This is a genomic window from Leptolyngbya sp. AN10 (assembly GCF_050565645.1).
In the GTDB taxonomy this organism is placed as follows: domain Bacteria; phylum Cyanobacteriota; class Cyanobacteriia; order Leptolyngbyales; family Leptolyngbyaceae; genus Leptolyngbya.
The window spans coordinates 1-53,041 of sequence record NZ_JBNXVP010000045.1; the positions used below are offsets into that span (position 1 = coordinate 1).

Consider the following 53,041-nt stretch of genomic DNA (forward strand, 5'->3'; position numbering starts at 1 on the left):
CGAGCACCAGTTTGGCTTTGAATTGGGGGGTGTATTTTTTCGCTGAATTTGACATGCACTTGATCCTACTCCTATTTGGACTCGTTGTCGCTCTCGGAGTGGTCTAATTTTTAGGGGGCATTTCAATGGCTGTCGCTGTCGCTGTCTCTGTCGCGATGGCTGTCGCTGTCTCTGGCGCTGTCTCTGTCGCTGTTGCTGGCGCTGTTGCTGTCGCTGGCGCTTTCGCTGTCTCTACCGCTTTCGCTGTCGCTTTCGCTGTCTCTGTCGCATCGGGCTTGTTAAGTCTCTACATCGCGTGGCGAGTTTCTAAGAATGATGAAAAATTTGAATTAGCTCGTAGCTTTGGCGTAGCGTTTTCATCGCTGGGTGGAACACGCTTCTACAACGCCAATTTAACAAGTGCAAACTTTACAAAGGCAACGCTCAAAAGCACCAACTTCCGAAGAGCAACTCTCACCCATGTTTGCTGGGAAGAAGCCAAGAAATTAGACCGTGCTAGAGTCGGCGACTCGATTTTGCAACATTCAAACGTTCGCGAACTCTTGACAACGCGGAATGGATACAAAAAGTCATTCATTGCAGCCAATTTAGAAGGAGCAAACCTTCAGGGTATTAATCTCGAATCTGCAAATCTCACCCGTATCAATCTCAGCAAAGCACTTTTGCAGGGTGCAAATCTCAAAAAGGCAAATCTTCGCGAATCTCTAGCCCTTGGTGCAGATTTCACAGGCGCTTATCTGACAGGAGCTTGTCTCGAAGCCTGGAATGTTGACCACACCACCACGCTCGATCGAGTCGATTGCCAATACATCTTTCTCCTCGAACACCCTAATTCGATCGGCAGTCGAGAACGCCGCCCTCACAATCCCGATACCGTCTTCGACCCTGGAGATTTCGAGAAACTCTACAAAAAAATTCTCAACACCGTCCAGATTCTCATGCGAAACGGCATCAACCGCGAAGCCTTCGCCGCCGCCTTTCAACAACTCATGCAGGAAAACCCCGGTATCACTCTCGATTCCATTCAAGGCATTGAGAAAAAAGGCAACGATGTCCTACTCACGCTTGAAGTCCCCGAAAACACAGACAAAGCCCAAGTTGCTAAAACATTCGAGTTAACGTATGACGATCGCATTCAACAACTCGAAGCCGAAAACAAACAGTATCTCTTAGACTTCAAAACAATGGCAATGGCGATCGCCAAAAATCCAGCCCAAATTACCAACATTCTCACGACAGGAAATCCAGCCATGAACGACAACAGCATCAACATCAGCAATGTCACAGGTTCAACGATCAACTTAGGCGAAATCAGCGGCAGCGTTTCAAATGTGGTGAATCAGCTTTCCAGCACTCCTGAGCAGCAAGAACTAAAAGCACACTTAATCGAACTGCAAGCCGCGATCGAAACCGAACCCGTTCTTTCCCTAGAAGACAAAGCCGATGCCCTCGAAGAAGTCAAAACTCTAGCCGAAGCCGCCCAAGATCCAGCTAAACAAGGACTCGGCAGAAAAGCCATCAAACTTCTCAAAGGCACTGCCGCCTCACTTCCCGCAGCCGCTACATTCGCTGAAGCCTGTAGCAAACTCTTGCCGCTGATTGCCAAAGCGATCGGGCTACCTGTGCCCTAAAGTGCGATCGCTAATCTTGCAAAATCGGATCACCTTGAGGCGGATGCCATCCTCCACGTATCCACAAACGACGAGCGGCAATAATTGAGCCTTCATCATGCTCATCATCGTTCATATCAAGCCGCTTACAAGTCGCTCTTCCAATTGCTGTAAGTCCCACGACTTTCAAACCATCCTTAGACCAAGAGAAATGCTCAGCCCATGAGTGCGCTCTAGGATTAAACAAACGCACAACACGCTTCGTCTGTGGATCAATGGCAGTTGTAAAATTGTAGCGGCGCATATTACAGCGGTGGCACGCCAAAATTAAATTATCAACATCATCAGAGCCTTCTAGAGATTTAGGTTGAGCGTGATCAAGTGTAAATCGGGTTGTACTTCCTTCTTCAGAAGAATGACAGTACTCGCACAAATAACTTGCTCGCTGCCGGATAAGCTTACGAGTTGAGGCACTAATGGTCATGAATCTGCGATCGTGCGAGCATTGAGTAAGGTAAAAATTCGATCGAGTTCTGCAAGCCCTCTTAACTCCGCGAGTTGCTCACCTGTAAGCTGTTCTTGCTTATATAAATCAATGAGTTCTTCAAAACGCTCCTGTAGTTCTGCTGTAAACTTAAACAGCTTCAAACCTCTTACAGTTTCTACAGTAATGCCTGTTTCCACCCATGAAGATGGCTGCACCATTAACTCTGTGACCATTGTTGACTATCAATAACACTTTGACCTGATCGTAATCGATTCCTACGATTACCGTTACAGAAGAAGCCAGATTCTAACAGGTTCCTCACAGAATCGGAGCAAACAATCGTGCAATTCTCGCAATCAATCGAAACCATAACGGACGTTTGCGATAGTCCCCAGGTTCAACAAATTTACAGAGTTCTAAATCGTCTCGCAGCATTGTTTCAACCGATTGCACAAAAAGTCGATCGAGCACAAACACCATCACTTCAAAGTTGAGCAAGAACGATCGATTATCGAAATTTACCGTTCCAACTCCAGCGATCGCATCATCAATCAAAATCACTTTCTGGTGCATAAATCCAGGTTGATATCGATAAATTTTCACACCAGCGGTTTGCATCTCGTTGTAATACGAAAACGCGCAAAAGTAGACCATGAAATGATCGGGACGATTCGGAAGCAGAATTCGCACATCAACACCGCGAATCGCCGCTAGTTTTAGAGCAGTCGCGATCGAATCATCGGGCACAAAATACGGGCTGGCAATCCACAGCCTTTGTTTTGCCTGATTGATCGCATCGACAAAAAACAAAGTACAAGCTGGAACATGATCAGCAGGACCCGTCGGAAACACTAACGCCGTTTGATTAAATTCTGGTTTCGGAGCAATGTTCCAATTGACTTCAGGAAGATGCCGAGTTGCCCAGAACCAATCGCCTAAAAAGCTCCCTTGCAAGCATTTCACAGCCGTTCCTTGGACTCTCAGATGTGTATCGCGCCAAGGACTGAGCGGCGGTTTATAACCAAGATATTCGTCACCGATATTAAATCCACCGACAAAGCCGATCGCACCATCCACAATCAAAATTTTGCGGTGATTGCGAAAGTTAATTTGCCAGCGATTTCCCCGTCCTTTCGTGCTTTTGAAAGCTCTCACTTTCACACCTGCTTGACGCAGCGATCGACGATACGATCGTTCAAGTCCTCGTGTCCCAATCCCGTCATAAAGCAAGTAAACTCGAACGCCTTGATTTGCTTTCTGAACTAACGCTTTACAGAATTCATATCCAGTTTCGTCGTCTTCCAAAATATAAGTTTGCAGCAAAATGTAATCGGTTGCCGATTGAATTGCCGATAGCATTGCTTTAAACGTTGCCTTTCCATCAATCAGCAATTCACAATAATTGCCCGTAGTAAATGGAATTGTCGTTAACGAATCTGCTAACTGTTGTAGTGAAGCGAATTCTTTTGGCAAATCCGTTTTGTACTCTAAAGCTTCTTGATAAACCTGTTGAGCCAGCGTGTTATGTTCCACATAAGCGGCATGGAGCGCTTCTGCATATCCGTAAAATCGATTCCGTCCCAAAACCCAATACATCGGAATCGCCAACCACGGGAAAGTCAGGAGCGAAATGCTCCAAGCCACCGCCCCACGAGACGATCGTACTGTCATCACGGCATGAGCCGCATTAATCACGCCTAAGATATGAACAACAACTGCGACAATGCTAAAGATACGAACGGAACCACCGACGCTCAACATAGCTTTGCTCAAACGTGGAACTCAACCAGCATCGGTTTATGATCAGAGGATTGAATGTGATCGAGAACACGCGCTTGAAGATAATTCTGCCGCAAACCCCGATAGAAAATATGATCGAGCGGTGGAGACAACAAAAATCGCTTGATATTTTGAGCATCCATTTCGGGAAACTCTGCTCTTGATAAACCGAGCCTGCGCGTCATCTTATCAAGCATCTGCCACCTCGATCGATTCCACGTATTGAAATCTCCCGAAAAAATGATCGCTCCAGTGTGTTGTGCGATCGCGCTTTCCAATTCCCGCAGTTGCGCTTTGAATTTCTCTAAATCAACGAAATTAATTAAATGCGAATTAATCGTCAACAGTGTTCCCTGTGCAAATGGATGCTCTGTGACTAAAGAGACTTTCGGCGTATTCGAGACAGGCTCAAAATGTTCAGTGACTAAAGCTCTGTGGTTTACAGAAGTCGATCGAGATGCCGTTAAGACACCTGCATAGATGTTGTGATACTGATCGATAAAGTTAGGTGCAAAACTCCAGCTTAATTCTGCCAACTTGAAATTCTTAGTACGAGCACACAGGCTAAATTCCTGAAGAAAGATCAAATCTGGACAATAGCGATCGACAATCCAATCGAAATCCATCTGCCAAGTGCGATCGTCATTATTCTTAGCGATATTCCAATTTAGCACCCGAACTGCTTTCTCATTCAATGGCGCAGTTTCAGCATGGTGGTGATGAAGAACGGTTTCATCGGTGCGGACAAATCGATAAGGCGGCAGCAAATTTCTTAGAGAAAGATTTCCCGCGAAGCCTGTTTCCAACTTGGTCATGTTTGATCCCAGATGCAACCGTTTGCAAACCTATCTTAAGTTGTTTTACGAAGATTGGATTATTCGACAGCATAATCTGGATTGAAATGACGTAGATGTTTCGGGATGAATCCTAAAACAACGTTCGCTCGCTCAACTCCTTCCGCAACCAATTCATCACCGATTTCAATATCCGTTTGATTCTGTTGAATCCACACTTTCCCTTCAATGAGGTCGAGGTGCAGAATCGGTAGAAAAATCCGTTTCCGGTTTTGCCAGCCAACTTCGAGCAGTTGATAGCGATCGTGTTGCAAATCGAACACTGGAACCATTTGAAGATCCGGACTCAAAGCTTGTAAGTGGGAAGACAAAACCTTAAGAATTGCATTGCGATACGCCGCAACCTTCTCCTCGTGGTTCGGGATGGCTATAGAAGTTAAATCTGGGGATCGGGATTCCATTGCACAATCTCCTCAGTGATTGAATCAATGATAAGTAAATTAACTTGATAACGACGAATACTGGACTGAAAAAACTCCTCTGTGAGTTCTTGATCGTAGATTTCTGCTGGAACTGCGAGATAAGGAAGATGAGAAAGTTGATTATGTTCTAGCACGAGGCAGTAATTGAGATACTGTCCAAGTGCGCCGTGCCATGCGTATACGATGCTTGGCACAACGAAGCTTTTAACTTCTACTGCAATCTGAATTCTGCCTTTTTCTGCAAAAAGAATCTTCTCTGCGGCTAGATCAATTTTTACGTCTTTGCTGCCAAATTTAAGTGGTAGCGGTTTTGGTTGGCTCCATCCGTCTCGAACCAAGGCAGTGACAACAGAAGATTGAAACCGATCGATCGCACTCATTCAATTTCTCCGCCCGCTGATTCCTCTTCTAATTTCAGTCGGATCGTGTGAGAGAAATTCTCGCCCCTGGGATCGCCAAAGTAAAACTCGATCGAGTTATTCGACAAGCGTTCCAACGACTTCAACATAGATCGAAGATTTGGAGTACTCGCACCCGTATCTTCGTAAAGCTTGTCAGACAAAGAATTCACTCGCTTCCAAGTTGTGTAGAGTTTCGCGATCGCGTGTTCCAGTTGAGCCGCTTGATTTACCAATTCCGCCGCAGAATTGAGACACCCTAATCGCATCGCTTCATCAAGTGCAGTCTCAATGTTGACCGATTCATCATTCAAAGCTTGCACTTGAGGAGCCGCTTCAAGATAACGAGATAGCGATCGTGCTTCTCCAGTGGCTTGCTTTAAAGTGTCAAGATCTGGATGTTCTGCGATCGCTTGTCGAATCGAAGCTTGATGGAACTCTGGTAATTTCTCTAAATGCTTTACTAACGGCGCAACATAGCGAGTTGGAATCGTTTGATCGACCACTTTTTCGCGAATTTCTTCCGGTAGCAAATCAGAACTCATCGCAGTCCAATCGTCTGACAATTGCTGAACTTCTCGACGAGTAATGCGATCGCCTCTTTTTGCTGCATCCCCAACAAGCTGTTGCACTTCCGGTTCACACTGTGCTGTTTCGACAAAGGCTTGCTTGCTAAAGCGATTTACATCTTCAGGCTCAATGTGTCCACCTGCCAGTAAGGTATCCGCGCTGTTTGCCAATTCGATTAATTTGTAAGCCTGTGTTTTGCTGATTTCCCGATCGCGCAACCAATTCAAAAATCCGGTTCCGTTCTGGCTCTTCTCGCGCTCTCGGACGGCTCTGAGAATCCGCCCCCGCCAAATATCGGTCTGTAAATCGAAGCGATCGCACACTTGCCAAGCTTGTTCGATTTGTTGCTGAAAGGCAAGCTCCTCAATTCGATCGTCATTCGGATCAGGCAGATCAAACTTAAACTCAGACGGCTCTAGGGCTTCGAGGGTGAGGGTTTTCGTGCGTGCCATTGGGGACAAGAAAAAACAGCCGCATCATTATTGCATCTTTGTTGCCTGATGCTGCGATCGCATTCCAAATCGCCTAAGATCAAGATTCGATCTGGGTATAAGAACAGTGGAATTAGTTGTCATCGGTGGCGGAGCAGCAGGATTTTTTGGGGCGATTTGTGCGGCGAAATCGGGGGTCGATGTGACGTTGCTCGAAGCAGGTCAGCAATGTTTATCGAAAGTTCTAATTTCGGGTGGGGGTCGCTGTAATGTGACTCATGCGTGTTTTGAGCCGTCTTTGCTCGTTCAGAATTATCCCAGAGGCGGAAAAGCGTTAAGAGGGGCATTCTCGCAGTTTCAGGCGAAACACACGATCGAATGGTTTACCGATCGCAATGTCAAACTAAAAACCGAAGCGGATGGACGGATTTTTCCGATTACTGATGATTCGAGGACGATCGCAGATTGTTTATTCAATCAAGCCGCAGATTTGGGCGTGAAAATCTACACGCAAGCTCCAGTGAAATCGGTGTCTAAGTTGGGTGAAAAATTCTCGATCGAGCTTCGTTCCGGTCGCGTTCTCACTGCTGATCGCGTTCTCATTGCAACCGGAAGCAATCCAAACGGCTATCAGTTCGCGAAATCATTGGGGCATTCGATCATTGATCCGGTTCCATCGCTGTTTACTTTCAATGTGAAAGACGATCGCTTATCTGATCTCGCGGGTGTTTCCGTTGATCCGGTTCGTCTGAAATTACAAGTCGGTGATTCAAAATTCGAGCAAACTGGAGCACTGTTAATCACACACTGGGGATTGAGTGCGCCTGCGGTTCTAAAGCTCTCCGCATGGGCAGCAAGAGAACTGCATGATCACAAATATCAAGCCCAACTCACAATCAATTGGTTGCCGAAACAGAATCCAGAACAATTGCGACAAGAACTCATGGCAGTGAGAAACCAGATTCCACAGAAGTCGATCGCTGCAAATTGTCCAGTCATGTTACCGCGCCGATTGTGGGAGAGATTCGTTGAAATTGTGGGAATCGATCGCGATCGCAGATGGGCAGAACTTTCAAACAAAACATTGAATCAATTGATTCAAGAACTCACTCAAGGAAGCTATCAAATTTCAGGTAAAGGCGCATTCAAAGAAGAATTTGTCACTTGTGGTGGAGTAAACCTTAAAGAGATCAACTTTAAAACAATGGAAAGCCGAAGCTGTCCGGGTCTTTATTTCGCGGGTGAAATATTAGATATTGATGGTATTACAGGCGGATTCAACTTTCAGAGTGCTTGGACGACAGGTTGGATTGCTGGAAATGCAATTGCAAACTTGTCGAAGTTAAGTGTCTAGACGGTGCATCGACTCAAGGCAACTTCTCGCTTCATCTTTGGGGATGTCATGTTTAAACTAATTTCTGCTGTGGTTGCAGGCGCGATTGTGCTTGCACCTTTGTTGCCCGCTCATGCGGATAGCTATCGAGTTCGATCGACTAGATTTGGGGTCACAGTTGGAACACCTGGGTTTGGAATCTCGATCGGAAATCGCGCTAGATATCGCCCGTTCCGCAATGAGGTGATTCTGCGTCGAAGCTTCTACAATCCCTACAAACCCATCTATCCCAACACCTATAATCCGGGTCGCGTCTATTCTCCTGGCTTTGGCTCTCCGGTCATTGTTGCACCGAGAGCAAGAACCGTGATTATCAATCGAGGAAATGACAACTACTACAGAAGCTCTTACTGTGGCAGTGTGATTTACGGTAGTCCGATCGCGTCTCCGATTCCGGTTGATCCGTTTACTGGATTAGCTTGTCGTTAATTTCCTGTTGTAGACGCGATCGCAATTCTTCGGCACGATCGTAGAACTGCGATCGCGTGAATTCCTCGTTGGGCGGCAGTTGCAAGGGTTGAAAGTAATACTTCAATCGTGTTCTCACTGCCCAAACTCCTAACGATGGAAACAATACGAACAGCAACAGCAACGGTGATACAGGCAACAATGGCATTCTTAACACTCGTGCCAGTCGTTTCGAGTTCACTGTCCAAGGATGCAAAAACTCACTACCGATACAAATTGTGGGCGAAACTGGAACCTGATATCTCGCACTCAATCGCATAAAACTCGGATCAAACCGCTCCAACTGATAGCGATGTCGCCAACCTTTTGCCAGTCCTCTCCAACTTTCGGGCGCATAGAGCAACACAGTTTTTTGTGCGATCGCTTCCTCAAAACTATCTTTCTCTGCACGAACTCCCCCCAGCACCCGCGCCCATCCCCGTGGCAACCACCACACGAGCCACGGATGATCAAAGAAAATCGGATGCGCCACAGGTTGCACAAACCATCCGGTTTTCTCACCCAGCAACACCCCTAAGCAAACGAAATCCCAAGGAAAGCACATTCCCGCGTGATTCAAAGTCACGATCGCGGGAGGATTTTCGGCTAAATGTTCGATTTGATGTAACTCTGCTCGAAAATAGCGAGTGACGATCGGGAATAAAATCTCTTCTCGAAACGCTTTTTGATAAGCCGGATCGGGTTCAGTCGATTCGGATTTGGGCGATCGGAATCCCAAGCGCACCCACCGAATCAACAATGCTAGATAAAATCCTGCGGGAATTAGAAATAGTAAATATTCCAGCCAATTCCAGCCGTCTGGATCGTCATGATAGTGCTGCCAGTGACGATTGAATAAAATCAACCATCCAGGCGGATACCAAAAGCAAAACCAGTCAAACCAGGAAAACTGGAAAGTCATAGGCGCAACATCAATCAGGTTATTCATTTGAAATACCGCAGATCGGGTTCAAAACAGATCTGCCTTAGTGCATCTCTTTCATCAGTTTTAGAAGTCGCGTGATTCTAGCATGAAAAATTTTGATCGATTGTTCAGACCAGAATTGGTATCTATATACTAAAGAAGTGAATTACCGCGATCGCAATGTCTAACTGCTCCCTAATTAAACAGAATGGAACTGTCTTTCTCTATGAGAATCTATTTGATCAAGCGGAAGCCGATCAACTCTATTCTGAGCTATTAACAGACATTGACTGGCAGCAAGATCACCTCAAGATTTATGGTAAAAATGTGCCGCTTCCTCGTCTCACGGCTTGGTATGGAGAAAAGCAGTACAGCTATTCTGGAATCGAAATGCAACCCCGATCGTGGACAGAATCTTTATTAGTCATTAAGTCCCGTATTGAACCGTTATCAAATATTCGCTTCAATAGTGTTTTACTCAATCTATACCGCGATGGAAATGATAGTGTTTCGTGGCACAGCGATGATGAACCTGAACTTGGCAAAAACCCGATCATTGGTTCTGTCAGTTTCGGAGCAACGCGCCGATTTTCATTTAAACATCGGTATGACAGAAATTTGAAAAAAATTGATGTTGAATTAACTCACGGTAGTTTTTTATTGATGGCTGAAGAAACGCAACATTATTGGCTTCATCAAATTCCAAAAACAAAGAAATTAACGATGCCAAGAATTAATTTGACGTTTAGAATGATTCGTTGACGAGCGCCTGTCTCCAAAAATGAATGATTTATACGAATACATTTTAGAAAGTCTTCGCAAGCTCAGCAAAACGCAGAATAACGAAACTCAGTTTAATCAATTCCTCAGATCATTAAAGCCGAGTGTTCGATCGCTGCGAAAAGCTTATGCAGATCATCAAATTATCGTTGATTATTCAACTCTAGATATTCAAGCAGCTTACCTAATTGCGTATTACCCCCAATATGCAGAAATGACCTTTAGAGCATTAGAAAACTTTGGATTTGCTCAAGAGATTCGCGATCAAGGTCAGCTTACAGTTTGTTTATTCGGTTCAGGTCCTTCCCCAGAAATTATCGGACTACTCAGCTACCTCAATCAAACGCAGATTCAATCAGTTACGATCGAGACTTTTGATATTGCATCAGATACTTGGAAATTAAGCCGCAATATCACGATTGAAGAAATCCGACCTCAAATTTGGAAAAAAGACTTTTCAATTCATAGTCATACCCTTGATTTTTGCAAAGAACATTCATTTCATTCAATCCAACCAATTATTGCTAAAAGCCAGTTATTCATCTTTCAAAACTGTTTGAATGAGCTTTTTAATGCCAAGGAAGTTGTAAAGCAGAATATTGAATTTCTTCTAGAGTCAATGCCCGACTCTAGTATGTTGATCATTGCAGATCAGGGGGAATATCAAGAAGTTGTCCGAGCAATGAACGGCATAGAAAACTTAATCTCTATGCTCAATCTAAGACATGAATATGAGTCTTTCTCGATAGAGCGCCTAGAAGGAGAAACCGCGCATTTTTCAACTCAATTAAAGCTCCCGCAAACAATAAAAACGCATTTATTAACCGGATCTGATGGATTAATTCCTAGAAAGAAAGTGAGAGCGAGTTATTGCAAAGTTCTGAGATTAGTGACTGAGGCTCGTGCAATGTTTGTCGATCGACAACTCATTGCTCAACTCGAAGCAGAACTGCAACAGCTAAAACAAGTCGAGCAAGATCATGCAACGGCTACATTGCTTCTAATTCAGCAGGTCGAAAATCAAATGAATCAAGTCTTAGATTCAGTCGAAACGCTCACTAATTTTGCTGAGAATTACCGCGAACAGTACTCGAAGCTCTCTAACCAATTCACGCAGCTTGAACGATCGACGCAAGAAGCTACCACTCCGATCGTCCAACTTCAAGAAGAACTACAACAACTCAAAGCTAACTTGAACGATACAGCTTCATCTGAACAAGTCAGCCAATTAGAATCTGCTCTTCAAACAATCGAACAACGACTCAATCAAATCGAAACTGAGCGAAATTCAATCCTGCTTAAAGACCAATTCGATCAGTGGAATCTCTCCATACAGCGTCAAGCTGAAATCGATCGAGACACACTGATCAAACGCTTAAAGCAAAATCGCCAAATCACGATCGCGCTCACCTGCATCAGTGTTGTAAGCTTCTTGATTGCTTCGATCGCACTATTCCGCTAACCCACTTCGACCGTTCCCGGTTCTGGAACTCCTAACACCCGATGATAGAGACGATCGTATTCCACTGCCGATTTCTTCCAGCTAAAATTCTGCTGCATTCCCCGCTGTTGAAGTTCTTTCCACAATCCCTTAAATCGATACGCTTCATTCGCCCGCACCATCGACGTAAATAGATCTAACGGCTCATAGCGATCGAAACAATATCCCGTCCCTGCCTGATTCTCTGGATCGTTGTGTGAAACAGTATCGACTAATCCACCTGTCCGCCGCACGATCGGCACACAACCATACCGCATCGATAGCATTTGACTAATGCCACAAGGCTCAAATCGAGACGGCATCAGAAACGCATCCGATCCCGCATAGATTCGACGTGCCAAAGCATCGTTGTAGAGCAAATAGACCGACATTCGCCCGCCATAGCGCGAAGAGAGTTGCCACATCTGAGTTTCGTAATACCGATCGCCTGTTCCCAACAAAATAAACTGAGAATCGGTATAGGCAAGATAGCGATCGAGAATCTGAATCACCAAATCCAATCCTTTCTGCTCCACTAATCGCGTCACCATTCCGACCAAGAACGCTTTGGAATTAACTTCTAATCCGACTTCTTCTTGGAGTGCGATTTTGTTAGCAATGCGATCGTCGAGCGTGTCGATCGAAAATGGTTTCGCGATCGCTTTATCGACTTCTGGATCATAAGAATCCGTATCGATTCCATTCACAATCCCAGAAACTTTGCCGCTGATAAACGATAGCAATCCTTCCAGCGATTCCCCATACGTTGGTGTTTTGATTTGGTCTGCATACGTGGGCGAAACGGTTGTCACCCAATCCGCAAACTGTACTGCCGCCGCCATCGTGTTATGTCCCTGCATATACCAAGGACACCAAGTCATCTTCTCCAACTTCCAGCGCCAAGGACCTTGATACGCCAAATTATGAATCGTAAAAATCGTAGAAATATCCGGGTCTTGGTGCATCCACACCGGAATCATTCCCGTATGCCAATCATGACAGTGAATAAGATTCGGCTTCCAATAGTTCCAAGCAAACTCCGCCGCTCCATTGGCAAAGAACGTAAACCGCCAATCTTCATCCTCTCCACCATAAATCCGACGCGGATCAAACGCAGGATGTCCAAATAGATACAGCGGCACATCCGTTCCCGGCAACACCGTTTCATACACCGCAAAGGCATTAAACATTGCAGACCCTTGCCAAATCGGTTCTGCCGGAATCTTGATCTTGTCATTCAGAAAGCCATAGTACGGCAGGAAAACCCGGACATCATGCCCCATCGCTCTGAGCACTGCGGGTAACGCCCCGACCACATCGCCCAATCCACCCACTTTCGCGATCGGGGCTGCTTCCGTTGCCACAAACAAAATCCGCATCTGGCTTTCCTCTCTGGTTTCGCACTGTCATCATACGACGAGCGCGATCGTCATTTCCGTATATGCCAAAATCAAAGAAACGCTGAGGTTTGCACTATGGTCAGCCAAGTTTCGACTCCTCCTTTGGAAAGCGGCGATCGTCTCTCCCGCACTGAGTTCGAGCGTCGTTATGCTTTATTTCCCAATCTCAGAGCCGAATTAATTGAAGGAGTCGTATACGTGGCATCCCCCGTCCGAGCAAAACAACACGGTAGACCTCATGCTTATGTGATTGGCTGGCTAACCGCCTATGTTGCCGCAACTCCAGGAGTTGATATTGAAGATAATGCTACCGTTCGGCTTGATCTTGATAACGAGCCTCAGCCTGATGCGTTATTACGAATTGAACCGGAAGCTGGGGGAAATTCTCGAATTACCGAAGACGATTATATTGAAGGTGCGCCAGAACTAATCGTTGAAATTGCCGCCAGTAGTGCATCTGTTGATATGAATGCCAAACTGAACGCTTATCGTCGTAATGGTGTGAAAGAATACTTGGTTTGGCAAATTTACGAGAATCAGATTCGCTGGTTTCAGCTACAAGGTAGCGAATACGTAGTGTTAGAACCTGAAAATGATGTGATCAAAAGTCGAGTGTTTCCGGGATTATGGTTAGCGATCGCGTCACTTCAGCAAGGCGATATCGCGACTGTTTTAGCGACGCTCCAAACTGGGTTAAGCAGTTCAGAGCATCAAGAATTTGTCGCTGCTTTGTACCGCGTTTAGCGATCGACTACGCTGATTTGGTCGGATTCATTGCGTGTAGACCACATTCTTTCTTCGTAGCATCTTCCCACCACCAACGACCTTCGCGCTCGTGCTGACCGGGTAGAACTGCTTTCGTGCAAGGCTCGCATCCGATACTGACAAAGCCTTTTTCGTGTAGCGGATTATACGGCACTTCAAACCCACGAATATACAGCCACACATCCGCAGAAGACCAGTTTGCCAAGGGATTGAACTTGATCAACTGTCGATCGTCTGACGAGAAAGCAGTATCAACTTGCACAGCCGGAACCGTTGCACGAGTCGAAGGATTCTGATCCTTACGCTGTCCCGTAATCCAAGCATCTAAGGTTCCAAGCTTGCGACGAAGCGGTTCAACCTTGCGAATTCCACAGCATTCGTTGTGTCCGTCTTCGTAAAAGCTGAAGAGTCCCTTTTCACTGACAAGTTTTTGAACTTTCTCGGTGTTGGGGAAAAGAATGTCGATCGTGCAGCCGTAATGCTTTCTGACTTGCTCAATAAATTGGTAAGTCTCGGCATGAAGTCTGCCCGTATCAAGGCTAAACACCTGAACTTTCTTGCCCAAGCGGTGTGCCATATCGATCAGCACGACATCTTCTGCACCGCTAAACGAAATCGCAATGTTGTCAAATTGATCGAGTGCCCGCGCCAGAATCTTCTGTGGGCTTTGCGTTGAGAGTTCCGCGTCTAGACTTGCGATGTCTAGAGCGGATTGCGCGATCGTCTGCGCCATGATTGTGTTCTCCGGCGTTCCCTAGTAATGCGTTTTCTATTATCGATCTTTATGCGCTCGATCGTTTAACCGCGATTAATGGTGGCGAAAATCTCGTTGAGAATTTCCTGTGCTCCTTGTTCTTTCGCTCGATGCGCTAGTTCGGTTCCAAGCTTCTCTGCGTCAGTTGCAAGTCCCGAAACACTATCTTTCACGAGCTTCTGACCGTCTAAGCTTGCGACAATTCCAGTCAGCGTCAAAGTGTCACCTTCGATCGTGGTGTTAACCCCGATCGGCACTTGGCAACCGCCTTCTAATTCTCGCAAAAATGCCCGTTCTGCATAACAGCGATAAGCAGTCGGCTGATGTTCCAGAACTTTCAAGATTTCGAGAATTTCGGTATCTCCTTCGCGGCATTCGATTCCGAGTGCGCCTTGACCCACTGCATGAAGGGAAATGTCCGAGGAGATGAGTTGATGAATACGATCGCTTAATTCCAATCGGTTCAATCCAGCCGCCGCCAGAATCAACGCATCATAGTCGCCCGAATCCAATTTTGCCAATCGCGTAATCACATTTCCGCGCACATCTTTGAAGCTTAAATGTGGATAGTGATGCCGCAATTGAGCTAACCGCCGCAGCGAAGAAGTTCCAATGATCGATCCTTCTGGCAACGAAGCGAGGTCTTTATCTTTATGCTTCTCATGCACGACCAAGGCATCTGCGGGATCTTCGCGCTCCGTGACACATCCGAGCATCAAACCATCCGGAAGCCGAGTCGGTAAATCCTTCAAAGAATGCACCGCGAAATCGGTTGTGCCATTGAGCATTCCATCTTCAAGCTCTTTGGTAAATAAACCTTTGTCGCCAATTTTTGCCAATGCGACATTGAGGACTTTATCGCCTTGAGTTTCCATCGTGTGGACTTCAAAAGTGCGATCGGGAAATGCTTTTTGTAACTGCTCCTGCACCCAATAAGTTTGCACTAATGCGAGTTGGCTTTTGCGGGAAGCAATCTTGATGGTACGGGTTGGGCTAGAAACAGTGCTGGACATAATTAACGGGAAGTTAAAACGTGCTTTTCAAGTGACTATCCTTCACCTTACCGTAGTGTGATGCCCGATTTGAGTGTTTATCTGGCTGAATTCGTTACAGATGATTAAGCAGCCGATTTCAATTGAGCATTGAGAAATCTGTCTAATTTTTCCTGATGGGCTGCATAAATTTTCCACACAGTACTATCGATCAATTCAAATACAAATACGCAAGAATGAGGGTCGTTTATCTTAAAGTTAACTGCCGGAAGCTTAGAACTTAGACAGGCGACAAGGGTGAGGTTAATAACGTCCTCGAATGAGTTTGCAAGTTTTACTAAATCCTGCCAATTAAGGATCATCGGAGACTGTTGAATTTGGCTTTCTAAATCTAAAATTCCTGCTTGCCAAACTTCACTAATATCGCCGATCGCTTCTAAATCAAGAATCGCCCAAACGAGCTTCTGATCTTCTTCTGGAATCAGGCGTAATAGATCGATTAGCTGAATTGATAAAGCTCCGGAGTCATTCTTTTGCGACAGTTCAATCAGGGCTGACATAAAGACCTCTATAGTGATATTGGTTCAGCACTCATCCGTTTTCCCGTATTTGCATCATATCGATGTTGGTGTGGATTTGTATGATCAGCGCGATCGTGATTGGTGAAATCGATGTCTCGAATTAACTTTCCGTTTTCTCCAAACTCGCGAACTCGAGTGTAGGTTTCATTTCTTCTTCGACTGGTTCTTTGTCCTAGTTGTGTATGTGGAAAAGAAGAATCAGGTAATGCGCGTCCAGTTTTTGGATCTCTCGGTAAAGGTTGATTGAATGTATAAATTTGGGTCATTGAAATCTGATCAGTCCAGGCGCTGCTGAAATTATGCAGACGAATCAATTTCTAAAATTCTTGCTTTCACTTGTTCTGCGGTCGCGGGCGCTAACAGAACCCCGTTTCGGTAATGTCCTGTTGCAAGTAGAATATTTGGCTCCAATTCTTCGATCACTGGCGCAGGACGACCTTGAGGACGCGGACGCAATCCAAACCACGATCGAACAATTTCCGCCTCTTTCAACTCAGGACAAAACTCGATCGCTCTCTGCACCACTTGATCCAACATCGATCGATCGGGTGGCAATACTTCCCCCGCTTCATTCGGAAACTCAACTGTTGCACCAATCCAATACTCAGAATTTCCAAGCGAAACAATATGCACATCATCGCCTGTGATCACGGGCAAAAGTTTATCGCTCAAAGCCTTCGGTAATCGAACATGAATCGCTTGACCCAGAACGGGGCGAATATCGACTTTCTCAATTTCGCTCGTTCCTACTCCAGCCGAAATCACGACATAATCCGATTCAATGAAACCTTGCGAAGTTTGAATTTGCTGATTTTTTCTGCCAATCACTTTAGTTCCAAATTGAAAATCTACACCTTGGAGCTTTGCGCCTTCGATTAGGGCTTGAGTGAGTGAAACCGGATTAATTTGTCGATCGCTGGGTGAATAAATCGCAGCAATGGCTCGATCGAGAAACGGAAACTCTAATTTCAATCGTTCCTGATCCCAAATTTCTAGCAGCAAATCCTGTTTTCGTCGCACTTCAACTAAGCGATTCCAGACCTCTAGATCATCAGAAAATTGCAGCATCAAAATGCCTTGACGATTGAAAGGAATCGATCGACCCGTCAACGCCTCTAACTCCGGAACAGTTTCGTTGTAATACTGAATTCCTGCCAGTCGCATCCGCAGATTACGACCCTTTTCTTTTTTGCTAATTGCGCCCATTAATACGCCGAGTGCCGCCCCTGTAGCGCTTGGGTACTCGGTCAAATCGGGTTGAACCGGAGTCAATTGAGCATCGACAACCGTAATTTCTAAATCTGGAATTTTGCTGAGTTCGTAAGCGATCGTTGCTCCGACCACTCCGCAACCGACGATCGTAATTCTCATAAGCAGGGCGAAGAATCAATCAGTGTCAAATTCATTCCTCGCCCTCCCGGTGCTAACCTTGCGGAATCAACTTCGTGAAAGCGTCCAAATCTTTCACCGTTTCACCATAGTAGCGAACTGCATCCTTATAGTTATTCGCGGCTGAAGCTTGATCGATTTCGACCAGATCATTCGCGATCTGTTTTGCCAAATCACGTGCAGGCTTTTGCTCATTTGGTAACAAGCTTCCGGCAACACGGCTCATGATGACGCGAATTTCACCCAACGGACCATGAATGAAATTGCGAGCAAAAATAAAGTCTTCTTTCTGAATTAAGTCTTGCAGTTCCGGTAAGCGATCGCTTAACGCCGTCAAATCCTGAGCATAACCTTGAATTTCCGCAATCTTTTCCGGAGTGTAAGTCGGTTTCACAGCTTGAGGACTACTACATCCGACCATGACGATCGCGATTAGAGTACAACAGACAAGCGCCAAAATAGAACGTAACTTTGCCATAACCTTATCTTCTAAATCACTGGTTCACCGCGCCTTCAAACCCTTGAAAATAGCGCAGTCTGTGTAAAGAAGTGTATCCCAAAACGTGCCCCTTCTGGTCTTGCTACGAGAAATACCGACCAGATTGGAGCAGCAAAGATAAACTGAATACTACCGCTGTTTTTTCTGCGCTTAGGTTTATGGTTCTCTCCTTCAGACAAGTCGCGATCGGAGCTTCACTCTTAGCTGTTGGTGGTGGGGCTGGCTTAGTGGCAAATCACTATCTAACCCAGCAAGGTGGACGACCGTTTCAGGTGCAACAAGCTCCCCCAAGTACGATTTCGGTGTCTCCCGATGCCAGCAAAAACGAGAATTTTATTTCTTCGGCAGTCGATCGAGCAGGTCCGGCAGTCGTCCGAATTAATGCGACTCGTCGCGTATCGAGCAACGTTCCAGAAGCGTTTCGGAATCCAGTGTTTAAAAGATTCTTTGGGGATCAGGTTCCGGCTCCCGAAGATCGAGTTGAACGTGGAACAGGATCGGGCTTTTTGCTCAGTTCGGATGGTCGTTTGTTAACGAATGCTCACGTGGTTGAGGGAACTGATACGGTTGAAGTGACGCTAAAGGATGGGCGCACACTTGAAGGGCGCGTCGTGGGGACTGATCCCGTCACGGATGTGGCAGCGGTAAAAATTGACGCGAATCAGCTACCGACGGTGACTTTAGGAAAATCGACCAGTTTAGTACCGGGACAATGGGCGATCGCCATTGGCAACCCGCTCGGACTCGATAACACGGTGACAGCGGGAATTATCAGCGCCACGGGTCGATCGAGCAGTCAGGTGGGCGTTTCGGATAAGCGAGTTAGCTTTATTCAAACCGATGCAGCGATTAATCCAGGAAATTCGGGCGGACCTTTATTAAACGATCGGGGTGAAGTGATCGGCATTAATACTGCGATTCGGGCGGATGCTCAGGGGTTGGGATTTGCGATCCCGATCGAAACGGCTCAACGAGTGGCAGAACAGCTTTTCACCAAAGGCAGCGTTGATCATCCGTATCTGGGAATTCAGATGATTGACTTAACGGCGGCGATTCGAGATGAATTGAACAAAGAATCGGGCGGTCAAGCGCAAATCACCGACGATCAAGGAGTCTTCATCGCACGAATCGCAGACAATTCTCCCGCAGCCCAAGGAGGCTTACGCCCCGGTGACATTATTAGAAAGATCAATGGCACAGAGGTAAAAACCTCTTCCGATGTGCAATCGCAGGTCGAAGCGAGCCAAATCGGTGCGCCGCTTCAGATTGAAGTGAAACGAGGAAATAGTACCCAGACGGTGCAGGTTCGTCCAGGTGCATTTCCAAAACAAAGATAGAGACGAGGCGCATCTGTAGCGGGTGCGCTCAAAGTTCGTCAATATTGTTTTCGAGTTCCATCCGCTGTTCCATTTGGCGGAGGAAGTAGCCTGTCAACATGGCTGAAGCGAGAAGACCTGCGAGATTTTCGCGATCGGTGGTGATTTTGACGTTGAAGCCCTCTCCCGGTAGCACTCCCACTAACCCTTGAACGTTGTGGGAAACGATTTGCTTGACTTGGGGACTGACCGATCGAGCCACCCGCTCTAAAACTTCGGGGGGTTGGTGCTGAAGGTAACGCAACAAAGCATTTGCGTCGTTGGCTTCTGCATCGGTATGAAGAAAGTTCGCGCTGTCAGGATTAAATGCCATTGGGTTCCACAAAAACCTATCCAATCATTTTGGCATTTCTTTACAAATTCGCCCACTTTGAAGATGGGGAAATTAAATTCTTTAAATTTGTGGGGAGTGGAGAGTGGGGAGACGAATTTTGTATGATTTTGATTATTCCTTCGCCCTAATTCTTATGACTTCTACGTTGTTTGATTCTCTCGCTGTTTTACAACAGGCTGCATTGGCATTTGAAGGTTCTGAGGTGAGCCGACCGGATGCGAATGAAGTTGTGGAGGCACTGTTGCAGGCGGAAAAAGAAGCGAAGCAAAGTGCGATCGGTTACTCATTCTCACAACTGGAAGGAGATTGGCGGCTCTGCTTTGCCACTGGAACTCGCAAGATTCGACAGGGCGGAATGGTAGTGCCCTGAAGGAAATGATGAGAACTAAAATAGAAAGCGTTGCTCAAGTTCGTCTTAAATCATGCAAGAAATCTATCCTTGCCCAAGCTGTGGGTCTGAAGATGTGAGTCGAAATGGTCATACTCGACATGGCAAGCAAAACTACAAATGGCGAGATTGTGGACGACAGTTCGTGCTTGATCCGCAATGGCAAATGTTAAGCGAGGAGCAGAAAGGATTGATTGAGCGATTGTTGCTCGAACGGATCTCCTTGGCGGGGATTGCACGAGTGCTGCAATTATCCGAAGACACGGTTCAACGCTATGTCAATCGCAAATCTCAGCAAGTGGAGCGTCAAGTGGAGGTGAGCGAGAAGCCAAAAAAGCGCCTGAGTGTACAGATGGATGAACTTTGGTCGTTCGTCAATGACAAAGGACAGGAGCAATGGGTCTGGTTAGCCATTGATGCGGCAACACGAGAAATTGTGGAACTGCATATTGGTGATCGCAGTGGCACATCAGCGACGGCGCTTTGGCAGTCATTACCGCCGATTTATCGTCAGTGCACGGTGATCTACACTGACCGATGGAGTGCTTATCCGGGTGCTTTACCCAGTAAACGTCATCGCCCCGTCGATAAAGACAGCGGTTTTACAAGCTACATTGAGCAATTCAACTGCACGTTGAGACAACGAGTGTCGCGATTAGTGAGAAAAAGCTTGTCTTTTTCCAAGAAGCTCGACAACTACATTGCAGCCATCTGGAACTTTGTGCATGACTATAATGCAACGTTGAGACGAAAGATAGCGAAGGCTAGCTGTACTATTTCCTCCAGCCTTTCCTAAATAGCACTACCATCTCTTTGACCCCACCTTAGAATCCTCTATGTATAGTTCCAGGATTTTCCTGTTTCTTTGCACTGTTGTAAAAGTGTAGATTCGTCCGCGCTACACTTCATCATTTTAGCAACCGTCCTGCTCAAACAGAACATTGTTAGAGATGAACGCATGGCGATCGGTGCGCTGCTCTTCTGATAGCTAGAAACATCCTTCAGGGAAATTCTACTGCTACTGAATTGCGCTCTAATTTTAGGAACCAATTCTCAATTGCTTGATCAGGCAAGATGTTACCACAGGGAACCTCGAAAAATTCGATTAAGCCGAATGAGTTGGCGCTGAATTTGAGGCGAAAACTCAGCGAATTGGGGATGCTCCCAAACAAAATTAACAGCTTGATGCGGAACGGCTTGGCTCACCAGAAACGCTAGTAAACTATCAGGATGACGCAGCGAAATGCGATCGCGCTGAGGGATTTCCTTGGTCGGATTTGCTTCAGCCTTGTTTCAGTCCCGTTGCCGGGATTTGTGTGTTTGATCGTAAAAGTATAAGCGTTTACTCTTACAGAAAATAGATGTTTCAGTCCCGTTGCCGGGATTTGTGTGTTTGATCGTCCACGCTCCAGAACCTTTACTGAACAAAGGTTCTACGATCGCTTTTGGCAAAGGTCATCTGAAACTATGATCCCAGCATTTTTTCTACGATTGTGGTACTTTTCTCGTGAGCTAAAACTATCGAATTGTCTTGGTTCTGGCGTTTTGGCAAACCTCCCAAGGTTCTTGCTCCCGCTTCGGGTTGCCAAATTCTGGTCTCATTATAGAGCGATCGTTGAAATTCGGGACGGCCTTAAAAAATCGTTCCAAAACAACGCATACTCTGACTGATCACCGCATAATTCAACGTATTGAGGTATAACCCCGTACAGCAAATCATTCTGATCACGCAATGACTTCATCGGCAATTTCCATCTTCTTCTCCTACTCCCACTCAGATGAACCATTGCGGGATGAGTTAGCAAAGCATCTGAGACTGCTAGAGCGTCAAGGCATGATCGCCTCGTGGCACGATCGTGAAATTACAGCGGGGCAAGAATGGGCAAGTGCAATTGATCATCATCTGGAAACGGCTCAGATCATTTTGCTGCTAGTCAGTGTCAATTTTCTGGCTTCGGACTATTGCTATGACTTGGAAATGAAGCGGGCATTGGAACGACATGAAACTGGATCGACGAGGGTGATTCCGATTATTCTCAAACCTGTCGATTGGGAGTTAGCACCGTTTCGGAAGCTGCAAGCACTCCCTAAAGAGGGTAAGCCGATTACGAAATGGGAGAATCAAGATGAGGCATTTGCGAGTATTGCCAAAGCCTTGCGGGGTGTTGTTGAGGAAATGCAGCGATCGCGAATTGTTCAGCCTTCTCAGGCTGCTGTTGCTCCTTTGAGTTTGTGGATACAGGGATGGAAACAACGAAGCTTTGAAGGTGTGCCGACTGTGGAGCTAGATTGGACAGAGCATTTTGACCTGGAAGTTTTTCCTCGTCGAATTGCTAGTCAAAAGATTTGGGATGAGCAGTTGTTTCCGAGTTTGGATGAAGCGAAGAAGTTTTTTCCAATGGGATCAGTGATTGATGTGCGAGGGCAGATGCCGCTAAGTGCTGCGATCGCGATCGGGACTAAGTTTTTAGAGGTGGAAGGGTATACGCTCCAGGTTTTGCAGCGCACATCTGGTCGAAATCTGCTTTGGAAGTCTTCGGCGCAGAGGTCGGATGTGAAGTTTCATGTGATTGAGGAGGCGGGACAGCCGGGGGAGAATTTGCTGTTGATGTTGGCGGTTACTGGGTCGGAGCGAGAGGCTGCGTTTCGGTTGTTTCAGTCTGGGAAGTTTGATGCGGTTGTGTGTGCGGAGCCTGTTTCTGGGACAGGGGAAGATGCGATCGCGTCGGATGGAGATGCGGTGGCTTTAGCGATCAGTGCGCGGCGGTTAGTTCGGGAGTGTCGCGATCGCTATGGGGCGCGATGTGTGCATTTGGTGTTGTTTTGTCCGGTGGGGTTTGCGCTGTTTTTAGGAATGCGATCAAGGTTTGAGGATGTGTTGACGTATGAGTTTGATGGGAGACAGGGGTATCTGGCTTCGGTGAGGATCTGAGGGCAACGGATGGCGGGTGTGTTGAGATACAGGGGGGATTGGTGAGGAGAAAAGAAACGGATGGTCGATCGGTGTGTTTTTAAGTTCTTCTGCCTTTGTAAATCTCTGATACAGATCCACAGCCCATCCGTTTCTTCTTCCTAACAAATCAAACTCATACGAGGACAAATCAATCATCCGTTGCCGCTGTTTCCGTCCCCTTGCGGGGTAATGAAGTCCTGAACCACCACTATGGCTATCATTGGCTGGGTGGTGTTTGGGTTTCCGTCCCCTTGCGGGGTAATGAAGTCCTGAACTAAAGGCTTCAGTGCTAAAACGAAAACTTCCATTGTTTCCGTCCCCTTGCGGGGTAATGAAGTCCTGAACCAAGGAAAAACACAAAAGCCGCACCAAAGTTTCCGTCCCCTTGCGGGGTAATGAAGTCCTGAACTTTACAGACAATCGGGTGAAAAAGGTTCAAGTGCGAGTTTCCGTCCCCTTGCGGGGTAATGAAGTCCTGAACCCCGGCACTTTTAAAGCCTTACACAGCAAGGCTTTGAGATACCCAAATCTGTCAGGGTCATTTGTACTTGTCAATAAGAGGGGGTTTGTGTCAATAAGCTCCCGGAAAATGAGCCTGAAATCCCTACGCAGCAATCAATCTGTGAGGGTTGACGAAACTATGCGGTTTTCAAGGTTCGGCTGACCCTCGCAGATTTGGGGGTTCTCTATGGTTCGATGAGTACTACTCAGGCAGCTTGAATCTTTAAAACGAATTCGCCACATCTGAATCGTACTCGCATTTGTGTAATTTAGAACATTAAAAAATAATTTGGAGCTGTCAAGGCAAATCGCTAAATTCCACGAATCTCCAGAATAATCCCCTCAACTTCTGGAGTACACCAGTCACTCGACAGCACTCGATCGAATAAAGGCGATCGCGCATGATCAATCCGTCGAATCGTTTTCAGAATCGGCGTAATGTTTTTCCACCGAGTTCGCTGCGAAAAAATTAAACATTCTTGCTCGACTAATCGCACGATGAAAGCAGTATCTAATCGATGAATTGCACTCAGCAAATCAATTACCTCAGCTTCGCTATTGATGACCCGGATTAAATCAATGCTGGTTAGTAAAGTTGCAACCCAGTCTTTTAAGTGATCGATATCTATCTCAGCTTGACTACCAGCACTTTGAGCGATTGCTTTTAGAGCCGCTAAAACCGTTCGACAACTTCCCCCATCTAGCAGTTTCTTCTGCACCAGTCGTAACATTGGATTTCCAACAGATTCTGCAACATGCGGTGGAATCTGACGATGTGTCTGAATCCAGTTTGCTACAATCTCACACCATAAAGAAACAATGGCTTGGTTGTCTTCTTGCTGTAACGCGATCGCAATTTCAGTCAATTCGTTGGAAGTCAGCGTTTTTCCTCGTTCGGTCATTTCAGCGATCGCAGTTAAGCTGTTCACTCGCACTCCTGGAAAGCGCGATCGTACAAGTTCGATCACAGTTGTTAGAGAGAGTTGATCGCCTAATAGCGCATACAAATCTTGAGACGCTGCGGTTGCAACTTCCTTGTACTTGGAATGAGTGGCTTGCAAGATTTGCTCAACTGCTTTTTTGGAAGAAGGGACTTGGGATTGATAGAGCTTGATGAGAAAAAGTTGGGATTCTTTATTGAGGGTTTCTAGCGGAGGATGTTGCTCGATCGAGATAAATCGCAGAAGTCGCCCTTCATACTCAGCTTGCTTTTTGAGAGAGAGTTCGGACACTAATTGCCGGAAGAGTTCACGCGCTGTCCTTGATTGATCAGCTAGAGTATCGAATGCAGGGCGAAGACGGTCTGGATATTGGGTGATGAAGCGTTTTAGCTTTTGTGCGATCGCTTCTTGATGCTCGGCTGAGAAATGTTGTCCTTGCATTCTGAGAAAGCTAGTGATTGCGCTGAAATATCGAGGTTCGAGTTGTTCAAGTGGGCATTGAAGCAGATGCTCAGCAACTTGGGCAACCGCTCCTTGACGAATTGCTTCAGAAAGAACGATCGTGTTGCGTCTGGGTTCGGTTGGACTACCAGTGAGCAGGTCTTGGAAAATGAGGGCGATGATTTTAGGGTTTTGAGCCGCACAGATTCCGATCGCTCTTGCTTGGATGACATCCCAACCGGATGGATTTGCTTTGTGTAAGGTTTCTAGCCAAGCAGACCAGCGTTTCTTCTCCAGAAATGCAGCTAAAAATTTTGCAGTGAGATCTTCTAGCTCCACATTGTCCGGGATTGCCTGCTGGAGCATTACAGTTAGTAATTCTTCTTGAAGTTCGATCGCACAATCAAAATGAAGCTGGATAATTTTGACGCAGCTTCTTGAACCAAATCGAGCATAAAACTGACGTAATGTAGTTAATAAAGCTGGATTCGATCGCTCTTGTAAGAGGGTCAAACTGTCTTGAACGAGCCATCCTAAAATGATCGATTGCTCCTGAATTTCAGAACGCATCGTCACAGCAGCGATCGCATCAGCAAGTCTTGGACTTAACTGATTCCACCATCGAATGGCTAGAGCATTCAAAGTCCGAGCCGTATTGACTGCGATCGCATGATTGCCTTGTGATAGGAGGGACACCATACCTGACCAAACTTCTTCTGCAAATTGGCGAGGTGCAGATTCTAACGCTTGTTGAAGGCGTTTTTGGTAAGCTTCGCCTGATTCGAGAGCAATGGGTAAAAGTTTTAGAATGGCATCAGGACGATCGCGAGAAGCGGCAGCAAAGACGATCGCGCTAAAGATGCCGAGATGCTTTGTGCCTAATTGTTCTACTAGCTGTTCAAATTCGTTATCGGTTTCGAGGATGGTTAGGTATTGACGGAGAACGGGATACCAATGATTGATCGGTTCAGAGGTGGGAGCTTTTAGACGATCGAGCCACTGAGTGCGTTGAGGTTGGGCAGTTTGTCGGGTGAGCCAATATGCGATCGCATATTCTAGTAAGGTTTGGTGGAAGAAGTGGATTTTACTCGAAGGTAAGCTTTCTAGTACGCCTTCACTGAAAAGATCGGCATAGGCTTGAGTGGTTAGCTCTGTGAATTGCACTCCGATTTCGTCGCGGTAGATTGATTCACAGAGTCGGGATTGGGAGAGATCAAACAGGACACGGGCGATCGTGAGACAGAGGTTTTCTTTCTCGATCGCTAATGGCTTGAAAGCACTTTGATCTGCACGACTGTAAGCGATTTTCTCACTCCAATATCGTTTGTATAGTTTGCTTACGGTAAGATCCGGTGGAACATTGCCTTCTTGAGCAAATAAGTCACAGAGCAAAGCTAAGAGTAAGGGATTTTCGATGATGTCTCTGAGCGAGCGATTGTCTGCTGAGAGCGACAGAATGTTATCAGCAAATGTCCGTCCGCGCTCAGGATCGATTTTTCGGAAGAACGCTTCGGCAGCGGTGCGAATCTCAGAAGTTGTGAAGTTCGGAACAGTATGACGATCGATTCTTGTTGGACAGCAAGGAAAAGCGAGTCTTCAGAAGATTGAATCGGCTGAGAGGCTTGGATGGGTTCATCTTCCTCGATTGGAGGCTCGTAAATCTCTTTCCAATCGAGGTCGAGATGATGACAGATTTCCTTAAAAATCGTGTGGTCAATCGGGCGACCGTTAAAAAAGCCGTTGATCGTTCCCCAAGAGGCAATCAGCGGTTCGATCGTTAAATCCTTTTGCGTCAGTCCCAATCGTTTGAGAGCGCGTTTGGCTCGATCGATACCTTTTTCAGATGCTTTGAGAGTTCGCCTTGCCATCGTCACGATTTAACTCATACACAAAGTTATACACGATGCTTTTGAACTTAGACCGAGACTCGGATCGACGACGGCAATGATGAAAGAGTCGATTTGGGAGGTCACTCATGAAAGCGGATTGGAGCTTGAAACCGCGAATTTTAGAGCAGCAGTTATGGATTGCTTGGGAGTTGGTGCAGCAACGCAGTCCAGCAGCGGGAATTGATGGAATAACCGTGGAGTTGTTTGCAGGTGTGGTTGAGGAGCAGATGCGATCGCTCTACAAACAATTGCGATCGCAAACTTACGAAGCGAGTCCAGCGAAAGGATTCTACTTGGCAAAGAAAGACGGAGGAAAGCGATTAGTTGGAATTTCGACCGTTCGCGATCGCATTCTCCAGCGGTACTTGCTTCAAGCAATTTATCCGAAGTTGGATCAGGCGTTGAGTGAGGTGGCGTATGCGTATCGTCCGGGATATTCGACGCATCAGGCAGTGGAACGAGTGGCGGAAATGTATCAGTCTCAGCCAGTTTGGGTGCTGAAGACGGATATCGAGAAGTTTTTCGATCGTATTTGTTGGGCGGTGTTGATTGCGGAGTTGGAGCGGTTGGGATTAGCGCCAATCATGTTGCGGTGGATCGAGCAGCAGTTGAAAGCGGGGATGGTGATCGATCGACAGTTTGTGCGGATGAATCAGGGGGTTTTGCAGGGTGGAGTGCTGTCGGGAGCATTGGCGAATTTGTATTTGAGAGAGTTCGACAGGCGGTGTCTGGAGGCGGGATTGCCGTTGGTGCGGTATGGCGATGATTGCTTGGTGGTCTGTGGGAGTTGGATCGGGGCGAATCGGGCATTGAGTTTGATGCAGGGCTGGCTGGAGGAGAGTTTTCTGACGTTGCAGCCAGAGAAGACGCAGATTTTTGCGCCGGATGAGTCGTTTGTGTTTTTGGGGTATCGGTTTGCGGTGGGGCAGGTGGAAGCGCCGGAAAGGGCGATCAAATCAGAGGGGACGAAACCGAGGGCGGCGAAATCGGGAGGAAGACCGCCGAAGGCTTGCAGCATTGTGAAAACGCCGAGGGTGCAGAGAACGGGATCAACAGATGTTTATTGGAGTGAGCCGATGACGACGCTGTATGTGACGGATCAAGGGGCGTATGTGCGGGTGCAGAATAAGCAATTTCAGGTGTTTCATCGAGATGAGTTGAAAATCAGCGTTCCGGTGAATCGGGTGACGCACATTGTGCTGTTTGGCTGCTCGAATTTGTCGCATGGCGCGGTGTCGTTGTGTTTGTTGCATAAGATTCCGGTGCTGTATTTGTCGAGTAACGGCAAGTATTTTGGGCAGTTGCAGACGACCGGACAGGCGCAGGTGCGGTATTTGATTTATCAGGTGCAGCGATCGTTTGACGAGGAATTCATTTTGCGGCAGGCGAAAGCGATCGTATTGGCGAAGTTGCACAATTCGCGGGTGTTGTTGATGCGGTTGAATCGACGGCGTAAGACTGAGGTGGCGACGAGTGCGATCGCCCAACTAACAGAGTTGATCGCGCTGGCGGAGTTGGCGGAATCGGTGGAGGGACTGTTGGGGTATGAAGGACAGGGGGCGAGTTTGTATTTTCCGGCGTTTGGGTCGTTGTTGAAGGGAGAGTGGGATTTTGAGCGACGGACGCGGCGACCGCCGACTGATCCGGTGAATAGTTTGTTGAGTTTGGGGTATACGTTGCTGTCACAGAATCTGCATTCAATGGTGGAGGTGTCGGGGCTGCATACGCATTTTGGGAATTTGCACGTTCCTCGTGATAATCATGCGGCGTTGGTATCGGATTTGATTGAAGAGTTCCGATCGTTGGTGGTGGACTCGTTGGTGGCGTATTTGGTGAATAAGAGGGTGTTAGTGCCGGAGGATTTTACGCCGCCGGATGAGCGAGGCGGGGTGTATTTACATCCGGATGGGTTGAAGCGATTTCTAACGCAGTGGGAGAAGCGGTTACAGACGCAAATTTCGCACCCAAATTCAGGGCTAAAAGTGAATCACCGTCGATGTTTTGAGTTGCAGGTATGGGAGTATATTAGATGTCTGACCGGAGAGCAGGAGATGTATCGTCCGATGCGATGGAAGGAGTAGATATACTTATTTCCGAACCATAGAGAACCTGCTAATCTGAGGGAAACGACCGAACCTTGAAAACTGCATAGTTTCGTCGAATCCCTCAGATTAAGCTTCTAGCATGGGTTTCAGCCTCTTCTCCGTGAGGCTTGTTGAGAATGATCTCTCACTGTTGACTAGGTAGAAATGCTTCCCTCAGATTAGGGTATCTCAAACCCTTGCTGCGTAAGGCGTTAAAAGTGCTGGGGTTCAGGACTTCATTACCCCGCAAGGGGACGGAAACCTTGGTAATTTCTTCGCCCTTATTGCTTGCTTCAGATAGGTTCAGGACTTCATTACCCCGCAAGGGGACGGAAACTCTGTGCTTCTTCCACACGTTGCGGCGTGGGAGATGCAGATGTTCAGGACTTCATTACCCCGCAAGGGGACGGAAACGGGTTGCTCGGTCGGTGGCTGAGGTTTATACTCCGTTCAGGACTTCATTACCCCGCAAGGGGACGGAAACAAGCTTCGTTCTGCTTCAAAACACTGGTCATTCCGGTTCAGGACTTCATTACCCCGCAAGGGGACGGAAACAAAAAACTAGCGTCCAAAAATCGAGTAACTGGGGTTCAGGACTTCATTACCCCGCAAGGGGACGGAAACTAGCCCTTCTGTGATTCGGCAGGTGCGATAATCTTGTTCAGGACTTCATTACCCCGCAAGGGGACGGAAACTTTCTCGTCCAACCTGTTTGCCATTTGGGCTCCACAGGTTCAGGACTTCATTACCCCGCAAGGGGACGGAAACCACCTGTTCCAAAGCTCCATTCAGAACGTTTACGAATTCAAGACTTCATTACCCCGCAAGGGGACGGAAACAATTGTGGCAAGTTTCGCACGGACATCTTCAGAGTTCAGGACTTCATTACCCCGCAAGGGGACGGAAACATCCTAGGGGTTCGGGAAATTCACCGAAGTACCGGTTCAGGACTTCATTACCCCGCAAGGGGACGGAAACACAACCGGGAGAAGCCCAAAGGCCGAAACCAAAGTTCAGGACTTCATTACCCCGCAAGGGGACGGAAACTACTTATTTACTGCCTCCTGCGTACCAGATACCAGGTTCAGGACTTCATTACCCCGCAAGGGGACGGAAACCAAAGGTCCCATTGGGTTTGGAAATGGTAGACGGGTTCAGGACTTCATTACCCCGCAAGGGGACGGAAACCTTTGTTAGCCCAAATTGTTTCAGACATAAGATCAGGTTCAGGACTTCATTACCCCGCAAGGGGACGGAAACTTTTCACCCAGATGAGTGGAACCAGTGGTCACACGAGTTCAGGACTTCATTACCCCGCAAGGGGACGGAAACACACCCGAACTATCTTGCTCAACAGAATCATCAGTTCAGGACTTCATTACCCCGCAAGGGGACAGTAATAGTAATCATTGTGTATAAACGCGATCGCACTACTTAAAATAAATTGCCCTCAGATGTCTAAGCCGAGGGCAATGACTCAAATTAGGAAAACATCCGCTCAATCTAGAAACAAGAAAAACTTGACCTAGTAAATTAGCCGATCGCTCTAACCTTTCTCCAATCGCGGTGCTTTCTTATTTCGCGAAATCGCATTGTAAGCCTCATGCGTCATCACCTGTAATGGCACAATCCGATCTGCCTGCCAGCGACACAGCAACCGATATCGATACGACACTGGAATCCGAAGCAAAGTACGATCGAAATTAAACCGTCTTCCCTTCAACTCTCCGGGCGCAACACCTCGATCGAGCAAATCCAAAATTCGCCGAGTTTTGACGATGGTCGATTTCGGTAGATGCCTTAACTCGATCGGATCACGCTCAAAGCGTTGTTGCCAAGTGTGTTTAACATCGATCGCAACTCCAGAGGAACCGCGCTTCGATTTTTTGACACGATGAACAACATCCACAACGACAGGCTTAAGATCACCTGTTTGGTCACACCGATGACAATACTGCCCAAATCCCCGATGACCACAAGCAAACACTTTTCGCTGCTTTCGCCTGCGTCTAACCATGCGTTCTCCTCAAGATTCAGCATTTACCGACACGACCCAAGCCGCCGAGTGTTCACTCAATCGAGCCAAATCCCCCAAAACCTGCTGATACTCGTGATGTAACTCTTGTCCAGTTTCCGCATCGAGATAGCCACACAACACAGCAAACTCAATCCAAACCTGAGTTGCTGCCGCTTCCGTTTCCGCTTGATTCAATCGGGCGACAAACGCTTCCTGACTTCGCCGTTTCTGCCATGCCTGAGCGATGTTTGCACAGACCGATCGCGAAGCTCGAATTAAAAACATCGTCAGTTGATCTTGCTCCTGGGCGGGAAACTCCCTGGAACGTTCAAACACCTGCATTGCACTTTCAAAGGCAACCTGATAGACCCGCAATTCCCGATAACTAATCACAAATGGATTTTCCATTGCCCCCTACACAATGAACACCGAATCATCCACCTGACGCTGCGGCTGCACTCCCAGAATTAGCACAAGCTGACGATGCCGAGGTGACATCGGGTAAAACCGAATTTGATCTTCCTCCGGATTGAGGTAACGCTTTGTTTTCAGCCGTTTCTTTAACAGGTCATACTGATCCGGAGTTAGTACGCACTCAAACACCGATTTCTGCACTCGCAATCCATACCCTTCGAGCAGTCGGGAAACGCGATCGCGTCGTCGATCGTGAATCACGTCGTAGCACACTAAATAAAACATTCCTCGCCTCCGAATCGATCGGAATCCTCCGGCTCCTCGCAGAAACCGGAGAAACCCAACTACCGTTTCAACAACATCGGACGATAAAACGCTTGGTCTTCCAGCAGGCAAGCAACATACTCCTGCACTTGAACCTCTAAACATCGGTGATAGCTGACTTCACCTGCATAGAGATGCTGCACTCGGCTCAATAACATGGCATCCCAATGCTGAATAAAGCGCTCCAAAGCTGACGGCTGCAAGAAAATGCCTCCATCTACCCAAACAAAATCATCGGGAACAATCTGACCACTCTGAAGTAGTTCCATTCCGATGCGATCGACGATCGCGCTTTGAAATTCCATCAGAAAATCACAAACCAATGGCGGACGATGAACCGCATCAAAGTGCAGATTAGCAACTTCAAGATCTAACCCTGATGCCTGCAAAATGGTTTGAATCCGCTGACTGAGCAAAGCAGTTCCGAGATTGGTCAGGCGTTGAATCGGGTTGAGTCCTCGATTGTGCGATCGAAACTCCTCCGGCAGCAATCGACTCAATGCCGCCCGGTAAAATGCCGATCCTGTATCTTCATAATGCTTCAACGCAATCAGCGAAGAAGCCATTGGCAAACCATCAATCAGCCGTTGCAGGAGGGTAAGAACCTGTTGCACGGTTGCAGGCTGAAAATCTTGGCTCAATTGCAGCAGCAAAATTCGAGCGTTGTGAAGTTTAGCGCGAACAAGACTTTCAGCAATACTGCGAGTGAATTCTGAATTTTGAGACTGTTGCATCTGAGCTTTCAGATACTTTGCAGGCTCACAATTGCCAGGATTCACATACTCGACACAGCGCCCATCCGGTTCAAAATAAACGACCGGAATGTGCAACGACAATGCCAAATTTGCAGCTTTTCGAGTCCAGGGGTGCTGTCCTAAAATCACGATTTGATGAATACGATCGACAGGAACCGCAAAACAGAATCGCTGTTGATGATAGACCTGAAGCTGTCGAGACTGAAGTTTCAGTTCGGTCTGAGATTGAGCAACATAGATTGTAGTCATGCTTTCTGTGAGTATTGAAATGAAAAGTCAAAATGCTTTCCTGAACAATTCCATCTTCACAAGCAGGGATCTAACCACAGATCTAAGTTCGCGATCGAGAGATACAAGTTTGTATATGAGTTGGCTAATTTCTGACAGATTCAGCGATCGGGGAAATTAGGGATGTTAGGAGGTCATGGAGAAAATAGGTTTTGAATCCATTTCTTTAAGGAAATTTTCTATCCATTCATTTGAAAAGTGTATATCATTTCGTAGACTTTCCCGGAAGATACGGAGATTTCTTTGAAGAGGTAAAAGGCAATCTGTGTGGAACTGGGTTGCTACTCTGCCCCAACTCGTTCTCATCATGTCAAAATTTCAGGATTATTGCGTACAACACCTCTTTCTATTAGTAGGTGAGAATCCCCTACCAAATTATGTGTCGGCTAGAACACTACTCGAATCTAAATCTACTGCTTATCTAATCTATACCTCTCATACTGAGGCTCAAGCCAAACGACTTCGTAATCGCTTAGACAAGCTAGAAATTAGTACGCAATTAATCTCGATCGATGGCTACGAATCTGATAGCTATCACATCCACCAGGAAGTGAGACGTGCAGTTGAGAAACTTCCTTCAAGCGACTCTGTGGGACTGAATTATACAGGTGGCACAAAAGCTATGGCTGTTCATGCCTACCGAGCTATGACTCAGACCAGACCCGATGCAATTTTCAGCTATCTCGATTCTCATCGGCTAGAACTATGTATTGATCAAAAAGATGGCGATCGCTTTCACCAAAAAGTTCCGATTTGCCTCACGCTAGAAGAGATTTTTGATCTGCATCAGTTGACCTTAATCAACCCTGCATCGACTTGTCCTAAATTACCAGAAGCCGCAAGCGTACTTGCTCAACTTCACTTGGATCGAGTGATCTCAACAGCTTGGCGAACTTGGTGCGATCGCGTTAAGAACTCGTTAAAGGTTAAAGAAGAATCAAAACTCAAAAAAGCCCCGGAACTTGATATAGAGACACTGCTACCTGAACTGAGAACATTCCTACAAAAGCATTTCGCAGCAACTTCCAATGCTCTATCGATTCAACATGCCAAGACAGTAGAATTTGATAAACATACCCATCTTTGGAAGTGGCTAGATGGAGAGTGGCTAGAAGAATATACGCTACAACAGATTCAAACCCTAACTGAAAAGTGCAAGATCTTTGACAGCGCTAGTAATTTTCATATCAAAGATCCTCAAATCAACGCTGACAAGTTTCAATTTGATGTTGCATTCACTAGAAGCTATCAACTTTTCGCCCTCTCTTGCACAACCGACGATAGCAAGGGATTGTGTAAGCAAAAACTATTTGAGGCATATCTCAGAGCAAAACAGCTAGGCGGAGATGAAGCGCGAGTTGCTTTAGTCTGTTGTTCTGATGTACCCGACTATCTCAAAGCACAACTAGAAATTATGCTAGAAAATCCAAAAATTGCAGTATTTGGACGACAACACCTAGCAAACTTAGCAGAACATATCGAAGCTTGGATTATCAAAAACGATCGGGAGGCACAGTAAGATGAGTTCCTTTGTTGCTACCATTATTGATACGAGCGGCATTCAACCTTACATTTTTGGTAGTAACCGATTACGTGAGAACATTGGTGCTTCGCAATTAGTCTCTGAAGCAACTGATTTATGGGTCAAAAAAGCACTTTGTACTCTCTCTAAAAACCTTCAAGGAGAGGGTAAGCCTAATTCTAAAGTCCATGCTCAGATTTCTGATCCCGTTGCCAAACCTTACATTGAAAACTCAGACGATCGCCTTGCAGCAGAGCTACTCTACACAGGAGGCGGAAATGCGATCGTTCTTTTTCAAACGCTTGAATATGCAATTGAGTTCACCAAAATTTTGACCTTGCGAGTTTTGCAAGAAGCACCTGGATTGACGCTCTTAGTAGCTCATCAAGAATTTGACTGGGAAGATTCTCTATTTGAGATTTTACGCGAATTGCGACTCAAACTAGAACGCCAAAAGCAACAACAAATTCCATCCGCTCCGCTTCTCGGTTTGGGTGTGACAGTAGATTGTCTTTCGACACGGCTTGCTGCTATCGATATGAGCGATCGCTATGGCATTCCCAAAGATTCGACTTATCCCATTTCGAGAGAAGTGAGAGAGAAGCTTCGTGCCGTTGAGCGAGCGAATGATCGATTGACAAAACTCATCTCCGAGGCGAATCAGCACTATGAGTTCCCTAGAGATGTCGATGATATGGGTCGATCGGAAAAAGAATCTAGCTACATTGCTGTCGTTCATGCTGATGGCAACGGAATGGGGAATCGATTTCAGAACTATGGAAAAGATAAAGCCAATCGTGACTACATCACTGAAATGCGAAAACTTTCTCAGTCCATCAACAATGCTGGATTGACTGCTCTGAAATCAGTCATTAAAAAGCTGACCCAATCGATTCAAGCAGGGGAAGTCGTTGGTAGTTCGGGTCGATTTTCACTAAAAGAAAACTATTTACCCTTTCGCCCATTAGTTTATGGAGGAGATGATGTGACCTTCATTTGTGATGGACGATTAGGACTAGAACTTGCAGCCCACTTCTTAGAGTCCTTTGAACAGCAACTTCTTCCAGATGAGAAGCCTCTGACCGCTTGTGCAGGCATTTGTATTGTCAAAACTCACTACCCATTTGCACGAGCCTATGACCTGAGCGAAGCGCTCTGTCGTCAAGCAAAGCGGTATGTTCGTGAGGAAAGTGAAACTGGCTTTTCTGCTCTCGATTGGCATATTGCCAGCAGTGGTCTTCTAGGATCAATTGCAGAGATTCGGAAACGTGAGTATCAGGTTAAGGCAGGGAGTCTGACTGTTCGACCAATCGCACTCGATCGCACAAGAGAATGGCGCACTTGGTCGAGCTTTTCTCAGGTTGTTCGTGCGTTTCAGGCAGAGGAATGGCGCGATCGCAAAAATAAAGTCATGGCACTCCGGGAAGTGCTGCGGCAAGGTAAAGATGCAGTTAAGCAGTTCTTGAGTGCTTACGACTTGCCGAAACTACCTGAATTTATCAATGCAGAAGACAGTTTAGCAGAGACAGGATGGCTGAATCAGAAGTGCGGCTATTTTGATGCGATCGAAGCAATGGAATTTTACTTGGGCATTCAGTCAAATTGTGAGGAGCAATCTGATGAGCATCTATAAGTTACAAATTAAGCTGCTCAGTGATACGACCTTCGGACGCGGTGATGGCGTAACAGGGCTAGTTGATCAAGAAGTTGAACACGATCCAGATGGCTTTCCCTATCTGCGAGGACGAACGCTCAAAGGATTGTTGAGCGAGGAGTGCGATAACTTAGTCGCGATGCTGCAAACTCATCAAAACGACTGGGAGCGCGTCGCAGCGGAACTGTTTGGAGTTCCGGGAAGTACATCTCATACAATGTCGATCGTCCATATTGGTGATGCTTGCTTGCCTGAAGACCTGCGTAATGCCGTTGCCCTACAACGGCAATCTTCTCCAGATCTAACTCCTACAGATATTTTGGAGTCTTTGACAACTGTTCGGCGGCAAACTGCAATCGCGGCTGAAACAGGAGTTGCAGATCGCAATAGTTTACGTTCAGCACGAGTCGTTTTGCGAGATTTATTGTTTACAGCATTGCTCTTCTTTGACCAACAGCCAACGCCCGAAATGCTCGCACTTTTGGCTGCTGGAGCATCAGCATTACGGCGTTTAGGCAGTGGGAGAAATCGTGGGCGGGGTCATGTGCAATGTCATTTACTAGATTGCACTGGCAACATTATCACTCAAAGGCATCTTGCAAAATTCGGAGCGAACGAATGAAAGCGATTACGATCGTACTCAAGACTCAGCAGCCTATTTTAGCGACTTCTTTTCAAGGCGACCCAAACAGTGATGTGTCTTACTCTTATCTTCCAGGGAGTATGATACGTGGAGCGTTGATCAGTCGCTATCTTAAGCGGCATGATCTTCCTGAAGATATTCTTCAAGATGCAACAGTTAGAAGATTGTTTTTTGATGGGACGACCCGCTATCTCAATGCTTATTTATGTCGAGATAAACAGCGATCGCTGCCTGTTCCTCTGAGTTGGAATCAACCTAAAACGGCTGAAGTTCCCTGTCAGCTTTACGATCTCAGTCGTTTTGATCTTGAGGATTTAGAAGAAGAAATCGCGCTTAAATCAGTCTCAAAAGCATTCTGTACGGTTCATGCTAACCAAACGTTTCTTTACTCTGAACAACGACGCATTAATATTCACAATTTACGCAACCGCAAGCGAGGACGCTCAGTCGATGGGTCAGGTGAAATCTTTCGCTATGATGCGATCGACGCTGGGCAAACTTTCCAAGCAGTGATCTTATGCGAAGCTGCCGATGTGGATACCTTGCAGGGCTTGCTCGCTCCAATAGATTTGTGGATTGGAGGCTCTCAGAGTGCAGGATATGGACACATCCAAATTCAAGCAGTGAAAGTTCACGATCGCTGGACTGAGACGAGTGTTCAACCGATAGAGCAATTGAGGCGAGAAGCATTTACAATTACACTACTCAGCGATATGATTCTGCGGGATCAGTGGGGGCAAGCAGTTGCAGATCCGCAGATTCTCATCCATTCTTTAGAAGCAAAGCTACAAAAGCCACTCAAACTGATCCAAGGTTTTGTTCGCAGTACTTTGGTGGGTGGATTTAATCGAAAGTGGGGATTACCGCTTCCACAGGTACAGGCGCTCTCAGCAGGGAGTGTCTTCGTGTGCGAGCCGATCGAGTTAACTGCTCAACAAATTCAAGACTTAGAAGCTCAAAGTATTGGCGATCGTACAACAGAAGGCTTTGGACGGATTGCGATCAACTGGTTAGAAGAACATTCTACATTCCAAGCTAGTTTGCCTGAAGAAGTGATTCAGACAGGTTCTATCTCTCTAAGTGAACCGTCCCGCCAAATCGCTAGAGGAATGGCTGAACGCCTGTTAAGACAGAAAATGGAACGCCTGCTTGAAGACCGAGTTGAAAAGTTCAGGGCGGAGGAAGTCGCAATCACAAATAGTCAACTTTCTCGATTAATGATTTTAGCAAGACAGGCGTTACAGAACGAGAATCAGTCAGACCTCGTTCAATCGCTTCTAGAAAATTTACCTTCTAATGCAAGAGGGAAGTTTGAACGAACTAAAGTAAACAGCAATCAATCTCTGGATCGGCAGATCTTAGAGTGGTTGAATCAGCCGAAGGGTTGGATTACCAATCTACCCTCAGTGACGATCGCAGGTGAGTCGTTAGAACTGAGTGATGAGCTTGCAAGAGAATATACCCTGCGGTTAATCATTGCAGTCGCTAAGAAAATGAGAAAGGAGAAAAGTCAGTGATTCAATCGGCAGAAATTGCATTCAGAAAAGAACGACATCAACGCGCCATCGTTAAACGAATTATTGTGCGCGGCGTTTTGGTTCTAGAAACTCCGACTTGCTTAGGCAGTGGTGATGCAGAGAGTTTAACAGACCTAGCATTGCTACGAGATAGTATTAGCGATCGCGCACTTTTAACTGGAGCTTCAATCGCTGGTGCATTGCGGAATTACCTGCGCGAATATGAGTTTAACTACAACGCAGCAGAGAGTAATACTTCATTCGCAACTGCTCTATTTGGCGGAATGCGAAGTGATGATGACGGGGAACAAAGTCCATTGATTGTAGATGATTCGATTAGTCGCAATGTTCCAGCGATCGAGCTTCGAGATGGAGTCAAGATTGATGCTGAGGGAATAGCAAAGCATCAAGCAAAATACGATCTAGAGCTATTAGCCGCAGGAACAGAATTCCCGTTAAATTTTGAGTTACTGATTGAGGCAGGAAATGAGCAGCGACTACTCAGCGCGATCGCACTTGCACTCCGAGGATTAGAACAGGGTGAAATTGGCATTGGGATGAAGAAACGACGAGGCTTTGGGCGATGTCGAGTAAATCAATGGCAAGTCTGGAAATTTGATCTTCGCAATGCAAGCGATCGTATGGCGTGGCTGATGTTTGATCACGCGAATCGGGATCAGGCTGAAGCTCCAATTTATTCCTCAATTGAAACAGGATTAGAGATTAAACTCGATCACGTTGATCAACGCGATCGCTGTTGTGTTGATGCAGTCTTCCGCCTTGCTAGTCCATTACTGATCCGTTCAGAAGCATACTCCTCTGAACGTGCCCCAGATGCTGTGCATCTAAAATCGTTTCGAGCCGGAGAACTTAAACCCGTCTTATCTGGAACAAGTCTAGCAGGAGTGCTACGGCATCGAGCCGAGCGGATTCTAAGAACCTTGCAACAGTCCGATGAAATGCTAAGTAGCTTATTTGGCTTTGTGGACGAAAACAACAAAAATGCTGAAAGTAGCAGGCTGTTGATTCATGAAAGTCTGATTGAAGGAAAAACTGCTGATTTAGTTCAAAGCCGTATTGCGATCGACCGATTTACTGGAGGGACGCTTCAGGGTGCTTTGTTTGATGAACAACCGTTGTTTGGCACTGATGAAACTTTTATCCGTCTCCAAATTGAACTGCGCTGTCCGAAAGATCGAGAAATCGGATTGCTCTTACTGTTACTCAAAGATCTTTGGACGGGTGATTTGACCATTGGTGGAGCGCGAAGTATTGGGCGCGGTAGGCTTCAAGGTCAGAGCGCAACGCTGATGGTGCGATCGCAAGGAAACCTTCCTAGAACATGGAGTATTCAACAGCAGGGGCAAACTCTAGCAATCGAAGACGCAAGGACACTCGAACAGTTTGTGACGGCATTCGTCGGTGAGGTAGCTGCATGATTGAGAAATTAGACACTCAACAGATTCAAACGGATCAAACGCTGCAAAGTTGGTTGGAGCAACACGCAAAAGAACATCAACTTAAATACCTGCTTGCTCATGCGGAAGATGGTGTGATCTGGGGCTATTTCTCTGATTTGGGCTTGGCGATCGCGCATCAAGAATTTCCTGAATTTCCGCAGCTTCGACGATCAACGCTTCAGCAGTGCCGAATTTTTGGAGAGGCGGGCGAGGTGCTGCTGTGGCGGGATGGGATGGAACTGCGATCGCGATTCATTTCAGGTAATCCATCGGCTGAATATATTCCAGAGGAACAGATTCTGTGGGGGACGCAAGGCGAAGAGAAGGGCGGATTTACAAAGCTGCGAGATGGTCAGCAAGGGCTGTCTCATGCTGTACCGTTAACCAATCTAGCTTTCAATTCTAATCATCGCCCGGTTCGTCTTCTCATTCACCACTACATTCACTACAACAAATCGGGGATTGCTCGAATTCATCTCAGCCGTCTTGTTACCCTTCTTTCTAAATAGGAATTTTTGTATGCTGCCTAAACAAGCGAGAAATATCCCTGCAAGTCGTTCAGCCAAAGCGCCCTATAACTTTGTAGAGCTTCCCGAACAGATTGTTTTAGCCGAGCCACTTGAGCCGAATAATCAATACGATTCAAGTCGCCATACAGGTCGAATCGACTGTCAACTTACCACGGAATCTCCTTTGTATATTCGTTGTGGATTTATACCGAAAGATTATGCTGAGATTGGAGATGTGTCTTATGAGAAGCAGACAGATGAACAGCGCATTCGACGAGCAGCGTTCTTTAGTAATCCAGCCAATTTACGCCCCACGATTCCGGGAAGTAGTCTGCGCGGAATGTTGCGATCGTTCATTGAAATTGCGAGTTTTAGCAAGATTACGCAAGTCTCAGATCAATCTCGTTTTTTCTTTCGTGCTGTTGCTGCAATGGGAGATGATCCACTAAAAGCAGAGTATAACAAGCATATTCCCAAGAAAGTGAAAGCTGGATATCTGGAGCAGAAAGATGGACGCTGGTTTATTCGCCCAGCTTTGACGATCGATAGTGTTTCATTTATTTGGGCAAAAGAAGCAGAAATTCGAGCCTCAGTGCATTGTTTAATTCCGCTAAAAGATAAGAATTATTTGCCGCAGTATATCTCAGTAAGTTTTGAAGGAACCGACATCAAGAACTATCGATGTTTTGTGAAAAAAGTGAGTGATAACTGCGATCGCTACAGACAGAAAGGGATGTTGGTCACAAGCGGCAATATGCGGCAGGACGAAGATACTTCTGAACCAAATCGTAAATCTCATTGTGTTATCTCTGCTCCGAATCAGAAAGCAACTCTTATAGAAATTGATGCTGATGCAATTCGAGCTTACCGAGAAGCATTGAGTGAGTTTCAGAAGCAACCTCCTTTCGATGAAAAGATGGGTGTACTGATTGAGAACCGCCCTATTTTTTACATTCATCCTGAAGCAGACGCGAAGGTGACGCGATTTGGACATAACCCAAATTTTCGTCTTCCCTATGTTGTTCCTGATCAGAATCGCGTTAGTTCAGTAATTGATTTCATACCTGAGTCGCTGCGAGAAGCTAGTGATGTTGATCTTACAGATGCAATTTTTGGATTTGTCCGAAGTACTAAGCAGGAAGATAACCTTCAGGCTTGTGCTGGAAGGATTTTTGTAGAGGATGCAATTTGTCAACAGGATTGGGAAAGCGCACAGTTCGGTGATCTGCCGATGATTCCAAAAACGCTCAGTAGTCCAAAGCCAACGACGTTTCAGCACTATCTCGTTCAGAAGGATAACAGTGCTAAGAAAAAAGATCTGAAACACTATGCCAGTCAACCGAGCGAGCAAACTGTAATTCGGGGGCATAAGCTGTACTGGCATCAAGGGATCGATCCTGCTATTGAGTTAGCTGAGGACTGCGATGTTTCAGATTCTCAGAAGACAATGATTCATCCCATTGCACCAAAACAAAGCTTTAACTTTGCAATTCACTTTGAGAATCTAAGTAAGGTTGAATTGGGTGCAATTTTATGGATACTCAATGTTGCAGCAGACCAGGACTATCGGTTGTCGCTAGGAATGGGCAAGCCCCTGGGGATGGGAGCAATCAAGATCACTCATGAGGTTCGGTTTAGCGATCGACAAATCCGATATCGATCGCTATTTGATCAGGACAATTGGCAGACTGCTGAGAAGTCTGATGCTGAGAAATGTAAAGAGTGCGATCGTCAATTTGAACAGTATGTTTTGGAGCGAATTGCCGAAACGGATCACCCAGTAACAGGCAAAGTACAGTTTTTGCGAGAAGTGCCTAGGATCAAAATGCTGTTATCGATGTTGAGTTGGTCGAAGTTTCCTGCTGCCGAGCAGACTCGATATATGACGATCGAGCCTACGAATGAATATAAGGAGCGCCCAGTATTGCCTACTCCATTTCAGGTGATGGGGGAGTGCGACCGCGATGATCGTCAGATTACGACGACTGCTGCACCTCGTCCGAAAAAAGCAAAATCTTCAGAAGTTGTAAGTCAGAGATCGCAGCGGGAAGCGGAAATTAGTGCGATCGTGGCGGAGATGGAATTTGCGATCGGACAGATTGTAGTAGCACGAGTGTCGGCGAAGAAGGGGAATAAATTGACGATCGAGTTTGCGAAGGGGTTGCCGTCTACGCAGAAGGAACCGAAGTGGTCGGAGCGATTAGAGGTTGGGAATTGTGTGCGGGTAGAGATTTCGGACAAGTATGAGGATGGAAGGATTAGGAAATGGAAGATTTTGGAGCAGACGGAGTGTGAATAGGGCGAAGAAAATTTGGAACGGTTGGTTTAGGAAAAAATGGGAGTATGGTTTATCGTCCTTGAAAAACCCAAATGGTCAGTCAAACCTCGACACAACCAGAAAAAGTCGCCTACACAGGGATTCAGAAATTTTTCTGAGCCAAATTGCGACAGTATGTTGCGTCTCTCAGTAGATTGAGAAGTTAGAATTGACCTAAGCGAGAGGATTGGCGCGACTTATGACAGTACAGCAAATTACGATCGAACTCCCAGAACCCATCTTTCGGCAATTCGCCCGAATCGCTGAAGCCACTCATCAACCCATCGAAGCCCTCATCGCACAAAGCGTCATGAGTAATTTGCCTCCCTCTCCTGATAGCGCTGCCCCAGAGGTACAGCCCGAACTGCTGAGGATGCAAACGCTCAGTACTGAAGATTTGACCGCGATTGCTCAAGCTCAGACCGATTCGAGCCAATACGATCGCCACACCGAACTTCTCGAAAAGAACGCAGCCACCACACTTACCCCTGAAGAACGACAAGAACTCTCTACACTTCGACAAACAGCCGACTCCCTCATGCTCCGCAAAGCCTATGCCTGGTCGCTTCTTCGTTGGCGTGGTCAAGCCATTCCAGCCCTAAAAGAACTGCCCTTGCCACAATGAGTATTTCAGACAAATTGCGCCAGCAAATCATTGAGGAGTCGAAATACTACTGCGAATACTGCAAAACCTCATCGCGCTTAACCGGAACACCATTAGTGATGGAACACATTTTGCCAAAGTCGTTGGGCGGTAGCGATAATCGCAGTAATTTAGCTGCATCCTGCTACCGCTGCAACGAATTCAAAGGGGCAAAAACTGACGCGATCGACCCCGAAACAAAGCAGCTAGTACCGCTATTCAATCCAAGAACTCAATCTTGGACAGATCACTTTGTTTGGAGAAATGGCGGGACTCATCTGATCGGAGTAACACCAACGGGTAGAGCAACCACGATTGCACTTCGCCTCAACAATGACAATGTAGTTGAAGCCAGAGCAATTTGGATCGAGTTTGGCTGGCATCCTCCATCTGATACGTAGTTGCCCTACTTTTTCTTCGCCTGCTTCCGATTCCGAGAAATCGCATTTGGAAATTCCTTAACCTATACCCTTCCAGTAGATTAGAAACTCGGTTGCGCCGTCTGTCATGAATCACGTCATAACACACTAAATGGCGATGGTTAATTTCGCGGGGGCGCAAATGTACTTCCAAGTAGTTTGACGGAAATAGACTCTGGAATTTTTGGGAAGTCTGAAAGCGTTCCGATTCAAAATCGTCATCTATGTCTACGCTTTATCTGGTTCAGCAAGGAACAACGGTTCGCAAAGAACAATCTCAATTCATCATTCAACCGACTGAGAAATCTGAGCAAGCACCGATCTCAGTTCCAATCCGAGAAGTCGATCGATTGTTAGTCTTTGGCAATATTCATCTGACAACCTCTGCTATTTCAAGCTGTTTAGAGTCTCATGTGCCTGTGATGTTTCTGACTCAAACTGGACGGTACAAGGGACATCTCTGGAGTGCTGAACAGACCCGTTTTACTTCTGAAATTGCTCAGTTTAGCCAGTACCAAAATGCTGAATTTCAACTAGAAATGGCTCGATCGATTGTGCGGGGTAAATTGCTCAATTCCAAACAATTTCTGCTCCGGTTGAATCGTAAGCGCAAGCTGGAAGCTGTGACAACTGCGATCGCAGGATTGAATCAGGATTTGAATGCGATCGCAAAAGTGGACAATCTAGAGTCTTTGCGAGGGTATGAGGGAATTGCTGCGAGTCGGTATTTTTCAGCATTTGGGGCGCTGATTACGAGTTCTGAATTTCGGTTTCAGGGTCGCAACCGTCGTCCACCGACTGATCCCGTGAATTCGATGTTGAGTTTTGGCTATACGTTGCTGTTTAACAATGTGTTGAGTTTGATTTTGACAGAAGGGCTGCATCCTTATTTGGGAAATTTGCATCGCAGCGATCGATCGGAGCCGCATCTTGCATTTGATTTGATGGAGGAGTTTCGTTCTGCGATCGTGGATAGTTTGGTGATGACTTTGGTGAATCGTCGCATCATGAAACCTGATGATTTTCAAGCTCCTGATTCGGAGGGAGGTGTCTATCTGACTAATTCGGCGCGACGATTGTTTTTGAAGCAGTTTGAGGCGCGGATGGAAACTCAAGTGTCGCATCCGAGTGTTCAGGATCGGGTGTCTTATCGTTATGCAATTCAGCTTCAGATTCGCCAGTATCAACGCTGTGTGATGAATGCAGAGGCTTATGTTCCATTTCTGAGGGCAGTCTGATGTTGCTTTTGGTTGTGTATGATGTTGCGGATGATAAGCGGCGAACTAAGTTAGCTCATTTTTTGGAGGGCTATGGGCGACGGGTACAGGAGAGCGTTTTTGAGTGTTTTTTGCCGTTGCCGGAGGTGAAGAAATTGTTTGAGCAGGTGAAGCGTCGAGTCAAAGCGAAGGAGGATAATGTGCGGTTTTATTGGATTCCGTCGGATGCTTTGCCGAAGACTTTGACGATCGGGAGTCCCTTGCCGGGTGCGCCTCCAAGTGTGTACATAATTTAGCGTTTAGTTGCGAGAAACTCTGTTATGATTTTCTAGAAATGCGCGATCGACGCAATCGAACTGCACCTAGACAACTCAATAGTTTCGTTGAAGTCCGTCGATGCGGCTTGAAACAAGTGTTTTAGGCTGTATTGCTTGAGTTGAGTTCAAGAATTCTGCTTTACGGGATTAAGTTGATTCGCGATGCGTCGATTTGATCCCGTAAAGCCCCTTCTCGTATAGGTTTCTGAGAGAAGGGATTCATTGCCACTTCCCCGCAAGGGGACGGAAACCACGTGAAAACGTCAAAGTATTCGAGGAAATGAATATCCCTGATTCATTGCCACTTCCCCGCAAGGGGACGGAAACCTTACGATCGCTCGATTAGCAAACGGCGTGTTTTCAGGAGATTCATTGCCACTTCCCCGCAAGGGGACGGAAACATTCAAGCTCAACCACTCGCTCTTTTTCGCCACTCAAAAGAATGATTCATTGCCACTTCCCCGCAAGGGGACGGAAACGATGGGAAGACGTTTTAATCTGCGTTCCGCATTATCAGTTGATTCATTGCCACTTCCCCGCAAGGGGACGGAAACATCCTGTAATCCCTTAATCGAGGCAGAAGCTTTATCAACGGGATTCATTGCCACTTCCCCGCAAGGGGACGGAAACCCATGTCTAAACTCCACTCAACTGAATCACTTATAATACAGATTCATTGCCACTTCCCCGCAAGGGGACGGAAACTGTTTGCTAACTGCTGACGGTTCTCGTCATTTTGAATCTGGATTCATTGCCACTTCCCCGCAAGGGGACGGAAACTTTTCGTTAATAAAACGGTCAAGCTGACCGAGTTTTCCAAGATTCATTGCCACTTCCCCGCAAGGGGACGGAAACGATTAATTTCCCCTTAAAGTCCGCAGTGCTAGACCTGATTCATTGCCACTTCCCCGCAAGGGGACGGAAACTCTTGAGTTGTTTTGAACTGCGATTGATATTTATGATTCATTGCCACTTCCCCGCAAGGGGACGGAAACAGCTAAACGATTCGGACTAGGCATTGCATGAAAAAAGATTCATTGCCACTTCCCCGCAAGGGGACGGAAACAACACTGCTGCTTATGCTGAGTACATTGAATCGGGTACGGATTCATTGCCACTTCCCCGCAAGGGGACGGAAACTCTTCGGAACACGAGGCAAAAAGATAAAGTTTACATCTCGATTCATTGCCACTTCCCCGCAAGGGGACGGAAACAAGGTATCTTTTGAGAACACCGAGGAAGGACGGGAGCGATTCATTGCCACTTCCCCGCAAGGGGACGGAAACCCCCATCATAAATTACTTCTACATCATACCACGGAATGATTCATTGCCACTTCCCCGCAAGGGGACGGAAACAAGAACGCATTACCTTGTGGGAAAAGCATAATGAAGATTCATTGCCACTTCCCCGCAAGGGGACGGAAACACGCATCCCTATAGGAAGGAAACGACTCAACTCGGTCATACAAGATTCATTGCCACTTCCCCGCAAGGGGACGGAAACGCGTTAGAGGCAGCTTTAGGATTTGACTCGTCGGCTAGAGAAGATTCATTGCCACTTCCCCGCAAGGGGACGGAAACCGGCTAGATGGGTTAAGGTGTGCCACGTCGATTGGATTGATTCATTGCCACTTCCCCGCAAGGGGACGGAAACTCGAGCGATAGATAGATGACCCTTCCGAATTACCGATTCATTGCCACTTCCCCGCAAGGGGACGGAAACGCTGCCGAGGACTGGCATTGATTTGGAGATGCGATCGCGATTCATTGCCACTTCCCCGCAAGGGGACGGAAACTAATCCTCCAAGAATTTCTAATTGTTGACGGGAAAGAGATTCATTGCCACTTCCCCGCAAGGGGACGGAAACCACAGCGTTTTCGGTAAGGAATTGTGCGCTTGCAAGCGATTCATTGCCACTTCCCCGCAAGGGGACGGAAACCATCCAGGCTAATCGATACCTGACAAAAGAAGATGGATTCATTGCCACTTCCCCGCAAGGGGACGGAAACATGCGCTCTAGAAATCTCTCGCGCCAGCGTAGTAAGCTCTGATTCATTGCCACTTCCCCGCAAGGGGACGGAAACCGCTTCGATGCTTCGTCGAGTTTTGACTTCGCTTCTTTGATTCATTGCCACTTCCCCGCAAGGGGACGGAAACGCACAACAAATTGACTTACTTGAAAAGGCGTTGCAAAGATTCATTGCCACTTCCCCGCAAGGGGACGGAAACTGAGCGCATCGTGTCGAACGCCGCTTGCATCTGCGAGAAGTGATTCATTGCCACTTCCCCGCAAGGGGACGGAAACAATCCAGAGTCAATAGCTTGTAAACGACTCGACAATTCCAAGATTCATTGCCACTTCCCCGCAAGGGGACGGAAACTTGAAGTCTCGTGCTTCATAAAGTCGCTGTCTAAATGGCGATTCATTGCCACTTCCCCGCAAGGGGACGGAAACTGGAGAATACACTTTCCAATACCTTAAGTTCAGACTGGTTTTAGAGATTCATTGCCACTTCCCCGCAAGGGGACGGAAACTTGTCATCAGTCCAGTACTCGTATCCAACCACAGCCTTAGGATTCATTGCCACTTCCCCGCAAGGGGACGGAAACGAACAGTTATGGCAACACCATAAGTAGTGTAGGCTGTAGATTCATTGCCACTTCCCCGCAAGGGGACGGAAACAGTAGCGCCATAAAGTTGCATCCAAATCGTATCTCGGGATTCATTGCCACTTCCCCGCAAGGGGACGGAAACATGATTGATGTGTTCAGGATTGCGAGTTGCATGTCTGGATTCATTGCCACTTCCCCGCAAGGGGACGGAAACAGTTGAAATACACTACCTCAGTAAAGTGAGTCCAGCCAGACAGATTCATTGCCACTTCCCCGCAAGGGGACGGAAACCTGAGGATCTGTGGTTAAATCAGTATCTCCAAAGTCCAGGATTCATTGCCACTTCCCCGCAAGGGGACGGAAACCCAATCTCTCGCGTAAATCAGGTAGTTCAGGCTATTGATTCATTGCCACTTCCCCGCAAGGGGACGGAAACTCGTACTCAAAGGGCTCAGATACCGAAATGACTTCATCTCGATTCATTGCCACTTCCCCGCAAGGGGACGGAAACAACAACGCTACTGAGAATCTTTATGATCAATGTATCTCGATTCATTGCCACTTCCCCGCAAGGGGACGGAAACGTAGTCATTTGTCTTTCTCCGTTTGTGTTTCTTTCGATGGATTCATTGCCACTTCCCCGCAAGGGGACGGAAACGTTCTGCCTGCTCTGACTCGGTAGCCTCTTGATCCATGATTCATTGCCACTTCCCCGCAAGGGGACGGAAACTCTCCACCCACCTACCTTGAGAATCAAAGTGTCCTGAATGATTCATTGCCACTTCCCCGCAAGGGGACGGAAACGTTGGGGAACCGGATAAGTCCCGCGCTCTATCGCTTCGATGGATTCATTGCCACTTCCCCGCAAGGGGACGGAAACAACAATCTCTTCTGCCTAGCAATCTCATCCCCGCTACCGATTCATTGCCACTTCCCCGCAAGGGGACGGAAACGTTTGGATCGTTCCAGCATCGCACTTCGGTTTCAGGATTCATTGCCACTTCCCCGCAAGGGGACGGAAACAATCACAGGTTTGTGGTATGAGTTGGGCGTTTCTAATGGGATTCATTGCCACTTCCCCGCAAGGGGACGGAAACGCGATTGATGACGCAATCCGTACTACTCAGTTTGTTCGTGATTCATTGCCACTTCCCCGCAAGGGGACGGAAACGCGTAATCTGTCCAGCGTCGCGGTTGCTCTGGATGTTCATGGATTCATTGCCACTTCCTCGCAAGGGGACGGAAACAATCTTGGAAACGCGATAGTTTGAGGCGTGATGAGCGCATCCTTTGATTCATTGCCACTTCCCCGCAAGGGGACGGAAACAAACATTCCGTTTTGAGGATCAAACACAGAACTCATGATTCATTGCCACTTCCCCGCAAGGGGACGGAAACAGTTGAGTCTGAGAAAGCACCCCCACGCAAATAGAAAGATTCATTGCCACTTCCCCGCAAGGGGACGGAAACAAAGATGTGTGATTCAACTCCGCTCATCGGCTGAAGATTCATTGCCACTTCCCCGCAAGGGGACGGAAACCTGCCACTGCTCGACGTAATCGCACATTGCGGCAGTAAGGAGATTCATTGCCACTTCCCCGCAAGGGGACGGAAACCAGAACCAACCGAAACCACTCAAGGTAATTTCAACAGTAGATTCATTGCCACTTCCCCGCAAGGGGACGGAAACAACATCGATCGCTCTCGACTCAAAATTGTCAAAACTCGGTTCGCGCAGAAATTAGAACCTGATCTAAGACAATTAAATATTTTCCGTATAGACAAATGGCATCGACGATTTTCAGCGATTCTCACCCATTGCCTCTATATTGGTTTATGTTCTTCTCTAGAATGACCGAACGATGCGATCTGGCGCTTTTACACTCCTTCAAGTTGCAACCTCTCCGGACGAAAAACTGGTCAATAGCTTTAACAGTTTTGTGAGTACTGTAAACACTCTCATTACTGGAATTGGTGTCTTAGTCGCTGTGTTAACGCTTGCAGTTGCCGTCGCCGCGATCGCAACTCCAGTCATTCTCAATAGCCTCGATCGTAAAATCAAAGAGCGCACAGAAGAACGAGTCAGTTTAGCGATCGCAAAGTCAGAAGCGAAAGTCCAGCAGTCTCTTACTGAAATCGATCAAATTGTCCAGCGCCGAGTCCAACAAGAACTAAGCACTTTGCGTCGTCGCACACAATATCTTGAGAGACTTTTAGAACGAGAAATTGTCATTGAGAAAACGATCGTCAATTATTACGTTCCTCACTCACTCAATCAGTTCCCGCCAGAAGGATTCAAGATGCTAGAGTCTCGCGGCTTTCAGACAATCTTAACCAGCACCCTAGACGAATTTACAGGCGACATCGTAATTCTAGACTTAGTTCACTATTCAAACGCAGAGGCATTGACCGATGAGCAAGTCGAGACTCATCTAAATGCCGTCATTCCACAGATTAAAAATCACATTCTGATTGTTTACGTAGCTGGACAGTTTCCCTGCATCCGAAAAAAGCGATCGAAACCTGCTCACTTAGTCTCTGCGAATTTCTTGATCTCATTTTTGGGCACTGCGATCGATGCTGCCTACGTAGCAGACGGGATGAAGAAATGATCGCGCTTTTCTAATAACTGCGAAGTTTGTAGCTTTTTCACTAAATGCAAATTTATGTTGAGCAGATTTCTTACAAATGTATAAATCGATTCCGAGAATTCACCAATCGAAAATTTAGAGTGTATAACGGAGAGGTTTGTGAACAACTTGTTTGCTTCTGTGGTTTGCCCCCGCAATGAAAGATTTAACTCAACAACGCTTGTCTAGCGCGATCGCTTGGTGTCTCGCTTGGGGAGATCAACGGACTCCTCAGCACAATCAAGCCACACTACAACAAATTCGGCAGGCAAATCCTCCCGTAGAACTTGCCGCAATCGTTCAAGAAGCGCATCAACTTCTGAAAGATGACTTTCCTTTTCCAAAAACTGTAGAAGAACTGAAATCCCTTACCCAGACTCATCCTCTGCTTTGGAACTCGGAGATTGGCTTAGTTTATGGCGGTGCAACGAAGATTAAGCAATATGTGTTTGAAGCAGCAAAGCTCCCTGACATTCGTGGCGCATCTGCCTTGCTCGATCGCATTAATTTAGTCGATCTGCCCGCATTCTTCGGGGGAGAAAACGACGATCGCTTTCCACAGTGCAAGGCAGATTCAGCATTCTGTCAAAATGTTCGGGATCAGTGGCTCGAAGAAAGCTTTCCAGGTCTAGCCCAGGCTCTAATCCCCGAACTCATCATCTATTCGACAGGCGGCAACATTCTTGCACTCTGTCCTGCGGCATTTGTGCAAGACTTAGCAAACGCGATCGAGAAACGCTATACCCATGAAACCCTCACTGCAAACTCTTGTGCAGTCGGTGAGAAATTTAAACCACTGGAGTTGAGACTTGGGAAGCTGAATCCGATTGAAACAACATTCTGGCGAGAACAGTATTTAGCTCAAAAAGAGCATCCATTAGTAAAGGCTTATTTCGATCAGCCTGACATTGATAGTGCAGAAGAGAAATTCAAAAGCCGCAAAAACTTTAGTGAGCTAGTGGGTGGGTTAGCAGAGCAATTTACTCAAAGACGGAATGGAAACCAGTCTTCGGATCGTCCCAGTCGAGCTTATCCACCGATCTATGAAACTCATCCTTACGCGCAGCGAGATGAAGGAGAGCACCGCTCTGCAATCTTTCGCGCTCAAAGCTTGCCGGATACACCTTGGCTCTCAGAACCCATTGCTCGAAAGCGCCTAATGGGGCAGATTACTAAACGAGATGATGCTTTGATTTCCTGGTGGAAAGACCTAAGACGCGAGAATCCATCTGTAACCTGGCAATCTGGGAAGATCGAAAGCTGGGTGACACAGTTTGAGAAATTCTTAGACCAGCATTCAACGCTCAAATCGAAGTACTTTGATTCAAATCCCACTGCAACTGAAGCGCGATCGCTGCGAGAAATTGGAGACTCAAGTAAGGGATTCGTGGCTTATATCTATGCTGATGGCAACAATATGGGTGGATATATCCGCCGTCGAATTAAAACCCCTCAAGCCTATCAGAGCTTCAGTGAAAGCATTTTTGAGGCAACACAGCAGTCAGTTTATATTGCATTAGCAAATCATCTGCATCCGCATTTTTACAAACCTGACCCGCAATCGACTCGAAAGAAAGCAGATTTCATTCATCCCTTTGAGATTATTACGATCGGCGGTGATGATGTCTTGCTCGTTGTCCCCGCAGATCGAGCATTGGAAATCGCAAAGACGATCGCTGAAGAGTTTGAGAAGCAACTAGCAGACAAGTATCCATGCTCAAAAACAAGTCCTGATGCACATCGTTATCGTCCTGAATCTGCGCCTGTTTCTAAATGCGAATTGAGTATGTCAATGGGGGTTTTGATTACTGCTGAAGATACGCCAATTTACTATGCGGATCAGTTAGTCGGTCAATTGCTCAAATCTGCTAAGAAACGCGCCAAAGACTTGAAGCAAAAGCATCATTACTACAGTGGAACGATCGATTTCTTAGTGATGAAAGCAGTCACAATGATCTCGTCAAACATCAGCGAATTTCGGAATCAAGGTTTAACCAAAGAACAGGATAAACAGCCGACTCTGAAGCTCTTTGCGGCTCCTTACACACTCCATGAGATTGATGGATTAATTGCAACAGTCCGAGCCTTGAAAGAAGCGAAATTTCCGCGATCGCAACTCTATCAACTACGAAGCTTACTAGAACGCGGCAAACGCACTGCAATTCTCAACTATCGATATTTTCGAGTTCGTCTCACACAGGGACAAGCTGAATTGAAGCACAATTTTGAGGAAGCCTGGTGTAAGCCTGAAGATTGCAGCAATCAAGGGAATCTAGCCCCGTGGATGCTGGCAAAACGAGGTGAGAAAGGTCAGCCTTCCACTTATGAGACTATCTGGCGTGAACTGGTTGATCTCTACCCATTCGTTTCTGAAGTGAGTCAAGAATCCCCTGCCCTCTCAAATCGTCAAGGAGAAAAGTAATGGTGCAATTACAATCCCTCCAGAACTCTGTTGAATCATTCCGCTTAAAGGCTGTGATTGATACTGCTCTATGTGTTGGAGCAGGCGGCTCAACCGGATCACTTGCAGATAAGCCCATCATTCGGAATGCTCAAAATCAGCTTGTCATTCCTGCTTCACAGTTAAAAGGAAGGCTGCGACATGAGTGTGAAAAACTCGCGAGAGCGTTGAGATGGGCAGTCTGTGAGTCACCGAATCCCAAAACAATGTGTTCTCGACATATCAATCTTCTAGGACGATTTGATCACGATGAGTATCAAGCTCGTGTGAATGATAGTCATCACTGCTTAATTTGCCAGATTTTCGGTAATCCTTCTTTGCCATCGAAGGCTTAGTGATGTAGAAAAGTCCTGAAACGATTAGTTTATCGAGAGTCTTATGTGAGACAAGAATAGCTTGGGCGGGGCAAATTGTGAGATGCTCAAGTTCCTACACCAAAGCAATCTTATGCAGTT

The 53,041-nt window shown here is 46.6% G+C and carries 47 protein-coding genes and 3 CRISPR repeat arrays; of the genes, 25 read left to right on the forward strand and 22 right to left on the reverse strand.

What is annotated here, in order from left to right; genetic code table 11:
- The first annotated feature begins 125 nt into the window (after positions 1–125).
- Positions 126–1,631 (forward strand): pentapeptide repeat-containing protein, encoded by a 1,506-nt coding sequence (locus ACQ4M5_RS34985; protein ID WP_430680407.1) that lies wholly within the window; start codon positions 126–128, stop codon positions 1,629–1,631.
- A 10-nt stretch (positions 1,632–1,641) separates the two neighbouring features.
- Here ACQ4M5_RS34985 and ACQ4M5_RS34990 read toward each other — a convergent pair whose 3' ends face one another.
- The 7 genes from ACQ4M5_RS34990 to ACQ4M5_RS35020 all read right to left on the reverse strand — a co-directional run bounded on the left by ACQ4M5_RS34990 (position 1,642) and on the right by ACQ4M5_RS35020 (position 6,572).
- Positions 1,642–2,094: an HNH endonuclease gene (locus tag ACQ4M5_RS34990; protein ID WP_430680408.1), complete on the reverse strand. Its 453-nt coding sequence runs from the start codon at positions 2,092–2,094 to the stop codon at positions 1,642–1,644.
- A complete protein-coding gene (locus tag ACQ4M5_RS34995; protein ID WP_430680409.1) occupies positions 2,091–2,330 on the reverse strand; it encodes a hypothetical protein in 240 nt (79 codons plus the stop codon). The genes ACQ4M5_RS34990 and ACQ4M5_RS34995 overlap by 4 nt, the downstream gene beginning before the upstream one ends.
- Before the next feature lie 85 nt (positions 2,331–2,415).
- Positions 2,416–3,870 carry a cardiolipin synthase gene (cls, locus tag ACQ4M5_RS35000; RefSeq protein ID WP_430680410.1) on the reverse strand — a complete coding sequence of 485 codons (1,455 nt, stop codon included), beginning with the start codon at positions 3,868–3,870 and terminating at the stop codon, positions 2,416–2,418.
- The gene (locus ACQ4M5_RS35005; RefSeq protein ID WP_430680411.1) at positions 3,867–4,691 is read right to left on the reverse strand and encodes an endonuclease/exonuclease/phosphatase family protein; all 825 of its coding nucleotides are present in this window, start codon (positions 4,689–4,691) and stop codon (positions 3,867–3,869) included. The genes cls and ACQ4M5_RS35005 overlap by 4 nt, the downstream gene beginning before the upstream one ends.
- A gap of 59 nt (positions 4,692–4,750) precedes the next feature.
- Positions 4,751–5,131, reverse strand: a complete 381-nt coding sequence (locus ACQ4M5_RS35010) for a XisI protein (protein ID WP_430680412.1) — start codon at positions 5,129–5,131, stop codon at positions 4,751–4,753.
- Positions 5,107–5,532, reverse strand: coding sequence for an element excision factor XisH family protein (locus ACQ4M5_RS35015; protein ID WP_430680413.1), 426 nt, complete (start codon positions 5,530–5,532; stop codon positions 5,107–5,109). Before ACQ4M5_RS35015 ends, ACQ4M5_RS35010 begins: the two co-directional genes overlap by 25 nt.
- Entirely contained in the window at positions 5,529–6,572 is a 1,044-nt protein-coding gene (locus tag ACQ4M5_RS35020) for a hypothetical protein (protein WP_430680414.1), read from the reverse strand. Before ACQ4M5_RS35020 ends, ACQ4M5_RS35015 begins: the two co-directional genes overlap by 4 nt.
- A 106-nt stretch (positions 6,573–6,678) precedes the next feature.
- Between ACQ4M5_RS35020 and ACQ4M5_RS35025 the strand changes: the two genes are divergently transcribed.
- Both ACQ4M5_RS35025 and ACQ4M5_RS35030 read left to right on the forward strand, forming a co-directional pair.
- Entirely contained in the window at positions 6,679–7,905 is a 1,227-nt protein-coding gene (locus ACQ4M5_RS35025) for an NAD(P)/FAD-dependent oxidoreductase (RefSeq protein ID WP_430680415.1), read from the forward strand.
- A gap of 48 nt (positions 7,906–7,953) precedes the next feature.
- The gene (locus ACQ4M5_RS35030; RefSeq protein ID WP_430680416.1) at positions 7,954–8,373 is read left to right on the forward strand and encodes a hypothetical protein; all 420 of its coding nucleotides are present in this window, start codon (positions 7,954–7,956) and stop codon (positions 8,371–8,373) included.
- Here the strand turns inward: ACQ4M5_RS35030 and ACQ4M5_RS35035 are convergent.
- A complete protein-coding gene (locus ACQ4M5_RS35035; RefSeq protein WP_430680417.1) occupies positions 8,351–9,340 on the reverse strand; it encodes a glycerol acyltransferase in 990 nt (329 codons plus the stop codon). The genes ACQ4M5_RS35030 and ACQ4M5_RS35035 overlap by 23 nt on opposite strands.
- Positions 9,341–9,496: 156 nt before the next feature.
- On the opposite strand from ACQ4M5_RS35035, the gene ACQ4M5_RS35040 reads away from it, so the two are divergent.
- Together ACQ4M5_RS35040 and ACQ4M5_RS35045 are read left to right on the forward strand one after the other, a co-directional pair.
- On the forward strand, positions 9,497–10,078 hold the full coding sequence (locus ACQ4M5_RS35040; RefSeq protein ID WP_430680418.1) for an alpha-ketoglutarate-dependent dioxygenase AlkB family protein: 582 nt from the start codon (positions 9,497–9,499) through the stop codon (positions 10,076–10,078).
- A 19-nt stretch (positions 10,079–10,097) separates the two neighbouring features.
- Positions 10,098–11,558 carry a hypothetical protein gene (locus ACQ4M5_RS35045; RefSeq protein ID WP_430680419.1) on the forward strand — a complete coding sequence of 487 codons (1,461 nt, stop codon included), beginning with the start codon at positions 10,098–10,100 and terminating at the stop codon, positions 11,556–11,558.
- Here the strand turns inward: ACQ4M5_RS35045 and glgA are convergent.
- Entirely contained in the window at positions 11,555–12,955 is a 1,401-nt protein-coding gene (gene glgA / locus ACQ4M5_RS35050; protein WP_430680420.1) for a glycogen synthase GlgA, read from the reverse strand. The two genes, ACQ4M5_RS35045 and glgA, sit on opposite strands and share 4 nt — an antisense overlap.
- Before the next feature lie 96 nt (positions 12,956–13,051).
- On the opposite strand from glgA, the gene ACQ4M5_RS35055 reads away from it, so the two are divergent.
- On the forward strand, positions 13,052–13,720 hold the full coding sequence (locus ACQ4M5_RS35055; RefSeq protein WP_430680421.1) for a Uma2 family endonuclease: 669 nt from the start codon (positions 13,052–13,054) through the stop codon (positions 13,718–13,720).
- Between the two features lie 7 nt (positions 13,721–13,727).
- Here ACQ4M5_RS35055 and ACQ4M5_RS35060 read toward each other — a convergent pair whose 3' ends face one another.
- The 6 genes from ACQ4M5_RS35060 to psbQ form a co-directional block, all read right to left on the reverse strand.
- Positions 13,728–14,474 (reverse strand): phosphoadenylyl-sulfate reductase, encoded by a 747-nt coding sequence (locus tag ACQ4M5_RS35060; RefSeq protein ID WP_430680422.1) that lies wholly within the window; start codon positions 14,472–14,474, stop codon positions 13,728–13,730.
- A gap of 65 nt (positions 14,475–14,539) precedes the next feature.
- Entirely contained in the window at positions 14,540–15,508 is a 969-nt protein-coding gene (hemC, locus tag ACQ4M5_RS35065) for a hydroxymethylbilane synthase (RefSeq protein WP_430680423.1), read from the reverse strand.
- Positions 15,509–15,612: 104 nt separating this feature from the next.
- Positions 15,613–16,047, reverse strand: a complete 435-nt coding sequence (locus ACQ4M5_RS35070) for a hypothetical protein (RefSeq protein ID WP_430680424.1) — start codon at positions 16,045–16,047, stop codon at positions 15,613–15,615.
- 8 nt (positions 16,048–16,055) lie between these two features.
- On the reverse strand, positions 16,056–16,334 hold the full coding sequence (locus tag ACQ4M5_RS35075; RefSeq protein ID WP_430680425.1) for a hypothetical protein: 279 nt from the start codon (positions 16,332–16,334) through the stop codon (positions 16,056–16,058).
- Positions 16,335–16,365: 31 nt separating this feature from the next.
- Entirely contained in the window at positions 16,366–17,439 is a 1,074-nt protein-coding gene (locus ACQ4M5_RS35080; RefSeq protein WP_430680426.1) for an NAD(P)/FAD-dependent oxidoreductase, read from the reverse strand.
- 52 nt (positions 17,440–17,491) lie between these two features.
- On the reverse strand, positions 17,492–17,935 hold the full coding sequence (gene psbQ / locus ACQ4M5_RS35085; RefSeq protein WP_430680427.1) for a photosystem II protein PsbQ: 444 nt from the start codon (positions 17,933–17,935) through the stop codon (positions 17,492–17,494).
- Positions 17,936–18,114: 179 nt separating this feature from the next.
- Between psbQ and ACQ4M5_RS35090 the strand changes: the two genes are divergently transcribed.
- Complete coding sequence (locus tag ACQ4M5_RS35090) at positions 18,115–19,293, forward strand: HhoA/HhoB/HtrA family serine endopeptidase (RefSeq protein WP_430680428.1); 1,179 nt, start codon at positions 18,115–18,117, stop codon at positions 19,291–19,293.
- A gap of 28 nt (positions 19,294–19,321) precedes the next feature.
- On the opposite strand, the gene ACQ4M5_RS35095 is transcribed toward ACQ4M5_RS35090, so the two are convergent.
- Positions 19,322–19,645 carry a DUF760 domain-containing protein gene (locus tag ACQ4M5_RS35095; protein ID WP_430680429.1) on the reverse strand — a complete coding sequence of 108 codons (324 nt, stop codon included), beginning with the start codon at positions 19,643–19,645 and terminating at the stop codon, positions 19,322–19,324.
- Positions 19,646–19,799: 154 nt separating this feature from the next.
- Here ACQ4M5_RS35095 and ACQ4M5_RS35100 point away from each other — a divergent pair, with 154 nt between their 5' ends.
- The 3 genes from ACQ4M5_RS35100 to ACQ4M5_RS35110 all read left to right on the forward strand — a co-directional run bounded on the left by ACQ4M5_RS35100 (position 19,800) and on the right by ACQ4M5_RS35110 (position 22,986).
- On the forward strand, positions 19,800–20,036 hold the full coding sequence (locus ACQ4M5_RS35100; protein WP_430680430.1) for a hypothetical protein: 237 nt from the start codon (positions 19,800–19,802) through the stop codon (positions 20,034–20,036).
- A 52-nt stretch (positions 20,037–20,088) separates the two neighbouring features.
- Positions 20,089–20,850, forward strand: coding sequence for an IS1 family transposase (locus tag ACQ4M5_RS35105; protein WP_430680431.1), 762 nt, complete (start codon positions 20,089–20,091; stop codon positions 20,848–20,850).
- Between the two features lie 936 nt (positions 20,851–21,786).
- Positions 21,787–22,986 carry an SAVED domain-containing protein gene (locus ACQ4M5_RS35110; RefSeq protein WP_430680432.1) on the forward strand — a complete coding sequence of 400 codons (1,200 nt, stop codon included), beginning with the start codon at positions 21,787–21,789 and terminating at the stop codon, positions 22,984–22,986.
- Between the two features lie 188 nt (positions 22,987–23,174).
- A CRISPR array of direct repeats spans positions 23,175–23,488; the repeat unit is 36 nt; unit sequence GTTTCCGTCCCCTTGCGGGGTAATGAAGTCCTGAAC.
- A 331-nt stretch (positions 23,489–23,819) separates the two neighbouring features.
- Here ACQ4M5_RS35110 and ACQ4M5_RS35115 read toward each other — a convergent pair.
- Positions 23,820–26,282, reverse strand: a complete 2,463-nt coding sequence (locus ACQ4M5_RS35115) for a hypothetical protein (protein ID WP_430680433.1) — start codon at positions 26,280–26,282, stop codon at positions 23,820–23,822.
- Positions 26,283–26,284: 2 nt separating this feature from the next.
- Positions 26,285–26,758, reverse strand: a complete 474-nt coding sequence (locus ACQ4M5_RS35120; protein ID WP_430680434.1) for a hypothetical protein — start codon at positions 26,756–26,758, stop codon at positions 26,285–26,287.
- A gap of 107 nt (positions 26,759–26,865) precedes the next feature.
- On the opposite strand from ACQ4M5_RS35120, the gene cas1 (ACQ4M5_RS35125) reads away from it, so the two are divergent.
- Positions 26,866–28,860 carry a CRISPR-associated endonuclease Cas1 gene (gene cas1 / locus ACQ4M5_RS35125; protein ID WP_430680435.1) on the forward strand — a complete coding sequence of 665 codons (1,995 nt, stop codon included), beginning with the start codon at positions 26,866–26,868 and terminating at the stop codon, positions 28,858–28,860.
- Between the two features lie 229 nt (positions 28,861–29,089).
- Positions 29,090–30,264: a CRISPR direct-repeat array (repeat unit 36 nt; unit sequence GTTCAGGACTTCATTACCCCGCAAGGGGACGGAAAC).
- A 145-nt stretch (positions 30,265–30,409) separates the two neighbouring features.
- Here cas1 (ACQ4M5_RS35125) and ACQ4M5_RS35130 read toward each other — a convergent pair.
- The 4 genes from ACQ4M5_RS35130 to cas1 (ACQ4M5_RS35145) are packed head-to-tail and all read right to left on the reverse strand — an operon-like array spanning position 30,410 to position 32,622.
- Positions 30,410–30,880 (reverse strand): DUF7682 family zinc-binding protein, encoded by a 471-nt coding sequence (locus tag ACQ4M5_RS35130; protein ID WP_430680436.1) that lies wholly within the window; start codon positions 30,878–30,880, stop codon positions 30,410–30,412.
- Positions 30,881–30,889: 9 nt separating this feature from the next.
- On the reverse strand, positions 30,890–31,288 hold the full coding sequence (locus tag ACQ4M5_RS35135; RefSeq protein WP_430680437.1) for a four helix bundle protein: 399 nt from the start codon (positions 31,286–31,288) through the stop codon (positions 30,890–30,892).
- Between the two features lie 6 nt (positions 31,289–31,294).
- On the reverse strand, positions 31,295–31,579 hold the full coding sequence (cas2, locus tag ACQ4M5_RS35140; protein ID WP_430680438.1) for a CRISPR-associated endonuclease Cas2: 285 nt from the start codon (positions 31,577–31,579) through the stop codon (positions 31,295–31,297).
- Positions 31,580–31,638: 59 nt separating this feature from the next.
- Positions 31,639–32,622, reverse strand: a complete 984-nt coding sequence (cas1, locus tag ACQ4M5_RS35145; protein ID WP_430680439.1) for a CRISPR-associated endonuclease Cas1 — start codon at positions 32,620–32,622, stop codon at positions 31,639–31,641.
- Positions 32,623–32,968: 346 nt separating this feature from the next.
- Between cas1 (ACQ4M5_RS35145) and ACQ4M5_RS35150 the strand changes: the two genes are divergently transcribed.
- From ACQ4M5_RS35150 to ACQ4M5_RS35215, 14 genes are all read left to right on the forward strand, one after another.
- Complete coding sequence (locus ACQ4M5_RS35150; protein ID WP_430680440.1) at positions 32,969–34,180, forward strand: Card1-like endonuclease domain-containing protein; 1,212 nt, start codon at positions 32,969–32,971, stop codon at positions 34,178–34,180.
- Between the two features lies 1 nt (position 34,181).
- Positions 34,182–35,816: a Cas10/Cmr2 second palm domain-containing protein gene (locus tag ACQ4M5_RS35155; RefSeq protein ID WP_430680441.1), complete on the forward strand. Its 1,635-nt coding sequence runs from the start codon at positions 34,182–34,184 to the stop codon at positions 35,814–35,816.
- Positions 35,803–36,459 (forward strand): RAMP superfamily CRISPR-associated protein, encoded by a 657-nt coding sequence (locus ACQ4M5_RS35160; RefSeq protein WP_430680442.1) that lies wholly within the window; start codon positions 35,803–35,805, stop codon positions 36,457–36,459. The genes ACQ4M5_RS35155 and ACQ4M5_RS35160 overlap by 14 nt, the downstream gene beginning before the upstream one ends.
- Complete coding sequence (locus tag ACQ4M5_RS35165; protein ID WP_430680443.1) at positions 36,456–37,997, forward strand: RAMP superfamily CRISPR-associated protein; 1,542 nt, start codon at positions 36,456–36,458, stop codon at positions 37,995–37,997. The genes ACQ4M5_RS35160 and ACQ4M5_RS35165 overlap by 4 nt, the downstream gene beginning before the upstream one ends.
- Positions 37,994–39,436, forward strand: coding sequence for an RAMP superfamily CRISPR-associated protein (locus ACQ4M5_RS35170; RefSeq protein ID WP_430680444.1), 1,443 nt, complete (start codon positions 37,994–37,996; stop codon positions 39,434–39,436). The genes ACQ4M5_RS35165 and ACQ4M5_RS35170 overlap by 4 nt, the downstream gene beginning before the upstream one ends.
- Positions 39,433–39,966, forward strand: coding sequence for a type III-D CRISPR-associated protein Csx19 (gene csx19 / locus ACQ4M5_RS35175; RefSeq protein ID WP_430680445.1), 534 nt, complete (start codon positions 39,433–39,435; stop codon positions 39,964–39,966). Before ACQ4M5_RS35170 ends, csx19 begins: the two co-directional genes overlap by 4 nt.
- A 10-nt stretch (positions 39,967–39,976) precedes the next feature.
- Positions 39,977–42,265, forward strand: a complete 2,289-nt coding sequence (locus ACQ4M5_RS35180; protein ID WP_430680446.1) for a TIGR03986 family type III CRISPR-associated RAMP protein — start codon at positions 39,977–39,979, stop codon at positions 42,263–42,265.
- A gap of 217 nt (positions 42,266–42,482) precedes the next feature.
- The gene (locus ACQ4M5_RS35185; protein ID WP_430680447.1) at positions 42,483–42,908 is read left to right on the forward strand and encodes a hypothetical protein; all 426 of its coding nucleotides are present in this window, start codon (positions 42,483–42,485) and stop codon (positions 42,906–42,908) included.
- Positions 42,905–43,327: an HNH endonuclease gene (locus ACQ4M5_RS35190; protein ID WP_430680448.1), complete on the forward strand. Its 423-nt coding sequence runs from the start codon at positions 42,905–42,907 to the stop codon at positions 43,325–43,327. Before ACQ4M5_RS35185 ends, ACQ4M5_RS35190 begins: the two co-directional genes overlap by 4 nt.
- Before the next feature lie 242 nt (positions 43,328–43,569).
- Entirely contained in the window at positions 43,570–44,583 is a 1,014-nt protein-coding gene (gene cas1 / locus ACQ4M5_RS35195; RefSeq protein ID WP_430680449.1) for a CRISPR-associated endonuclease Cas1, read from the forward strand.
- On the forward strand, positions 44,583–44,858 hold the full coding sequence (gene cas2 / locus ACQ4M5_RS35200; protein ID WP_430680450.1) for a CRISPR-associated endonuclease Cas2: 276 nt from the start codon (positions 44,583–44,585) through the stop codon (positions 44,856–44,858). Before cas1 (ACQ4M5_RS35195) ends, cas2 (ACQ4M5_RS35200) begins: the two co-directional genes overlap by 1 nt.
- 237 nt (positions 44,859–45,095) lie before the next feature.
- Positions 45,096–49,185: direct repeats of the CRISPR family, unit length 35 nt; unit sequence GATTCATTGCCACTTCCCCGCAAGGGGACGGAAAC.
- Positions 49,186–49,357: 172 nt separating this feature from the next.
- Positions 49,358–50,107, forward strand: coding sequence for a hypothetical protein (locus ACQ4M5_RS35205; RefSeq protein ID WP_430680451.1), 750 nt, complete (start codon positions 49,358–49,360; stop codon positions 50,105–50,107).
- Between the two features lie 175 nt (positions 50,108–50,282).
- Positions 50,283–52,547 (forward strand): type III-B CRISPR-associated protein Cas10/Cmr2, encoded by a 2,265-nt coding sequence (gene cas10 / locus ACQ4M5_RS35210; RefSeq protein WP_430680452.1) that lies wholly within the window; start codon positions 50,283–50,285, stop codon positions 52,545–52,547.
- Entirely contained in the window at positions 52,547–52,921 is a 375-nt protein-coding gene (locus ACQ4M5_RS35215) for an RAMP superfamily CRISPR-associated protein (RefSeq protein ID WP_430680453.1), read from the forward strand. The genes cas10 and ACQ4M5_RS35215 overlap by 1 nt, the downstream gene beginning before the upstream one ends.
- Positions 52,922–53,041 lie beyond the last annotated feature (120 nt).

Excerpts from the sequence above, each read along its gene's own strand:
- csx19 (WP_430680445.1), top strand. The coding sequence starts at position 39,433 with ATGATTGAGAAATTAGACACTCAACAGATTCAAACGGATCAAACGCTG.
- ACQ4M5_RS35205 (WP_430680451.1), top strand. The coding sequence starts at position 49,358 with ATGCGATCTGGCGCTTTTACACTCCTTCAAGTTGCAACCTCTCCGGAC.
- glgA (WP_430680420.1), bottom strand. The coding sequence starts at position 12,955 with ATGCGGATTTTGTTTGTGGCAACGGAAGCAGCCCCGATCGCGAAAGTG.
- ACQ4M5_RS35105 (WP_430680431.1), top strand. The coding sequence starts at position 20,089 with ATGCAAGAAATCTATCCTTGCCCAAGCTGTGGGTCTGAAGATGTGAGT.
- cas10 (WP_430680452.1), top strand. The coding sequence starts at position 50,283 with ATGAAAGATTTAACTCAACAACGCTTGTCTAGCGCGATCGCTTGGTGT.
- ACQ4M5_RS35010 (WP_430680412.1), bottom strand. The coding sequence starts at position 5,131 with ATGGAATCCCGATCCCCAGATTTAACTTCTATAGCCATCCCGAACCAC.
- ACQ4M5_RS35180 (WP_430680446.1), top strand. The coding sequence starts at position 39,977 with ATGCTGCCTAAACAAGCGAGAAATATCCCTGCAAGTCGTTCAGCCAAA.
- ACQ4M5_RS35155 (WP_430680441.1), top strand. The coding sequence starts at position 34,182 with ATGAGTTCCTTTGTTGCTACCATTATTGATACGAGCGGCATTCAACCT.
- ACQ4M5_RS35135 (WP_430680437.1), bottom strand. The coding sequence starts at position 31,288 with ATGGAAAATCCATTTGTGATTAGTTATCGGGAATTGCGGGTCTATCAG.
- ACQ4M5_RS35005 (WP_430680411.1), bottom strand. The coding sequence starts at position 4,691 with ATGACCAAGTTGGAAACAGGCTTCGCGGGAAATCTTTCTCTAAGAAAT.
- cas2 (WP_430680450.1), top strand. The coding sequence starts at position 44,583 with ATGTTGCTTTTGGTTGTGTATGATGTTGCGGATGATAAGCGGCGAACT.
- cas1 (WP_430680449.1), top strand. The coding sequence starts at position 43,570 with ATGTCTACGCTTTATCTGGTTCAGCAAGGAACAACGGTTCGCAAAGAA.
- ACQ4M5_RS35185 (WP_430680447.1), top strand. The coding sequence starts at position 42,483 with ATGACAGTACAGCAAATTACGATCGAACTCCCAGAACCCATCTTTCGG.
- cas2 (WP_430680438.1), bottom strand. The coding sequence starts at position 31,579 with ATGTTTTATTTAGTGTGCTACGACGTGATTCACGATCGACGACGCGAT.
- ACQ4M5_RS35040 (WP_430680418.1), top strand. The coding sequence starts at position 9,497 with ATGTCTAACTGCTCCCTAATTAAACAGAATGGAACTGTCTTTCTCTAT.
- cas1 (WP_430680439.1), bottom strand. The coding sequence starts at position 32,622 with ATGACTACAATCTATGTTGCTCAATCTCAGACCGAACTGAAACTTCAG.
- psbQ (WP_430680427.1), bottom strand. The coding sequence starts at position 17,935 with ATGGCAAAGTTACGTTCTATTTTGGCGCTTGTCTGTTGTACTCTAATC.
- ACQ4M5_RS35080 (WP_430680426.1), bottom strand. The coding sequence starts at position 17,439 with ATGAGAATTACGATCGTCGGTTGCGGAGTGGTCGGAGCAACGATCGCT.
- ACQ4M5_RS35055 (WP_430680421.1), top strand. The coding sequence starts at position 13,052 with ATGGTCAGCCAAGTTTCGACTCCTCCTTTGGAAAGCGGCGATCGTCTC.
- cas1 (WP_430680435.1), top strand. The coding sequence starts at position 26,866 with ATGAAAGCGGATTGGAGCTTGAAACCGCGAATTTTAGAGCAGCAGTTA.
- ACQ4M5_RS34995 (WP_430680409.1), bottom strand. The coding sequence starts at position 2,330 with ATGGTCACAGAGTTAATGGTGCAGCCATCTTCATGGGTGGAAACAGGC.
- hemC (WP_430680423.1), bottom strand. The coding sequence starts at position 15,508 with ATGTCCAGCACTGTTTCTAGCCCAACCCGTACCATCAAGATTGCTTCC.
- ACQ4M5_RS35095 (WP_430680429.1), bottom strand. The coding sequence starts at position 19,645 with ATGGCATTTAATCCTGACAGCGCGAACTTTCTTCATACCGATGCAGAA.
- ACQ4M5_RS35110 (WP_430680432.1), top strand. The coding sequence starts at position 21,787 with ATGACTTCATCGGCAATTTCCATCTTCTTCTCCTACTCCCACTCAGAT.
- ACQ4M5_RS35030 (WP_430680416.1), top strand. The coding sequence starts at position 7,954 with ATGTTTAAACTAATTTCTGCTGTGGTTGCAGGCGCGATTGTGCTTGCA.
- ACQ4M5_RS34990 (WP_430680408.1), bottom strand. The coding sequence starts at position 2,094 with ATGACCATTAGTGCCTCAACTCGTAAGCTTATCCGGCAGCGAGCAAGT.
- ACQ4M5_RS35015 (WP_430680413.1), bottom strand. The coding sequence starts at position 5,532 with ATGAGTGCGATCGATCGGTTTCAATCTTCTGTTGTCACTGCCTTGGTT.
- ACQ4M5_RS35070 (WP_430680424.1), bottom strand. The coding sequence starts at position 16,047 with ATGTCAGCCCTGATTGAACTGTCGCAAAAGAATGACTCCGGAGCTTTA.
- ACQ4M5_RS35120 (WP_430680434.1), bottom strand. The coding sequence starts at position 26,758 with ATGGCAAGGCGAACTCTCAAAGCATCTGAAAAAGGTATCGATCGAGCC.
- ACQ4M5_RS35020 (WP_430680414.1), bottom strand. The coding sequence starts at position 6,572 with ATGGCACGCACGAAAACCCTCACCCTCGAAGCCCTAGAGCCGTCTGAG.
- ACQ4M5_RS34985 (WP_430680407.1), top strand. The coding sequence starts at position 126 with ATGGCTGTCGCTGTCGCTGTCTCTGTCGCGATGGCTGTCGCTGTCTCT.
- ACQ4M5_RS35215 (WP_430680453.1), top strand. The coding sequence starts at position 52,547 with ATGGTGCAATTACAATCCCTCCAGAACTCTGTTGAATCATTCCGCTTA.
- ACQ4M5_RS35130 (WP_430680436.1), bottom strand. The coding sequence starts at position 30,880 with ATGGTTAGACGCAGGCGAAAGCAGCGAAAAGTGTTTGCTTGTGGTCAT.
- ACQ4M5_RS35090 (WP_430680428.1), top strand. The coding sequence starts at position 18,115 with ATGGTTCTCTCCTTCAGACAAGTCGCGATCGGAGCTTCACTCTTAGCT.
- ACQ4M5_RS35100 (WP_430680430.1), top strand. The coding sequence starts at position 19,800 with ATGACTTCTACGTTGTTTGATTCTCTCGCTGTTTTACAACAGGCTGCA.
- ACQ4M5_RS35165 (WP_430680443.1), top strand. The coding sequence starts at position 36,456 with ATGAAAGCGATTACGATCGTACTCAAGACTCAGCAGCCTATTTTAGCG.
- ACQ4M5_RS35190 (WP_430680448.1), top strand. The coding sequence starts at position 42,905 with ATGAGTATTTCAGACAAATTGCGCCAGCAAATCATTGAGGAGTCGAAA.
- ACQ4M5_RS35075 (WP_430680425.1), bottom strand. The coding sequence starts at position 16,334 with ATGACCCAAATTTATACATTCAATCAACCTTTACCGAGAGATCCAAAA.
- ACQ4M5_RS35150 (WP_430680440.1), top strand. The coding sequence starts at position 32,969 with ATGTCAAAATTTCAGGATTATTGCGTACAACACCTCTTTCTATTAGTA.
- ACQ4M5_RS35060 (WP_430680422.1), bottom strand. The coding sequence starts at position 14,474 with ATGGCGCAGACGATCGCGCAATCCGCTCTAGACATCGCAAGTCTAGAC.
- ACQ4M5_RS35160 (WP_430680442.1), top strand. The coding sequence starts at position 35,803 with ATGAGCATCTATAAGTTACAAATTAAGCTGCTCAGTGATACGACCTTC.
- ACQ4M5_RS35035 (WP_430680417.1), bottom strand. The coding sequence starts at position 9,340 with ATGAATAACCTGATTGATGTTGCGCCTATGACTTTCCAGTTTTCCTGG.
- ACQ4M5_RS35045 (WP_430680419.1), top strand. The coding sequence starts at position 10,098 with ATGAATGATTTATACGAATACATTTTAGAAAGTCTTCGCAAGCTCAGC.